The organism is Microbulbifer sp. S227A (genome assembly GCF_049800935.1).
On the sequence record NZ_JBNAFZ010000002.1, the window covers coordinates 450,010 to 506,377 of the forward strand.

General features: G+C 63.7%; 56 protein-coding genes (2 of these 56 running past the window's edge). 34 read left to right on the forward strand and 22 right to left on the reverse strand.

The annotated features are described in order from the left end of the window. Positions 1–283: the 5' end (the start) of a LysR family transcriptional regulator gene (locus tag ACP15R_RS07020; RefSeq protein WP_424985680.1), read on the reverse strand. It extends 623 nt beyond the left edge of the window; 283 of the gene's 906 nt are visible here — the first part of the coding sequence; its start codon is at positions 281–283; its stop codon lies beyond the left edge, outside the window. Positions 284–536: 253 nt separating this feature from the next. Between ACP15R_RS07020 and ACP15R_RS07025 the strand changes: the two genes are divergently transcribed. After that, positions 537–977: a DUF4399 domain-containing protein gene (locus ACP15R_RS07025; protein WP_424985681.1), complete on the forward strand. Its 441-nt coding sequence runs from the start codon at positions 537–539 to the stop codon at positions 975–977. A gap of 24 nt (positions 978–1,001) precedes the next feature. Here ACP15R_RS07025 and ACP15R_RS07030 read toward each other — a convergent pair whose 3' ends face one another. Then, complete coding sequence (locus tag ACP15R_RS07030; protein WP_424985682.1) at positions 1,002–1,676, reverse strand: ArsR/SmtB family transcription factor; 675 nt, start codon at positions 1,674–1,676, stop codon at positions 1,002–1,004. 72 nt (positions 1,677–1,748) lie between these two features. Here ACP15R_RS07030 and ACP15R_RS07035 point away from each other — a divergent pair, with 72 nt between their 5' ends. Both ACP15R_RS07035 and ACP15R_RS07040 read left to right on the forward strand, forming a co-directional pair. Then, complete coding sequence (locus ACP15R_RS07035; RefSeq protein WP_424985683.1) at positions 1,749–2,072, forward strand: NIPSNAP family protein; 324 nt, start codon at positions 1,749–1,751, stop codon at positions 2,070–2,072. After that, entirely contained in the window at positions 2,069–2,416 is a 348-nt protein-coding gene (locus ACP15R_RS07040; RefSeq protein WP_424985684.1) for an antibiotic biosynthesis monooxygenase family protein, read from the forward strand. Before ACP15R_RS07035 ends, ACP15R_RS07040 begins: the two co-directional genes overlap by 4 nt. Here the strand turns inward: ACP15R_RS07040 and ACP15R_RS07045 are convergent. Further along, positions 2,413–4,440 carry an FAD-dependent oxidoreductase gene (locus tag ACP15R_RS07045; protein ID WP_424985685.1) on the reverse strand — a complete coding sequence of 676 codons (2,028 nt, stop codon included), beginning with the start codon at positions 4,438–4,440 and terminating at the stop codon, positions 2,413–2,415. The two genes, ACP15R_RS07040 and ACP15R_RS07045, sit on opposite strands and share 4 nt — an antisense overlap. Positions 4,441–4,565: 125 nt before the next feature. On the opposite strand from ACP15R_RS07045, the gene ACP15R_RS07050 reads away from it, so the two are divergent. Continuing rightward, positions 4,566–5,048: an RNA pyrophosphohydrolase gene (locus tag ACP15R_RS07050; RefSeq protein ID WP_424985686.1), complete on the forward strand. Its 483-nt coding sequence runs from the start codon at positions 4,566–4,568 to the stop codon at positions 5,046–5,048. Between the two features lie 6 nt (positions 5,049–5,054). On the opposite strand, the gene ACP15R_RS07055 is transcribed toward ACP15R_RS07050, so the two are convergent. From ACP15R_RS07055 to ACP15R_RS07080, 6 genes are all read right to left on the reverse strand, one after another. Then, complete coding sequence (locus ACP15R_RS07055; RefSeq protein WP_424985687.1) at positions 5,055–6,059, reverse strand: aldo/keto reductase; 1,005 nt, start codon at positions 6,057–6,059, stop codon at positions 5,055–5,057. Between the two features lie 81 nt (positions 6,060–6,140). Further along, the gene (locus tag ACP15R_RS07060) at positions 6,141–6,743 is read right to left on the reverse strand and encodes a GNAT family N-acetyltransferase (protein WP_424985688.1); all 603 of its coding nucleotides are present in this window, start codon (positions 6,741–6,743) and stop codon (positions 6,141–6,143) included. A gap of 4 nt (positions 6,744–6,747) precedes the next feature. Then, positions 6,748–7,737 (reverse strand): adenosine kinase, encoded by a 990-nt coding sequence (locus ACP15R_RS07065; RefSeq protein WP_424985689.1) that lies wholly within the window; start codon positions 7,735–7,737, stop codon positions 6,748–6,750. After that, positions 7,734–8,378, reverse strand: a complete 645-nt coding sequence (nth, locus tag ACP15R_RS07070; RefSeq protein ID WP_424985690.1) for an endonuclease III — start codon at positions 8,376–8,378, stop codon at positions 7,734–7,736. Before nth ends, ACP15R_RS07065 begins: the two co-directional genes overlap by 4 nt. A gap of 105 nt (positions 8,379–8,483) precedes the next feature. Beyond that, positions 8,484–9,167: a flagellar hook capping FlgD N-terminal domain-containing protein gene (locus tag ACP15R_RS07075; RefSeq protein WP_424985691.1), complete on the reverse strand. Its 684-nt coding sequence runs from the start codon at positions 9,165–9,167 to the stop codon at positions 8,484–8,486. Between the two features lie 2 nt (positions 9,168–9,169). Next, positions 9,170–10,672 (reverse strand): flagellar hook-length control protein FliK, encoded by a 1,503-nt coding sequence (locus ACP15R_RS07080; protein WP_424985692.1) that lies wholly within the window; start codon positions 10,670–10,672, stop codon positions 9,170–9,172. Positions 10,673–10,782: 110 nt separating this feature from the next. Between ACP15R_RS07080 and ACP15R_RS07085 the strand changes: the two genes are divergently transcribed. The 6 genes from ACP15R_RS07085 (at position 10,783) to ACP15R_RS07110 (ending at position 14,094) form a co-directional block, all read left to right on the forward strand. Beyond that, positions 10,783–11,070, forward strand: a complete 288-nt coding sequence (locus ACP15R_RS07085; RefSeq protein ID WP_424985693.1) for a rod-binding protein — start codon at positions 10,783–10,785, stop codon at positions 11,068–11,070. Beyond that, entirely contained in the window at positions 11,060–11,419 is a 360-nt protein-coding gene (locus ACP15R_RS07090; protein WP_424985694.1) for a hypothetical protein, read from the forward strand. The genes ACP15R_RS07085 and ACP15R_RS07090 overlap by 11 nt, the downstream gene beginning before the upstream one ends. A 208-nt stretch (positions 11,420–11,627) precedes the next feature. After that, complete coding sequence (locus ACP15R_RS07095) at positions 11,628–12,452, forward strand: flagellin (RefSeq protein WP_424985695.1); 825 nt, start codon at positions 11,628–11,630, stop codon at positions 12,450–12,452. Positions 12,453–12,528: 76 nt separating this feature from the next. Further along, complete coding sequence (gene flaF, locus ACP15R_RS07100; protein ID WP_424985696.1) at positions 12,529–12,897, forward strand: flagellar biosynthesis regulator FlaF; 369 nt, start codon at positions 12,529–12,531, stop codon at positions 12,895–12,897. Between the two features lie 4 nt (positions 12,898–12,901). Then, positions 12,902–13,306 (forward strand): flagellar biosynthesis repressor FlbT, encoded by a 405-nt coding sequence (flbT, locus tag ACP15R_RS07105; RefSeq protein ID WP_424985697.1) that lies wholly within the window; start codon positions 12,902–12,904, stop codon positions 13,304–13,306. Beyond that, a complete protein-coding gene (locus ACP15R_RS07110) occupies positions 13,303–14,094 on the forward strand; it encodes a DUF1217 domain-containing protein (RefSeq protein WP_424985698.1) in 792 nt (263 codons plus the stop codon). Before flbT ends, ACP15R_RS07110 begins: the two co-directional genes overlap by 4 nt. Before the next feature lie 256 nt (positions 14,095–14,350). On the opposite strand, the gene ACP15R_RS07115 is transcribed toward ACP15R_RS07110, so the two are convergent. Then, positions 14,351–14,485 carry a hypothetical protein gene (locus tag ACP15R_RS07115; RefSeq protein ID WP_424985699.1) on the reverse strand — a complete coding sequence of 45 codons (135 nt, stop codon included), beginning with the start codon at positions 14,483–14,485 and terminating at the stop codon, positions 14,351–14,353. Positions 14,486–15,298: 813 nt separating this feature from the next. Here ACP15R_RS07115 and ACP15R_RS07120 point away from each other — a divergent pair. From ACP15R_RS07120 to ACP15R_RS07160, 9 genes are all read left to right on the forward strand, one after another. After that, the gene (locus ACP15R_RS07120) at positions 15,299–16,438 is read left to right on the forward strand and encodes an efflux RND transporter periplasmic adaptor subunit (protein WP_424985700.1); all 1,140 of its coding nucleotides are present in this window, start codon (positions 15,299–15,301) and stop codon (positions 16,436–16,438) included. Between the two features lie 6 nt (positions 16,439–16,444). Next, positions 16,445–19,570 carry an efflux RND transporter permease subunit gene (locus tag ACP15R_RS07125; RefSeq protein WP_424985701.1) on the forward strand — a complete coding sequence of 1,042 codons (3,126 nt, stop codon included), beginning with the start codon at positions 16,445–16,447 and terminating at the stop codon, positions 19,568–19,570. Positions 19,571–19,673: 103 nt separating this feature from the next. Next, on the forward strand, positions 19,674–20,519 hold the full coding sequence (locus ACP15R_RS07130) for an OmpA/MotB family protein (RefSeq protein ID WP_424985702.1): 846 nt from the start codon (positions 19,674–19,676) through the stop codon (positions 20,517–20,519). Between the two features lie 91 nt (positions 20,520–20,610). After that, positions 20,611–21,912, forward strand: coding sequence for a flagellar hook protein FlgE (locus ACP15R_RS07135; RefSeq protein WP_424985703.1), 1,302 nt, complete (start codon positions 20,611–20,613; stop codon positions 21,910–21,912). 47 nt (positions 21,913–21,959) lie between these two features. Then, on the forward strand, positions 21,960–23,399 hold the full coding sequence (flgK, locus tag ACP15R_RS07140) for a flagellar hook-associated protein FlgK (RefSeq protein ID WP_424985704.1): 1,440 nt from the start codon (positions 21,960–21,962) through the stop codon (positions 23,397–23,399). Between the two features lie 3 nt (positions 23,400–23,402). Further along, positions 23,403–24,410, forward strand: a complete 1,008-nt coding sequence (locus ACP15R_RS07145; RefSeq protein ID WP_424985705.1) for a flagellin — start codon at positions 23,403–23,405, stop codon at positions 24,408–24,410. Continuing rightward, entirely contained in the window at positions 24,407–25,507 is a 1,101-nt protein-coding gene (locus ACP15R_RS07150; RefSeq protein ID WP_424985706.1) for a flagellar basal body P-ring protein FlgI, read from the forward strand. The genes ACP15R_RS07145 and ACP15R_RS07150 overlap by 4 nt, the downstream gene beginning before the upstream one ends. Before the next feature lie 217 nt (positions 25,508–25,724). Continuing rightward, positions 25,725–26,324: a polysaccharide biosynthesis/export family protein gene (locus ACP15R_RS07155; protein WP_424985707.1), complete on the forward strand. Its 600-nt coding sequence runs from the start codon at positions 25,725–25,727 to the stop codon at positions 26,322–26,324. Between the two features lie 23 nt (positions 26,325–26,347). Then, positions 26,348–27,760 (forward strand): hypothetical protein, encoded by a 1,413-nt coding sequence (locus ACP15R_RS07160; RefSeq protein WP_424985708.1) that lies wholly within the window; start codon positions 26,348–26,350, stop codon positions 27,758–27,760. Between the two features lie 24 nt (positions 27,761–27,784). On the opposite strand, the gene hpaR is transcribed toward ACP15R_RS07160, so the two are convergent. Next, positions 27,785–28,234, reverse strand: a complete 450-nt coding sequence (gene hpaR / locus ACP15R_RS07165; RefSeq protein WP_424985709.1) for a homoprotocatechuate degradation operon regulator HpaR — start codon at positions 28,232–28,234, stop codon at positions 27,785–27,787. A 183-nt stretch (positions 28,235–28,417) separates the two neighbouring features. Here hpaR and ACP15R_RS07170 point away from each other — a divergent pair, with 183 nt between their 5' ends. Both ACP15R_RS07170 and ACP15R_RS07175 read left to right on the forward strand, forming a co-directional pair. After that, the gene (locus ACP15R_RS07170) at positions 28,418–29,830 is read left to right on the forward strand and encodes a pyridoxal phosphate-dependent decarboxylase family protein (RefSeq protein WP_424985710.1); all 1,413 of its coding nucleotides are present in this window, start codon (positions 28,418–28,420) and stop codon (positions 29,828–29,830) included. Positions 29,831–29,932: 102 nt separating this feature from the next. After that, positions 29,933–30,706: an HpcH/HpaI aldolase family protein gene (locus ACP15R_RS07175; RefSeq protein ID WP_424985711.1), complete on the forward strand. Its 774-nt coding sequence runs from the start codon at positions 29,933–29,935 to the stop codon at positions 30,704–30,706. On the opposite strand, the gene ACP15R_RS07180 is transcribed toward ACP15R_RS07175, so the two are convergent. Continuing rightward, positions 30,693–31,841, reverse strand: coding sequence for a DUF3095 domain-containing protein (locus ACP15R_RS07180; RefSeq protein WP_424985712.1), 1,149 nt, complete (start codon positions 31,839–31,841; stop codon positions 30,693–30,695). The genes ACP15R_RS07175 and ACP15R_RS07180 overlap by 14 nt on opposite strands. Before the next feature lie 84 nt (positions 31,842–31,925). Here ACP15R_RS07180 and ACP15R_RS07185 point away from each other — a divergent pair, with 84 nt between their 5' ends. Both ACP15R_RS07185 and ACP15R_RS07190 read left to right on the forward strand, forming a co-directional pair. Then, entirely contained in the window at positions 31,926–33,134 is a 1,209-nt protein-coding gene (locus ACP15R_RS07185) for an MFS transporter (RefSeq protein ID WP_424985713.1), read from the forward strand. 82 nt (positions 33,135–33,216) lie between these two features. Beyond that, the gene (locus ACP15R_RS07190; protein ID WP_424985714.1) at positions 33,217–34,239 is read left to right on the forward strand and encodes an aspartate-semialdehyde dehydrogenase; all 1,023 of its coding nucleotides are present in this window, start codon (positions 33,217–33,219) and stop codon (positions 34,237–34,239) included. 112 nt (positions 34,240–34,351) lie between these two features. Here the strand turns inward: ACP15R_RS07190 and ACP15R_RS07195 are convergent, their stop codons facing one another. Next, positions 34,352–35,002: a carbonic anhydrase gene (locus ACP15R_RS07195; protein ID WP_424985715.1), complete on the reverse strand. Its 651-nt coding sequence runs from the start codon at positions 35,000–35,002 to the stop codon at positions 34,352–34,354. Between the two features lie 187 nt (positions 35,003–35,189). On the opposite strand from ACP15R_RS07195, the gene ACP15R_RS07200 reads away from it, so the two are divergent. The 3 genes from ACP15R_RS07200 (at position 35,190) to ACP15R_RS07210 (ending at position 37,821) form a co-directional block, all read left to right on the forward strand. Continuing rightward, positions 35,190–35,552 carry a hypothetical protein gene (locus ACP15R_RS07200; RefSeq protein WP_424985716.1) on the forward strand — a complete coding sequence of 121 codons (363 nt, stop codon included), beginning with the start codon at positions 35,190–35,192 and terminating at the stop codon, positions 35,550–35,552. A 65-nt stretch (positions 35,553–35,617) separates the two neighbouring features. Next, positions 35,618–37,000, forward strand: coding sequence for a leucyl aminopeptidase family protein (locus ACP15R_RS07205; RefSeq protein ID WP_424985717.1), 1,383 nt, complete (start codon positions 35,618–35,620; stop codon positions 36,998–37,000). Then, on the forward strand, positions 36,997–37,821 hold the full coding sequence (locus tag ACP15R_RS07210) for a C40 family peptidase (protein ID WP_424985718.1): 825 nt from the start codon (positions 36,997–36,999) through the stop codon (positions 37,819–37,821). Before ACP15R_RS07205 ends, ACP15R_RS07210 begins: the two co-directional genes overlap by 4 nt. Positions 37,822–37,857: 36 nt before the next feature. On the opposite strand, the gene ACP15R_RS07215 is transcribed toward ACP15R_RS07210, so the two are convergent. Genes ACP15R_RS07215 through paaZ form a run of 3 tightly spaced genes read right to left on the reverse strand, consistent with a single transcriptional unit; the run spans position 37,858 to position 41,068 of the window. Beyond that, positions 37,858–38,202: a DUF2794 domain-containing protein gene (locus ACP15R_RS07215; RefSeq protein ID WP_424985719.1), complete on the reverse strand. Its 345-nt coding sequence runs from the start codon at positions 38,200–38,202 to the stop codon at positions 37,858–37,860. A gap of 31 nt (positions 38,203–38,233) precedes the next feature. Beyond that, positions 38,234–39,031, reverse strand: coding sequence for a PaaX family transcriptional regulator C-terminal domain-containing protein (locus tag ACP15R_RS07220; protein ID WP_424985720.1), 798 nt, complete (start codon positions 39,029–39,031; stop codon positions 38,234–38,236). Positions 39,032–39,040: 9 nt separating this feature from the next. Next, positions 39,041–41,068 carry a phenylacetic acid degradation bifunctional protein PaaZ gene (gene paaZ, locus ACP15R_RS07225; RefSeq protein WP_424985721.1) on the reverse strand — a complete coding sequence of 676 codons (2,028 nt, stop codon included), beginning with the start codon at positions 41,066–41,068 and terminating at the stop codon, positions 39,041–39,043. A 114-nt stretch (positions 41,069–41,182) separates the two neighbouring features. Here paaZ and paaI point away from each other — a divergent pair, with 114 nt between their 5' ends. The 5 genes from paaI to ACP15R_RS07250 all read left to right on the forward strand — a co-directional run bounded on the left by paaI (position 41,183) and on the right by ACP15R_RS07250 (position 45,228). Beyond that, positions 41,183–41,614: a hydroxyphenylacetyl-CoA thioesterase PaaI gene (paaI, locus tag ACP15R_RS07230; RefSeq protein WP_424985722.1), complete on the forward strand. Its 432-nt coding sequence runs from the start codon at positions 41,183–41,185 to the stop codon at positions 41,612–41,614. After that, on the forward strand, positions 41,611–42,804 hold the full coding sequence (gene pcaF, locus ACP15R_RS07235) for a 3-oxoadipyl-CoA thiolase (RefSeq protein WP_424985723.1): 1,194 nt from the start codon (positions 41,611–41,613) through the stop codon (positions 42,802–42,804). The genes paaI and pcaF overlap by 4 nt, the downstream gene beginning before the upstream one ends. Further along, complete coding sequence (gene paaK / locus ACP15R_RS07240) at positions 42,804–44,114, forward strand: phenylacetate--CoA ligase PaaK (RefSeq protein WP_424985724.1); 1,311 nt, start codon at positions 42,804–42,806, stop codon at positions 44,112–44,114. The genes pcaF and paaK overlap by 1 nt, the downstream gene beginning before the upstream one ends. Next, positions 44,114–44,683, forward strand: a complete 570-nt coding sequence (locus ACP15R_RS07245) for a TetR/AcrR family transcriptional regulator (RefSeq protein WP_424985725.1) — start codon at positions 44,114–44,116, stop codon at positions 44,681–44,683. Before paaK ends, ACP15R_RS07245 begins: the two co-directional genes overlap by 1 nt. A gap of 77 nt (positions 44,684–44,760) precedes the next feature. Further along, positions 44,761–45,228: a c-type cytochrome gene (locus ACP15R_RS07250; protein WP_424985726.1), complete on the forward strand. Its 468-nt coding sequence runs from the start codon at positions 44,761–44,763 to the stop codon at positions 45,226–45,228. Between the two features lie 61 nt (positions 45,229–45,289). Here the strand turns inward: ACP15R_RS07250 and ACP15R_RS07255 are convergent, their stop codons facing one another. The 5 genes from ACP15R_RS07255 to ACP15R_RS07275 are packed head-to-tail and all read right to left on the reverse strand — an operon-like array spanning position 45,290 to position 51,986. After that, complete coding sequence (locus tag ACP15R_RS07255; protein WP_424985727.1) at positions 45,290–47,602, reverse strand: molybdopterin cofactor-binding domain-containing protein; 2,313 nt, start codon at positions 47,600–47,602, stop codon at positions 45,290–45,292. A 3-nt stretch (positions 47,603–47,605) separates the two neighbouring features. Beyond that, on the reverse strand, positions 47,606–48,067 hold the full coding sequence (locus ACP15R_RS07260; RefSeq protein WP_424985728.1) for a (2Fe-2S)-binding protein: 462 nt from the start codon (positions 48,065–48,067) through the stop codon (positions 47,606–47,608). A 17-nt stretch (positions 48,068–48,084) separates the two neighbouring features. Beyond that, a complete protein-coding gene (locus ACP15R_RS07265) occupies positions 48,085–49,389 on the reverse strand; it encodes a c-type cytochrome (RefSeq protein ID WP_424985729.1) in 1,305 nt (434 codons plus the stop codon). An 18-nt stretch (positions 49,390–49,407) separates the two neighbouring features. After that, entirely contained in the window at positions 49,408–50,430 is a 1,023-nt protein-coding gene (locus ACP15R_RS07270) for an HlyD family secretion protein (protein ID WP_424985730.1), read from the reverse strand. After that, the gene (locus ACP15R_RS07275) at positions 50,427–51,986 is read right to left on the reverse strand and encodes an MFS transporter (protein ID WP_424985731.1); all 1,560 of its coding nucleotides are present in this window, start codon (positions 51,984–51,986) and stop codon (positions 50,427–50,429) included. Before ACP15R_RS07275 ends, ACP15R_RS07270 begins: the two co-directional genes overlap by 4 nt. A 147-nt stretch (positions 51,987–52,133) precedes the next feature. Here ACP15R_RS07275 and ACP15R_RS07280 point away from each other — a divergent pair, with 147 nt between their 5' ends. Continuing rightward, the gene (locus tag ACP15R_RS07280; protein ID WP_424985732.1) at positions 52,134–52,760 is read left to right on the forward strand and encodes a TetR/AcrR family transcriptional regulator; all 627 of its coding nucleotides are present in this window, start codon (positions 52,134–52,136) and stop codon (positions 52,758–52,760) included. A 12-nt stretch (positions 52,761–52,772) separates the two neighbouring features. On the opposite strand, the gene ACP15R_RS07285 is transcribed toward ACP15R_RS07280, so the two are convergent. Then, complete coding sequence (locus ACP15R_RS07285) at positions 52,773–53,990, reverse strand: NAD(P)/FAD-dependent oxidoreductase (RefSeq protein WP_424985733.1); 1,218 nt, start codon at positions 53,988–53,990, stop codon at positions 52,773–52,775. Positions 53,991–54,152: 162 nt separating this feature from the next. Here ACP15R_RS07285 and ACP15R_RS07290 point away from each other — a divergent pair, with 162 nt between their 5' ends. Together ACP15R_RS07290 and ACP15R_RS07295 are read left to right on the forward strand one after the other, a co-directional pair. Continuing rightward, positions 54,153–54,914: an IclR family transcriptional regulator gene (locus ACP15R_RS07290; protein WP_424985734.1), complete on the forward strand. Its 762-nt coding sequence runs from the start codon at positions 54,153–54,155 to the stop codon at positions 54,912–54,914. Positions 54,915–55,004: 90 nt separating this feature from the next. After that, positions 55,005–56,368, forward strand: the 5' portion of a protein-coding gene (locus ACP15R_RS07295) for a cation:proton antiporter (protein ID WP_424985735.1). The gene runs 1,150 nt beyond the window's last position; the window shows 1,364 of its 2,514 coding nt (coding positions 1–1,364); the start codon lies at positions 55,005–55,007; the stop codon falls past the right edge of the window.

The window sequence follows — 56,368 nt, forward strand, 5'->3', positions numbered from 1 at the left end:
GCAAGAGGCCCGATGGCGCGGATTGCATCGACGTCACCAGCGCATCGGCTTCGCCCGCGTCGTTCAGCACACGGCGCGCGCGGTCGTAATAGGCCAGACCGATTTCCGTCGGGCTGACCCGGCGGGTGGTGCGGTTCAGCAACCGCGCGCCCAATCGCGCCTCAAGGCTGGACACGTGCTTGGACACCGCGGATTTCGAGATCCCCATTTTCTTGGCGGCATCGGTAAAGCCACCCTGATCCACCACGTTGGCAAAGGCTTCCATTTCCGTCAAACGATCCATACGCAGCACCTCAAGAACTCTTTGGACGATGCAAATTGTATCGATTGAAATCTGGGCAAGATCGCGGCGAGTGTGGGATAATATCGGGGTTTCGCCATTAACCGTTCTCGCTGTGGAAACGCCTTGAATGCCCGGCACATGCGTCATATCCCAATATAAAGAATTGTTTTCATTCAACATTTCAAAGCGAGATGGAATTGTGGCAATTCCGTGCTAATAAATCTCTATAATTCTCTGATCATTCGGTGGTGCCATGAAATTCGCTCTTACGACGGCCTTGGCCGCGATGCTGACCCTGACCGTTCCGGTCTGGGCGCAAACCCCCTCCAACCCCGACGCGCGGGTTTATTTTGTCAATCTGGCCGATGGTGATGTGGTCTCATCTCCCGTCACGGTGGTATTTGGGCTTTCGGGCATGGGCGTTGCGCCCGCCGGAACCCAGGCCGAAATGACCGGGCATCATCACCTGCTGATCGATCGGCCACCGCTCGGCGAGGGCGAGGATGGTGCCGAGGAATTGGCCAACGGGCTGCCGGCGGACGAACATCACCGGCACTTTGGCGGCGGTCAGACCGAAATCACGCTGGACCTGCCGGCAGGCATACATACGCTGCAACTGGTGCTTGGCGACGCGGCGCATGTGCCCCATGCCGATCCGGTCATGTCCGAGGTGATCCGCATCACGGTGGAGTGACCGGCCCGCGTTGACGGCCATAGCTCAGAACAGCGCGTCGAATTCCCTAAGGCCGCGCTCGGTGAATTTCACGATCCGCGTGTCGGGAACGCGCCGGGCCCAATCAAGGGTTTCGAAACGGGCCAGCATGGCGCGCCCGAGACGGCCCGCCAGATGCGACTGCCGGACGCTCCAATCCAGGCATTCACGGCACATCGGGGCCTTGCTGCGCGGCATGTCCCGGGTGTCGATACCCAACGTGGCCACAAATGCCCGCCCGGCCCCGGTCAGGTCCAGGCCGCTGTCGCCAAACGCGAAATGCCCGCGGGCGCGCATCGAGGCAAACATGCGCACGCCCATCTCTCCGGCCAGGTGATTATAGCAGACCCGCGCGGTGCGCAGCGCCTGATCCCGCGGTCCGGTACGGGTTCGCAGATGCCCCAATCCGGCGGCCAGCCCCATCAGACCTTCGAGCGCCTGAGCCACGTTGTCACCGGACAGCGCGAAATAGCGATGCCGCCCCTGTTTGTGGAGTTTCAACAGCCCGGCATCCTGCAATTTGCGCAGATGCGAGCTCGCGGTTTGGGCGCTGACCCCGGCCTCGCTGGCAAGCTCGCTCGCGGTGAGCGCCTTGCCCGACATCAGGGCCGTCAGCATGTTGGCACGGGCCGGATCGCCAATCAGCGATGCGATCGCGGCAAAGTCGGGACCATCCTTCATGCTTCGATGCTAGTCGAAGCATCCATGCCGTGCAATCGGCTAGTGATGATGCGGCACAACACGGAGGTTGCAATGCTCACCTGCATCATCAGATACCAGATCGACCCCACCAAGACCGGCCAATTTCGCCAATACGCCCGCAATTGGGGCCAGGCGATCCCCCGCTGTGGCGCCGATCTCGTGGGATATTTCGCGCCGCACGAAGGCTCCTCGACCCTTGCTTATGGCATCTACAACATCCCAAGCCTCGCCGAATACGAAACCTATCGTGCCCGGTTAGCGACCGATCCGCTGGGGCGGGAAAACTATGAATTCGCCCAGCGGGAGCGGTTTCTGTTGCGCGAAGACCGGACATGGCTGACCCTTGCCTCAGCCCCGCATGGAGAAAGATCATGATCGCAATCATCTTTGAAGTGGAACCCGCAGACGGCATGCAGGACCGCTATCTCGCTATCGCCGCCGATATGCGCCCGCTGGCCGAACAAATCGACGGATTCATCTCGGTTGAGCGGTTTCAGAGCCTGACCAACCCCGGCAAGTTGCTGTCGCTGTCGCTGTTTCGCGACGAGGCCGCGGTCGAGGAATGGCGCAGGCTCGATGCCCATAGGCGCGCGCAGGCCAAGGGGCGCGGCGGTGTCTTTGCCGATTACCGCCTGCGCGTGGCCCATGTCATCCGCGACTATGGCATGACCGACCGCGCGCAGGCCCCGCAGGACAGTATCGCGGCGCATCGCGGCTAGAGCATGGCGGCCAGCCGGGTGCCCTGATCGATTGCGCGCTTGGCGTCCAGTTCGGCGGCAACGTCGGCGCCACCGATCACATGCGGGTGGACGCCGCGCTCGATCAGGGAATCCGCCAGGCTGCGTTCGGGCAATTGCCCCGCACAGAGCACGACGGTATCCGCCTCGATCAGCGTCGGGTTTTCGCGCGCCTCACCAAAGGACACATGCAGCCCGGCGGCATCAATGGCGTCATAGTTGACCCCGCCGACAAACTGCACCCCCTTCATCTTGAGCGTCGCGCGGTGAATCCAGCCGGTCGTCTTGCCCAGACCCTTGCCATGCTTGCTGGCCTTGCGCTGCAACAGCGTGATCTGCCGCGCCGATGGGTGCGGCTGCGGTCCCTCGGGGGCAAGCCCGCTGCGGTTCTCAGCCGGGTCGGACACGCCCCATTCCTGCATCCACAGGGGCAGGTCTTCGGTAGGGCTGGTGCCTTGATGGGCAAGAAACTCGGACACGTCGAACCCGATGCCGCCTGCTCCGATTACCGCCACCCGGTCACCGACCTCGGCCCCGTCACGCAAGACATCGATATAGCTGACCACGTTGGGCGCATCCTGTCCGGGGATTTGCGGATCGCGCGGGGTCACGCCGGTGGCGATGATGATTTCGTCGAACCCGTCCAGATCCGCCGCCGAAACCGCGTGACCCAGCCGGGTCCGGATCCCCAGATCGGACACCATGGTGCGATACCAGTCGACCAGCCCCCAGAATTCTTCCTTGCCGGGGATCTGCTTGGCCATGTTCAGCTGTCCACCGATTTCCGATGCCCGATCGAACAGCGTCACGTCATGGCCGCGTTCCGCCGCCGTGATCGCGGTGGACAGGCCCGCCGGCCCGGCCCCGACAATGGCAATGGTCTTGGCGGTATCGGTCCTGGCGATCACCAGTTCGGTTTCGTTGCAGGCGCGTGGGTTGACCAGGCAGCTGGTCAGCTTGCCGCCGAACGTGTGATCCAGACAGGCCTGGTTGCAGGCGATACAGGGCGCGATTCGATCCCCCCTGCCCGCCGCCGCCTTGGCCACGAAATGCGAATCCGCCAGCATCGGGCGCGCCATCGACACCATGTCTGCACAGCCGGTTGCAAGCACCTCTTCCGCCACTTCGGGCGTGTTGATGCGGTTGCTGGTGATGACCGGGATGCCCACCTTGCCCATCAGCTTTTTCGTGACCCAGGCAAAGGCGGCGCGCGGCACCGAGGTCGCAATCGTCGGAATCCGCGCCTCGTGCCAGCCGATGCCGGTATTGATGATCGTGGCCCCGGCCTTTTCGATCTCCTGCGCCAGCTGCACCACCTCGTCATGGGTCGAGCCGTTCGGCACCAGGTCAATCATCGACAGGCGATAGATGATGATGAAATCGGGGCCGCATACCTCGCGTGTTCGCCGCACGATCTCGATCGCCAGCCGCATCCGGTTTTCATAGGATCCGCCCCAGCGATCCGTGCGCTTGTTGGTATGCGTCACAATGAACTGGTTGATAAAATACCCTTCCGAGCCCATGATCTCGACCCCGTCATAGCCGGCCTCGCGCGCCTTGCGCGCCGCTTCGACGATATCGGCAATCTGCTTTTCGATCCCCTCTTCGTCCAGCTCGGTGGGCGGGAACGGAGAAATCGGCGACTTGACCGGGCTGGGGGCCACGCAATTCGGCCCATAGGCATAGCGGCCCGCATGCAGGATCTGCATGCAAATCTTGCCGCCCGCCGCGTGAACGCGCTCGGTGACCACCGCATGATTGTCGATGTCTTCCAGCGTCGTCATCATCGACGCCCCCGGCGCGACCGAACCTTCCGTGTTGGGACCGATCCCGCCGGTCACCATCAACGCAACACCGCCACGGGCGCGCTCGGCATAGAATTCAGCCACCCGGTTCCAGTCGCGGGTTTCCTCAAGGCCGGTATGCATGGAGCCCATCAGCACGCGGTTCTTCAAGGTGGTAAAGCCCAGGTCCAGCGGGGCCAGCAGGTTCGGATAGTCAGCCATCAGAGTCTCCCTTTTCGCGGGCAACATGGGCACAGACACAGGGTGTGTCACGCAAAACGCCGCGTCAAACACTTGCGCCCGCAGGTGTTGCCGTTAGACAGGACCCACCATCGCAGGAGCCCGAAATGACCCCGGACGAAATTGCCAAACTGCCCTATCGCAAATGTGTCGGCATCATGCTGATCAACGGCGAGGGCAATGTCTTTGTCGGCCAGCGCAACGATCGCCATGCGGAAGCCTGGCAAATGCCGCAGGGCGGGATAGACAAGGGCGAGGCGCCGCGTGACGCGGCCCTGCGTGAATTGTGGGAGGAAACCGGCGTCCCGCCGGAGCTTGTAGAGATCCTGGCCGAGACCGAGAACTGGCTGCCTTATGATCTGCCGCATGACATCGTGCCCAAGATCTGGAAGGGTCGCTATCGCGGGCAGGAGCAGAAATGGTTCCTGATGCGGTTCCTCGGCCAAGACGACCAGGTCGACATCGCAACCGAACATCCCGAGTTCACCGTTTGGCGTTGGCAACCGGCAGATCAGCTGGTCGAGGCCATCGTACCATTCAAACGCGCGGTCTATGAACAGGTGCTGGCCGCTTTTGGCCCGCACCTCTGATCCCGCTCAGCAATAGCGTTCCGGCCCAACCCACTGCTCTGCCGAATAGCGGTCGCCATGCGCCCAGCCGACAGGCAACACCGTGTCTATGCGCGCCAGATCGCTGTCGCTCAACCGCAACTCGGCCCCGGCGGCCAGCTCTGCGAGATGGGCAACCGACCGGGTTCCCGGAATCGGCACCACGTGATCGCCCCGCGTCAGAACCCAGGCAATCGCCAGCGCCGCCGCCGAACATCCCATATCGGCGGCCAGCGCGCGAAACGCTTGCGTGGTGGCAAGATTCGTTGACAGGTTCGGTTCCACAAAGCGTGGGTTGCCTCTCAGAAACGGCATCCCGGCAATCGCCTCGGCCCCGTGCGGCCGATCGGTCAGCAGCCCACGGCCAACCGGGCTGAACGCCACCAGCGCAACGCCAAGGTCGGCGCAGGTCTGGACCAGCCCGAGATCGGGGAACCGCGTGGCCAGGGAGTATTCCGACTGGACCGCCGCAACCGGGTGTACCGCCATCGCCCGCCTGAGCGAGGACGGGGCAATCTCGGAAAAGCCGATCGCCCGGGTCTTGCCCGCCCTGACCAGCCCGGCAAGGGTCTCGGTCACCTCTTCGATCTCAAGGCTCGGATCGCGCCGGTGCACATAGAACAGGTCTACGGCATCGGTGCCAAGCCGCTTGAGGCTGGCGTCAAGCTCCTGTGTCAGATGGTGTTTGGAATTGTCAAAGACCCGACGCCCGGTCTCTCTGTCGCTGGTGATGCTTGCCTTGGTTGCGATGGTAAACCGCTCGCGGGTCCCGCGGCCCCGCCCGGCAAGATAGCTGCCTATTGCGCTCTCGGATTTGCCCATCCCATAGACATTTGCAGTGTCCAGGTGGGTGATCCCGAAATCGAGCGCCGCGTCCAGAATGGCGTGCGATTCCGCTTCGTTCGTTGGCCCGTAGAAATCGGCGAACGACATGGCCCCGATGCCGATGGCAGAAATCTCGGGCCCATCCCTGCCCAGTTTACGCGACTGCATGAGACACCTCTCGGGTTGCGAATTTCAGGCGTAAACAATCAGCCCGCCCCGGCAAAGTCCAGCCACCTCACCGTGCCGGGATTACCGAACCGGGAATACCGGCACATGCGCCCCGGCATCTGGCGGCAGGCTGCCTTGCAGACGGGGATCATCCGCGATCTCGACCTGCTGGCGACAGGCCACGAAACCGCAGGCCTGATAGAATCCAAGCGCCTGCGGTGAATCAAGCGTACAGGTATGGACATGCAGGCGCGAAATCGGGCGGGACCACGCGGTGCGGATTGCGTGGTTCATCATGAAGCGCCCGGCGCCCTGCCCGATCAGATCGGAGGTCAGCCCAAAGAAGGCCAGTTCGCACTCACCCGGCTGGCGGAAATCAAGCTCGACCATGCCGTGGGCGACACCCTCACGCATCAGCGCATATAGCGCGACCTGTGGATCATGCAGGATCGCGGCAAGCGCCGCGTCATCGAGCTCCATCCGCGAGAACCAGAGCCAATCCATCCCGCCGACCCGCATGAACAGATCGCGGTACCAATCCGGTGCTGCCTTGGTCACGGGATCGAGCGTCAGCCCATCAGGTATGCGTCCGGGAGGCGTGGCGGCCGGCCTGCGCATCTCCAGATGCGTGACAATGGCCGCCACCTTGCCCGCAGGGATGTCGTGATACCCGTCGGTCAGCATGGCGTCACAGCAATCCGCTATCGCGCAGCAATTTCGGCATGTCGGCTTCGGGGCGCGGGCCGATATGCGAAATCACCTCGCGGGCGCAGACACAGCCGATCCGCGCGCATGTCTCAAGATCCAGCCCCCTGGCCATGCCAAACAGGAACCCGGCGGCAAACTGATCCCCGGCGCCCGTTGCATCGACCGGGGTGACACGTTCGACCGGAACATCCACGCGCTCCGTGCCCTGCATGACCGTCACGCCGTCACCGGAACGGGTGCAAACCACCAGGGGGCACAAGGCCGCGGTCATCATCAGCGCATCGTCCAGATGGTCGGTTTCGAAGAGCGATTGGATCTCGGCCTCGTTGCCGATGACAAAATCCAGGTCGTGCTGGATCAGCGACAGGAAATCCGCCCGGTGCCGATCCACGCAGAACGGGTCGGAAATCGCGATCCCGGTCTTGCCGCCACCCGCACGCGTCGCCCGGGCCGCCTCGCGAAAGGCCGACTTGCCGGCATCATGATCAAAGAGGTACCCTTCGAGGAACATGATCTGCGCCTTGCTGGTCACCTCTTGCGGCACGTCGACCGACGACAGGCCGGTGGAAATCCCCAGATAGGTGTTCATCGACCGCTCGCCGTCCGGAGAGACAAAGATCATCGACCGCGACGTGGGCATTTCCCCGTCAGGCACCGGCGGATTGACGAAATCGATCCCGTTCTCGTTCATCGCATCGGCATAGAACCGCCCCAACGCATCGTCGCGCACCCGGCCGATAAACGCGGTTTCCAGCCCCAGGGCACCGGCCCCGGCGATCGTGTTGGCGACCGAGCCGCCGGGGGTTTGCACCCGGCCGTCCATCGCGCCGTACAAAAGTTCGGCACGGTCCTGTTCGATCAGTTGCATGATGCCTTTTTCGATGCCCATGTGATCGAGAAAGCTGTCATCTGCCTGCGTGATGACATCGACAACGGCGTTGCCGATGCCCACCAGGTCGTAATTGCTCATAATGTCTTGTCCTCGTACTGGCAAAGGTCGCGGATCAGGCAGGTCGGGCACTGGGGTTTGCGCGCCTTGCAGTGATAGCGCCCGTGCAGGATCATCCAGTGGTGTGCGTGCTGCTGAAATTCAACCGGGATATGGTCTTCGATGGCACGTTCGACCGCATCGACATCCTTGCCCGGGGCAACGCCGCTGCGATTTCCAAAACGGAAGATATGGGTGTCCACCGCCTGCGCCGGATACTGCCACCACATGTTCAGCACGACATTCGCGGTCTTGCGTCCGACGCCGGGCAGCGACTGCAGCGCAGCGCGGGAATTCGGCACCTCGCCGCCGTATTGCTCGACCAGGATGCGGGACAGCTTCATCACGTTCCGGGCCTTGTTGCGATACAGGCCGATGGTCTTGATATGCTCGATCAGGCGGTCTTCTCCCAGATCGAGCATCTGCTGAGGGGTGGTGACGATTTCAAACAGCTTGCGCGTCGCCTTGTTGACCCCGGCATCGGTCGCCTGGGCCGATAGCGCCACCGCAACCACCAGCGTAAAGGCGTTCACATGATCAAGTTCGCCCTTGGGTTCGGGTTCCGCCGCGCGAAAGCGCGTAAAGATCTCGTGGATCGTGTGATAATCGAGCTGCTTTGCCATCCGCGCCTTAATGCCCGTGGCACCGCCGCGAGGCAACGGGCAAAGAGCCGCGATCGGTCAGAAAGGCCTGGCGGTCCGAGCCCTCTCGCCGCGAGGTCGTGCCCGTCAGCTTCCCTGGCGCAGGGCCGAAACATCATTGGCCGCAACCGTTGGCCCACCGTCGAGGACCAGCATCACCTCGTTGCCCTTGAACTGTGCTTCGGCAATGCGCCCGTAAACCTCGGTAACGCCCGATTCGATTTCCGCCCCGTTGCGGAAACTGTCCACCGTGAACGTGTAGACCCCACTGGCAAATGGCGCGCCACTCGAATCGACCCCGGCCCATTCGACCGGTTCCGCCGACAAGGGGATTTCAGAGCGTTGAACCTCGCGCCCGTCCGTGTCCGTCACCACCAGATAGGCCGCGTCCGCCGTGGCCGCAACGCCCGGGGATACCGTCACCGGCTGTCCGTCGAAATGAACCGGCGTATCGGCGCGAACCTCCATCCCGACCCACCCCGCAAGAGACGCCATGTTGGACGAATCCATCCGGGCAAAAAGCGCGCTCAGGGTATCGTTTGTCTGAACCTGCTGCTCGACCATCGAAAACTGTGCCAATTGCGCGGCATATTCGGTCGAATCGATCGGCTCGAGCGGGTCCTGATAGCGGGCCTGCGCCGTCAGCATCTTGAGAAACGTCTCGAAATCGGATGTCAACCCGGTGCTGGCGCTGGCGCTTGATGTCGCGGAGGTTGCACCCGCTGCCGTGGCCGCTGTCGCGGCGGCAGGGGAAGTCGTGATCTCGGTCATGTTCAGAGCCTCAGGTCTAGCCCGGTTTGAACCAGGCGGGTTGGAATCGCGTTCTGCGTTTCATCGGGTGTCCCGGCCGTGCCATAGCCGGCGGGCCGCTCATGCGCGGGCCGGTCTTCACCATCCGAGGTTTCGCCACTGAATTCGAAATGCGCCTGCTCATAACCAAGCTTCTGGAATTCCCGGGAAAGTTGCTCGATATGGCGGCGCATCAGTTCCAGCGTCTCTGGCCGTTCCGAGGTGATCAGCACGGTGACCCCGGCGTCGCTCGGAGACAGGGCCATGCGCACCCGCCCCAACTCTTCTGGGTTCAGGGCAATTTCCACAGTCTTGCCGGGCTCGCGTGTGAGGACCTCAACCGCATGGGCCGCGGCATTGCGCACCGTCTCGGGGCGGGCCGTGGTCAGATCCGCAACCACCGGATTCGCCGTGGCGGTGGCCGGACTCGACCGCAACACCCCCGCTTCGGCCGATTCGCCAAACGGGGAAATGGCCTCGGCTGCGAGCACTTCGGTTGCAGGCACCGGTGCGGTGCCGCCCGTTGCAATCGGTGTGGTGACGGCCACTTCGGGCGCGAAAGACACCGATCTCGGGGCGCTGGCCCGCACCTGCGCTTCGGCGATCGAAGCCGGCTCGATTCGTGCCTCGGAGGGTGTGCGTTCGGCCAGTTCTGGATGCGATCCCGCCCCCGGTGCGCGTGGTCCGACGGCCTGTAGCGATGCGGCGGCCCCCTGTTCACCTCCGGCAATTGTTGCGCGCGGCTCAAGCGCCGGATCGCTCTGCCGCCCAGACCTCGCAGGCTCCACAGGTGAAGCCGTTGGCCCGCCCGAACCGAACGGGCGATCATCGGGGCGCACAGCCGGGGCGGCGTTTGATGTGATCTCTGCAACCCGGTCCACCGGCCGGTCCGACGTCACCGCCGGCTGCTCGGATTGCGCCAGCGACATCTCGGCCTGCGTCATGCTCCTGCGGGGGCTGTTGCCAACGTCCCGCTTCGCTTCGCGCGAATCACGGTGTACCGCCCCATTCTGATCCGCGCCGGGCGCAGACGACTCCTGCCCAACGCCGCCGGGTGCCGCGATTGCAGGCTGCGATGCTGCATTCACTTGCTGCCGCTCTTGGGTCTGCGGGCGGTCAGCTTCCTCCACCGGCGGCTCAAAACCGACGCCCTGATCGGCCACGGCACGATCCGCGTCAGGTATCCGAACATCTTGCCGCTGTGCGCCATCGCCTTCCGCAACCCATGGCTGCGCACCGTCGCGCGGCTCATCAACCGGTTCCTCGGAACGCAACTGCTCTCCGGGTCCGCTCTCGTCCCCGGCTTCGCCCCCCTCAACCTTCCGCGGAGCTGCGGTTTCGGGCTCATCGGTCGTATCCGCGAACAACGCCGCCAGCGCCGAGGCAAAGGAATTTCCCTTGGAGCCGCCAGCGGTGTCGCCCATCGGGTCAGGCTTGGGAGTCGCCGCGCCCCCCGCGTTCGGAACCGGAATGGAAATGATCTGCATGTGTCACCAGAATTCTTTCTTGATGACCCGACCATCGGCAAAACCGGTTACGGATATTTTAACTGGATTGGCATCATTCTTTAAAAAATCCAAGCAATTCGAGGTATTCCATGACCCCAGTAACCCCAACCCTGCCCGCCTCTGCACAGCCGCCACGTGACATCGACATGTCGCCGTTGCGTCAGGCGGCGACCGAGCTTGAAGCCGCTTTCCTGACCGAGATGTTGAAATCCGCCGGGTTCGGAAAATCACGCGAGTCAATGGGCGGCGGTGCCGGAGAAGACCAATATTCCTCGCTGCTTGTCCGCGCACAGGCGGATCATATTGCGCAATCCGGCGGCATCGGATTGGCCGAATCACTCTTTAATGCACTGAAGGACGCACATCATGACGGATAACCCCCATCAGGACCTGATCGAATCCCTGGACGAACTGCTGGATCGTGAGCGCGAAGCCCTGCTTTCGGGTCAGCTTGAGCAGCTGGGCCAGCTGATGTCGATCAAAGAAGACCTGATTGATCGCATCAATGCCATAAACCCCGACACGCAACCGGCGCTTGAAAAGGTGCACAAGAAGGTGACGCGCAACCAGGCTCTGCTGAACAGCGCGCTCGAAGGCATCCGCGCGGTTGCAAACCGCATGGCCGAGCTTCGCCGGGTGCGGTCCGGGTTTGAAACCTACGACCGGCGCGGCAACCGGCAGACCTTTGGCACCCGTACCAGCTCCAATGTCGAGAAACGTGCCTGACCCCGGATTTGAAACAAATCCAACCGAACTTGAGGTGCCGGTTTAGGATTCCATTAGGACATAACGCCGATGTTGATGGGGCATCTGAAACAAGGATGGCGCGAAGCCGGAAACACGGCGCTCGCAATAGTCAGAAAGACGTTTGGGCCGCCCGTACGGGTGGCATGAAACCGGGTAAAACTTGCCCAATGACCAAAGGAACAATGCTATGTCGAGCATTCTGACAAACAACAGTGCTATGGTTGCACTGCAAACCCTCAAATCCATCAACACCGACCTCGCCAAGACCCAGAACCAGATTTCCACCGGCAAGGATATCGCCTCGGCCAAGGACAACTCTGCCATCTGGGCAATCTCGAAGGTGATGGAATCCGACGTAAGCGGTTTCCAGGCGGTGGCCGATTCGCTGTCGCTGGGTGAATCGACCGTGGCGGTTGCATCTGCCGGTGCCGAGCAGATCACCAATGTCCTTGAGGACATGAAGGAAAAGGTTGTCGCGGCGACCGGTGAGAACGTCGACTACACCAAGCTCACCGCCGATATCAACGAATCGATCGCCCAGGTGACGTCGATCATCAACGCCTCGCAATTCAACGGGATGAACCTCTTGAATGACGATGGTGTGGACCTGACGGTGACCTCTTCGATCGACCGCGACAACGCCGGCGCAGTCACGGTTTCCGAGATCACCGTTTCGGCGGTGGACTTCACCTCAAACCTCGACCTGTCCGACATCGACGTCAGCGACTCCACCAACGCGGTTGCATCGATCACCGCGCTCGAAGCCCACATCCAGACCGCCGTTGATGGCGCAGCTGCGCTTGGTGCGTCTGCCAAACGCATCTCCGACCAGAACGTGTTCGTGGGCAAGGTTATGGACGCGATGAAATCCGGCATCGGCAGCCTCGTGGATGCCGACATGGAAGCGGCCTCGGCCCGTTTGCAAGCTCTCCAGACGCAACAACAGCTGGGCGTGCAGGCCCTGTCGATTGCCAACCAGGCACCGCAGTCGATCCTGTCGCTCTTCCGTTAACGCGGCCATGGTACCGGCCGGGGCGTCACGCGCCCCGGCTTCCCTTCTGAAGCACTCAGATATGTGAGGTCCTGATTTGAACGCCCTGTCCCAGGCGCATCGCGCCTATTCCGCCGCATCGGCCCCGACACGCACAACAAGAGGCACCGAATACGAAGCGATTGCCCGCATCACGACGCGCATTCGCACCGCCGAAGCCAAGGGAGCCCCCGGTTTCGCGGCCCTCGCCGACGCGCTCAGCGACAATCGCAAGCTCTGGACGATCTTTGCCATTGATGTCGCCGACAAGGGGAACGCACTGCCGCCGGAGCTCAAGGCCCGGATCCTGTATCTCGCCGAATTCACCAATCATTACACGAGCAAGGTTCTCGCCCGTCAGGCAACGAGTGAACCGCTGCTCGAGATCAACACGGCCATCCTGCGTGGCCTGAGAGGCGGAACATGAGACCATGAGCGGATTAATCCTGAAACTTGCCCCCAAGGAGCGCGTGCTGGTGAACGGCGCGGTCATCGAGAATGGCGACCGGCGCAGCCGGCTCTCGATCGTGACGCCGGATGCCAACATCCTCCGGCTGCGCGACGCGATCCACCCGGAAGAAGCGACGACGCCAGTGCGGCGGGTTTGCTATGCGGCGCAGCTCATTCTGACCGGTGACAGCGACCCCGAAACCGCGCGCCACGGCCTGTTGCGCCGCATCGAGGAGTTGAGCCAGGTCTTTACCGATGCCGATAGCCGGGCATCGCTGAGTGAGGCGACCGATGCGCTGATTGCCGAACATTACTACCGGTGCCTGAAAGCGTTGCGCAGCCTCATGCCCCGCGAAGACCGGCTCATGGCGGCGCGCCCGTCATGACCTTCCAGCCCGTCATCGTCGGCTCAGGTGTCGCGGGCTGGCAGTTTCTGCAACGCACCTACGAGCCACAGTTCGAGACATTCTCGAAATCATCGCAACTTTCGCGCGACGTCGCGTATTTTTCCGAAAACATCGGAGAAATCAAAAACGCGGAAGACCTCGTGAAGGACCGTCGCCTCCTGACCGTCGCACTCGGAGCCTTCGGGCTTCAGGACGATGTGGACAACCGGTACTTTATCCAGAAGATCCTCGAAGACGGCACGGTCAGCGATGACGCCCTGGCCAACAAGCTGACCGACGATCGCTACAAACGCCTCAGCGCCGCCTTTGGCTTTGGCCCCGCCGAATTGAATGCCACGTCGAACACGCGAAAAATGGCCGAGATCGTTGACGATTACAAAATCCAGTCCTTCGAAGTCTCGGTCGGCGAACAGAACGACACGATGCGGATCGCGCTCTATGCGCAACGAGAGCTCGAGAACCTCGCAAACGAGGACATGAGCGAAGACGCCAAGTGGTTTACCCTGATGGGGCTGCCACCGTTGCGGTCGATGTTCGAAACCGCATTGGGGTTGCCTGCGGCCTTCGGGCAAATCGACATAGATCAGCAACAGGAAATTCTCCGCGACAAGACCCGCGCGATTACCGGAGATGACACCGTGGCGCAATTTCTTGAAACCGAGAATGCCGAACGCATGACGCAACTGTTCCTTGCCAGATCCCAGATCGCCGAGATCGGCAGCGGTGCCTCTGCCACCGCCAATGCGCTGACGCTTCTACGGTCCTGATCACGGAGGACGCGTGCATGAGCGGGTCGCCATCTGACCGCCTCATCGGCGCCAGCATGGCCAAGCGACCGTGGCGCCATTCAACGAAATCCCCTCGGCTGCTTCGACGCTGTCAATCCTGGAATGTTGGAGGCAGAATCGCGTGCCATTCGCGCCCGCGGAGCACCCGCCATGTCAATCACGCTCCTGTCGGTCCGGGTCAATCATTCGGCCTTTTGCGCGTCAACATGCGGAATCGTTGCACTCAAAAAGATGATCAGAAGAAACGATCCATCTTGCCGCCGGGATCGATCATGGCAGACGGGGTTCCGGCTTCTGCACGGTTAATGGCCCAACCCAGACCGATAACCCGTGCGGCACAGCCGCCCGATTGCGCGTGATACCGCTTCATCAACCTTGCTCGCCGCGGTCTTGCTCGATGTTTCCGCGACAGGCCGTCTAGCCGGTCCGGGATCGTGTTCGACAGGTGATCGGGTCGCGCCGGGTTCGACGTGCTCGATCTCTCGATACCCGACAGTTTGATTCCTCCTGTACTCCAGCGAATGGTGCGGCGCCGCGCGATGGGGTTTGGTCATGAAATTCTGTCGTGCCGGTTTCGGACAGGGCCGGCCTCTTCCCGAGCCACGGCAGATGCTCATCGTGTTGAACGCGTCCGGGCACGTCACCTTCGCCCCGGGGCGATCAACCGCCGGATGGCTGGCACCGTAATACCGGAGGCCCGGTTCCCAGCGGCGGCCCCCTTCGTTTCGCAGGGCGGATGCCGGTTGGTTCGCAACGCTGGAAACGCCCTTCAACAATTCCCTTGCGGAATCTGCGGTCTGCTTGGCCGGGATCAGGACGACGTTCTCGTTGCTATTCGCATGGGACATCAATTCGCCCGGAGCCAGCGCAGCCTGCCTGATCCCGATAGACCGCGATGCCGTCGAAGTCCAACCGATTGACCGACTCGCGATATTCGATCAGCGAATTGCATCAATGTAGCATATGGAGATTTCCCCTGGATCACCCCACCTGAAAACAGGTCAATTTCGCCTCGACCAGGGCTATCGGCTTGCGCGGATTGCGTCTTGGCCGTGCTGCCCGATAGAGGCGACGTGCGAGCGCCGCTGTCCTTGCCGGTTCCCGCAAGCGCGCCAAGTGACTAGTCTTGAAGGGGAACCGATTCGCGCACGACGGTGATGCCCGCAACAGAAGGACGACGCCAATGCCCCTCGCCCCCGTTTTTCGGTCATGCTTTCTGACTTGTCTTTTGGCGCTCTGCCTCGTGGGCCGCCCCGCAACGGCGCAAGAGCAGAACGCGGCCCCCAAAGTGTCGATTGCCGCCGCTTACACCAGGGAAATCATCGATGAGGCCACGTTTATCGGCGAAGGCGAGGCGATCGACCAGGTCGACATTGTCGCCCGGGTCAGCGGGTTCGTCGAGGCGGTGCTTGTCGAAGACGGGGCCCGCGTCGAAAGGAACGACATCCTGTTCCGGATCGAATCCGACAGCTATTCCGCAACGCTCGCCGCGCGCAAGGCCGACCTGGCCAAGGCCGAGGCCGACCTGGAACTGGCCGGGATCGAATACAGGCGCAAATCCGAACTTCTGACGCGCGGCTCGGCTCCGGAATCAGAGCGTGACATCGCCCGCGCCAACGAACTGGGGGCCGAGGCGGCAGTGCAGGCGGCGCAGGCGGCCATCCGGCAGGCCGAACTCGAACTGGGCTATACCGAGATCAGGGCACCGTTTTCCGGCCGGTTGGGCCGCATGTCGGTCAGCGAAGGCGAGCTGATCAGCCCATCGACACCGTCGCTGGTCACGCTGGTACGCGAAGCGCCGATCTATGTGCGCTTTTCGCTGAGCGAGAAACAACTCGCGAATGTGCTGCAAGAGCTTGAAATCGGCGCCGGCGAGTTGACTTCGGCCGAGGGCAGCCCCGCGGTTCATGCCACCCTGCCCAATGGCACGACACTTCAGGAGCCGGGCAAGGTGGTCTTTGTCGACAACCGGATCTCGCCAACCACGGGCACGATCGCGATGCTTGCCCGGTTCGAGAACGCAAGCAAACAGATCATCGACGGGGCGTTCCTGCAGGTGCGGATCGAAGCGCCTGCCCCGACGCTGCGGCTGCTGGTGCCACAAGCGGCCCTGCAACGGGACCAGCGCGGCGACTTCGTGCTGGTGGTGAACGCACAGCAGATGGTCGAACAGCGCTATATCGAAACCGGTGATCAGGTTGGCACCGAGATCGTCGTCAACGACGGTCTGCAAGAGGGGGAAAGCGTGATTGTCGAAGGCCTGCAGCGGGTGCGCCCCGGCGTGCGGGTCGACGCCATTCTTGCCGGTCAGCAGGAAGGATAAGACACCGTGTTTTCCTCGATCTTCATCACCCGGCCTAAGATGGCCATGGTCATTTCTCTGGTGCTGACCATCATGGGCAGTATCGGATATTTCGCCCTGCCCGTCGAACAGTTTCCCGACATCACGCCACCCGTTGTCAGCGTCAGCGCCAATTACACCGGGGCCGACGCGGAAACCGTCGAGAGCACCGTTGCCGCCCCGATCGAAGAGCAGGTGAACGGGGTCGATGACATGATGTACATGTCTTCGGACAGCACCGATTCCGGGTCATATTCGCTGTCGGTGACATTCGAGGTGGGCACCGATGCGGATATCGCCTCGGTCAATGTCCAGAACCGCGTGGCACAAGCCACCGCAAGCCTGCCCACCGAAGTCACCGCAACCGGTGTGGTGACCCAGAAATCATCGACGAACATGTTGCTGGTCGCCGTGCTCACTTCGCCACGGGGCACCTATGACGAGGTATTTCTGTCGAACTATGCGTCAATCAATCTCAAGGACGCGCTGGCGCGGGTTCAGGGGGTTGGCAAGGCCGAGGTGCTGACCGATTTCAAATACGCCATGCGAATGTGGATGGACCCGGACCACATGGCCAGCCTCGGGATTACGCCGGGCGACCTGATCCAGGCGATCCGGGAACAGAATCTCGAGGTCTCCGCCGGTCAGATCGGCGCGCCACCGGTGCCCGAGGGGCAGCAATTCCAGTATACGATCAAATCCAAGGGCCGCCTGACCTCGGTTCAGGAGTTCGAAAACATCGTGATCCGCACCGGAGAGGCCGGCAGCATCGTGCGACTGCGCGACGTGGCTCGGGTCGAGCTGGGGGCGAGCTATTACAATGCCTCGGGGCGATTCAACAACGACGCCGCGACGGTGCTCGCCGTCTACCAGGCACCGGGGGCCAACGCGCTCGCCGTGTCCGAACGGGTGCTGGCCGAGCTTGAGCGCCTGTCCGCGGGGTTCCCAGACGATGTGGAGTACCAGGTTCCCTTCAACAGCACCGATTTCGTCGAACAGTCGCTGAATGATGTGGTATCGACCCTGATCCTGACCTTTGTGCTCGTGATGTCGGTTGTCTTCGTGTTTCTGGGCAATATCCGCGCCACGATCATTCCGGCGGTGGCGATCCCGGTGTCGCTGATCGGGACCTTTGCGTTTCTGCTGCTCTTTGGCATGTCGCTCAATACGATCTCGCTGTTTGCGCTGGTGCTGGCGATTGGCATCGTGGTTGATGACGCCATCGTCGTTGTCGAGAATGTCGAGCGCCTGATCGCGGAAGAAGGACTCAGCCCGCCGGAGGCCACGCGCAAGGCGATGGGGCAGATCACCGGTCCGGTCATCGCCACGACACTGGTCCTGCTGGCCGTGTTTGTGCCCGTCACCTTTATGCCCGGCATCACGGGCCGGCTGTATTCGCAATTCGCAATCACGATCGCGACGGCGGTTGTCATTTCGTCGGTCAATGCCCTGACCCTGTCCCCGGCGCTATGCGCGCTTGTCCTCAAGCCTCGCTCCGGGCCGCCCACCGGGCTGCTGAAGCACTTTGAACAGGGGATCGACGTGGCGCGCGGCGGATATGTCGGGGTCGTTCGGCGGCTGGTGCGCATGCCGCTGATCGGGCTGGCCATTCTCGCCGCCCTGGTCATTGGGGCCAGCGGCCTGATGAAATCCCTGCCCGCCGGTTTCATTCCATCCGAGGATAACGGCTATCTCTTTGTCGATGTGCAATTGCCGGACGCGGCGGCGCTGCAACGCACCGAAACGGTGACCGCGCGGGTGAACGCGCAGATCGCCCAGGTGCCCGGTGTCGCGAACACGGTTCTGGTCAACGGGTTCAGCCTGTTGGGTGGGTCCGGGTCGAACGGGGCGATGATCATCGTCAATCTCGATCCCTGGGACGTCCGCGCCGAACCGCAACTGAGCGCAAGCAGCATCCTGCAAGCGATCCTGGCGCTTGCCAACCAGGAAGCCAGCGCCAGCGTCATCGCCTTCAACCCGCCGCCGATTTCCGGCCTCGGGATGAGCGCGGGCGTCGAAATGAAGGTCCAGCAGACCGGCGGTGGCACCGCGCAGGACCTGTCCGCCGCCCTCGGATCGCTCGTCTATGCGGCCAACCAGCGGCCCGAAATCGCGCAGGCCTATACCACTTTCCGCGCCAACGTCCCCAAGGTTTATGTGGATCTGGACCGGGAAAAGGCCAAGACCCTCAACGTGCCCGTCAGCGAGGTATTTCAGACCCTGCAGGCCTATATGGGGTCCTATTATGTGAACGATTTCAATCTCTTCGGGCGGGTCTACCAGGTGATGATCCAGGCCGAGGGCAGCTATCGTGACAAGGTCGATGACATCAAGGCGCTCTATGCCCGCTCGACCACCGGCGAGATGGTCCCGCTGGGCACCCTGATCGATGTTGAAAACGTGCTGGGGCCGATCCTGCTCAACCGCTATAACATGTTCCGCGCCGCGACGGTCACGGCGGTCGAGGCTCCGGGTCTGTCCACCGGAGACGCCATCCGCGTGCTCCAGGAAGAGGCCGCGACCGCCCTGCCACCCGGGTTCTCCTATGAATGGACCGGGACCGCGCAACAGCAGCTATCGTCGGCCGGCATGGTGGTGGTCATCCTCGCGATGGCCGTCGTGTTCGGCTATCTGTTCCTGGTGGCGCAATACGAAAGCTGGACCATGCCGGTCGGCATCCTGCTGTCGGTGACGGTGGCGCTGTTCGGGGCGCTTGCGGCGGTGGCCACGGTGGGCAGCGACGTGAACCTCTATACCCAGATCGGGATGATCATGCTGATCGGGCTGGCCTCGAAAAACGCCATCCTGATCGTCGAGTTCGCAATGGAGCGGCGGGCCGCCGGCCTGAGCACGACCGAAGCCGCCCTCGAAGCCGCCAGCCAGAGGTTCCGCGCGGTGATGATGACGGCGCTGTCTTTCCTGCTCGGGGTGGTGCCGCTGATGACCGCGTCGGGGGCCGGGGCCGCCAGCCAGAAAGCGATCGGGTACGCGGTGTTTGGCGGCATGCTCGCGGCAACGGTGATCGGCGTCATCCTTGTCCCGGTGCTCTATGTCATCATGCAGAGCCTGCGGGAATTCGCCAAGGGCCTGGGAGAATCGGCGGCAAAACCCTGAGAATCGGGGCCGCCGCACCGCAATTCCCGGACAAGTTTAACTGTTAGCACACCCTTAACCCGCCACCTGCTATCCCGGTATCGGGTGAGAAAAGGTGGTGGATATGGCTGCGCAGACAAATGCCGCGCCAGTCATCATCAAACGGAAAAAGGTTATCGCCGGGGGCGGCCACCATGGTGGCGCCTGGAAGGTCGCATATGCGGACTTCGTGACGGCGATGATGGCCTTTTTCATGTTGATGTGGCTGTTGAACGCAACGACGGAAAAACAACGCAAGGGGTTGGCCGACTACTTTGCACCAACGATTCCGATCAACCGGGTGTCCGGGGGGGGGGATGGTGCATTTGGCGGGACCAACATGTTCTCCGAGCAGGAATTGCCGCAAGACGGCACCGGCGCGATCAATCACTATCCGGACAGCGCAAGACAGTCGCAAGGCACGGTCGGTGTCGCGGAAATCGGCAGCGACGCGCTCGATCATGACCAGTTCAAGACCATTGACGACGCGCTCAAGGGGCGTGGTGGCGAAAGCATGCTCACCGACGAGGCGCGCAAGCATATCGTGACCCGGGTCACCGACGAAGGCTTGATCATCGAGATTTTCGCGCTGGATGGTGCCCCGCTTTTTGAAGAGGGCAGCGACCGGCCCACGCAGGTATTGCGCGACATCGCCGGGATGATCTCGCGCATTTCGGGCCTCGTGACCAACGGAATCGCGATCAACGGCCATATCAAGGCGCATCCCGTGGTCCTTGCCAACAGCCCGGTCTGGGAATTGTCGACCGCGCGCGCCGACCGCACCCGCACTTTGCTGCAAGCGGCGGGAACCGAGGCCGATCGCCTTCAGCGGGTCACCGGTCACGCCGACCGCAAACCCGCGGTCAAGAACCGCATGGCGAATCGAAACAATCGGATCGAAGTGATCCTGCTGCGGAACAATGCCCCTTAAGTAGAAAGGATTTTACCTGTTAGCGCGATGTTAAGTCGCCGCGCGGTAGCTGTTGCCATATCAGAGATTGATGCAGCAGAAAGGCGCGCTAATGACCATTTCCTCTTCGCTCAATGCGGGAATCGCCGGGCTCTCCGCGAATTCGAACCGCCTGGCGTCGATTTCCGACAACATCGCCAATTCTTCGACCTACGGCTACAAGCGGGTGGAAACAGATTTCCATTCCATGGTCATCTCCTCGTCCGGCGGGTCCTATTCCGCTGGCGGGGTACGCGCAACGACCCAGCGCATGATTGACGAGCAGGGTCCGTTGGTTTCCACGTCGAACGCCACCGACCTCGCGGTGCGCGGTCGTGGGATGCTGCCGGTTGCGTCCTACGCCGACGTGAACACCGGCGACGGCGATCAGACGATGATGCTGACCACAACCGGGTCATTTCGCGCCGACAAGCAAGGCTATCTGACCACGGAATCCGGTCTGGTCCTGCTCGGCTGGCCGGCCTTGCCCGACGGCACCATCCCCAGCTATCCGCGCGACACGCCCGATGGCCTGGAACCCGTGCAGCTCTTGGTGAACGAAGTAACGGGCGAACCGACAACCAGCATCGACGTCAGCCTGAACCTGCCCGCCACCGATACCAGCGCCGGATCGGACGGCACGGTCCAATCCATTTCGATTGAATATTTTGACAATACCGGAACCTCCGAAAGCCTATCGATCACGATGACTCCGACAGTCCCCGCAACCGGGGATTCCAACGAATGGACAATGGAGCTGCGGGATACCGCCTCCGGGGGCGCGGTGGTCGGCGAATATGTCCTGACCTTTGACGATTCCCGCGCCAATGGCGGCACCCTTGCGGCGGTCGCAACGGTTTCCGGCGGCGCATATGACCCAACCACCGGAAGCCTGATCGTGAACGTCGATGGCGGCCCGATCGAAATTACCATCGGCGGGCCCGGGCTGGAAGGTGGGCTATCGCAACTGTCTGACACATTCGCGCCCATCTCGATTGAAAAAGACGGCTTTCCGGTTGGCAATATGACCGGCGTTGAAGTGGATTCGAATGGGATCGTCCGCGCCCAATTCGACAATGGCGCATCCCGGACCATCTTCCAGATTCCACTGGTGGACCTGCCCAATCCGAACGGCATGGTCTCGCTCGATCAACAGACTTACATGCCCTCCCCTGATAGCGGGCTGTATTTCATGTGGGACGCGGGCGACGGCCCGACCGGTGAAATCGTGGCCTTTGCACGCGAGGAATCCACCACCGACGTTGCCAGCGAACTTACATCGATGATCCGCACCCAACGGGCCTATTCATCGAATGCCAAGGTCATCCAGACCGTCGATGAAATGCTTCAGGAAACCACCAACATCAAGCGCTGACCGCCAGGTTGGCGCCCAGCTGAAGCGCAAGAACAGGAGCCGCAGTCATGAGCTTATCAACGGCGCTGAACAGCGCGCTGTCCGGCCTCACCGCCGCCAGCCGCGCATCGGGCATCGTCTCCGACAACCTGGCGAACGTGATGACGCCCGGTTACGCAAGGCGATCTCTGGAGGTTGCCTCCGCCTCGGCGACCGGTCCCGGGGTCAAGATCGTCGGTGTGCACCGCCACAGCGACCCGGTCATTCTTTCGGACCGCCGCAGCGCCGATGCCGAGCATGGCAACGCCCAGGTCCTGTCCGATTTCTACAGCAGGTTCGAAACCCTGATCGGCACCGGGTCCGACACCAGTTCGCTGAACACGCGGCTTGCCGAGTTCGAGGCCAGCCTGATCACCGCCGCCAGCGGTCCGGATTCGACCCAGCGGCTGGATGCGGTGGCCTATGCCGCCAAGGATCTCGCGACGGCGATCAACGACGCGGCAGAGGGCTTGCGCAACATGCGCACGCAGGCGGATGCCGCCATCGGAGCGCAGGTATCCAAGCTCAACCAGACTCTTGAGAATGTACAAACGCTCAACACGCGGATCACCTCGACCCTGTCCTCGGGCGGCGATGTTTCTGCCCTGCAGGACCAGCGCCAGAACCTCGTCGATGAAATCAACACGATTGTCCCGATCAACGTCGTTGAGCGGGATTATGGACAGATCGCGCTCTACACCGATGGCGGCGCGATCCTGATCGATGGGCCGGCGGCGGAACTCGGTTTTGTCGCCGCCAGCGACACGGTTCCGGAAATGACCCTGGCCGGCGGTGGCCTGTCGGGGCTCACGGTCAACGGTATCGATGTCACCCAACGCGCCATCGCCGGCGGAACGTTGGCGGCGCATTTCGAAATCCGGGACGAGGCCGCCGTCACCGCGCAGGGTGAGCTTGACGCTCTCGCCCGTGACCAGATCGAGCGGTTCGAAACCGCCGGGCTGGATCCCACGGTCGCCGCGGGCGTTCCGGGTCTCTTTACCGACGCGGGCGCGACGTTTGACGCCACCACCGAGACCGGGCTGGCCAACAGGATCGCCCTGAACGACCTCGTGGATCCGGCGGAGGGCGGCGAAAGCTGGCGGCTGCGTGCCGGGCTTGGGGCAACCGATCCCGGCGAGGTCGGCGAGGCCCGCCAGTTGCAGGCCTTTTCCGACATCCTGCAAACGGCACGCGCAACCGGATCCCCGGTTTTCGGCACCGGGCTCGCCAGCGCTGCGGAGATCGCCTCGGAGCTGACCTCGCGCGTCGCCCTGAACAGCGATCGCGCCGACAGCATTCTGACCTTTGCCTCGGCGAACCAGACGGAAATGGCCCGCGTCGAAGCCGCACAGGGTGTCGATACCGATGCCGAGTTGCAGCAGTTGATGCTCGTCGAACAGGCCTATGCCGCCAATGCGCGGATGATCCAGACGATCGACGAAATGATGGAAACGCTTCTGAGGCTTTGACATATGAACATGACATCTATCGGTGATCTCGCAAACTCGATCCTGCTGCGACAACGCAGCGCCCAGCTCACCCAGGAAATATCGACCCTGACCCAGGAACTGACCTCGGGACAGGTTTCGGATGTCTCCGGACGCTTGGGCAGCGATTATTCCTATCTCACGGATATCGACCGCAACCTCGCGCGGCTCGACGGCTACAACGTGTCCGCGCGCGAGGCGGCGATGTTCTCGGGAGCCGCGCAAACCAGCCTCGAGCGGGTTCACGACCTGTCCGCCACGCTCAGCGATGCCCTGATCACCGTCGATGAAATCAGCAGCACCGAACAGCGCACGCACATGTCCGAAGTCGCCGAGAGCAGCCTGGCCTCCGCGATCTCCGCCCTCAACGCCTCGGTGGGAGGCCGCAGCCTGTTTGGCGGAACCGCGACCGACCGGCCCCCGCTTGGTTCGGCGGACACCCTGATCTCCGAGCTGCAAGCCCTGGTCGGCGGGCTGACAACCTCTGCGGATATCGAAGCGGCGGTCGAGACCTGGTTCTCGGACCCGGCTGGTTTCGACGCCATCATGTACGAGGGTTCGCAGGACGTGCTCGCCCCGATCCAGATCGGCGCCGGCGAAGAGGTGTCCCTGACCCTGACCGCGCGCGACCCGGCCATCCGCGACACGCTCCGTGACATGGCGCTCACGGCTTTGGCCGCCGATCCGACACTTGGGTTTGACCGCGAGGTGCAGGACGATCTGTTTCGCGCGGCGGGCAATGGCATGTTGGCCGATCAGGACGCCCTGACCGGCATCCGCGCCGATCTGGGCTTTGCCGAGGGCCGTATCGAGGAAATCTCCGCACGCAACCTGGCGGCCCGCACCAGTCTCGAATTCAGCCGCGCCGCCCTGCTCGAAGCGGATCCGTTCGAAACCGCAACCCGCCTGGAAGAGGCACAGTTCCAGCTCGAAAGCCTCTATACCGTGACGGTTCGCTCGGCCAATCTCTCGCTGCTGAATTTCCTGCCATGATGATGTTTCGTGCCCTGCTTCTGTGCCTGCTGCTGCCGGTGATGGCCCACGCCAACGCCATTCGGCTCAAGGATCTGGTGGAATTCGATGGCGTACGCGGCAATGATCTTGTTGGCTATGGCCTTGTGGTCGGGTTGAATGGAACCGGCGACGGGCTGCGCAATTCGCCCTTTACCGAGGAGATCATGTCGAACATCCTCGAGCGGCTTGGTGTCAACGTCACCGGCGAACAGCTTCGCCCCAAGAACGTCGCTGCGGTCATCGTTACGGCCAGCCTGCCGCCATTTGCCAGGGTCGGGGGGCAGATCGACGTGATGGTGTCCGCCATCGGCGACTCGGACAGTCTTTTGGGGGGCACGTTGATCATGACGCCGCTCAACGCGGCGGACGGGCAGATATATGCGGTTGCCCAGGGCACCATCCTCGCCGGTGGCGCGGTGGCCGAGGGCGAAGCGGCCTCGGTCACGCAGGGCGTGCCAACCGCCGGTGTCATCCCGGCCGGCGCCCGGGTCGAGCGCGAGATCGATTTTGACCTGTCCTCGCTCGCCAATATGCGATTGGCCCTGCGTGAGCCCGACTTTACCACCGCGGGCCGCATCGAAAACGCGATCAACCGCGAATTTCGCCGTACCGTTGCCGTGATGCGGGATTCCGGCACCGTTGAACTGGACATCGCGGCGACCCGCATGGCCTCGACCGCGCATGCCATCGGGCGGATCGAGAATATACTTGTCGAGCCGCAGCTCAAGGCCCGTGTCGTGGTCGACCAGCGCTCCGGCACCATCGTCATGGGAAGCGACGTGCGCCTTTCGCGCGTAGCCGTCTCGCAAGGCAACCTGACCCTGCGCATCGAAGAGGCCCCGGCGGTTGTACAGCCCAATCCCTTTGCCGATGGCGCAACCGTGGTGGTTCCGCGCACGAACGCGGCCATCGAGGATGACGACGGTGTTGCCCTGGCCGAAGTGCCCGAGGGGACATCGCTTTCCGAGGTCGTGGCGGGTTTGAACGCGCTTGGAGTGTCGCCGCGTGACATGATCGACATTCTCAAGAGCCTGAAGGCGGCCGGGGCGCTGCATGCGGAGTTTGTCGTACGCTGACCGCCCGCGCCACCGCGAGACGGGCCTGGATACGGCCCGTCTTGCAACGATGCAGCCGTCGCAAGATGCGCATATGACCTGTTGCAGGATCGGCACGACCGGTACTTGAGTTGCGCAGAACGTCGCCCGGACTTGAAAACGGCTCTCGATCTACGGACAATGCGTGCAAAAATCCCACACGGGGCAAAGCAGACGCACCTTTCAGAGAAAGCCTGACATGCAACGGTTCATCGCACTTATCGTATCTTTGGTGGTTCTGCCACTTTTTGCGTCTCAGGCGCTGGCGCAAAGCTCGTACAAGATCAAAGCCGGCGACGTGCTGCGCATCGAGGTGCTGGAAGATTCAAGCCTCAACGGCGAGAGCATCGTTCTGCCCGACGGTCGCGTTTCGGTCCCGCTGGTCGGGACTGTCCCGGTTCGTGGGCGCAGCGTCGACGAGGTACGCAACGATCTGGTGACACGGCTGCGGCCGAATTTCGCGTCGGACCCGACCGTATACGTGTCTCTGGCGAGCGTCGCGACCGATGAACCGGATGACGACACGCTGACCATCTACATGCTGGGCGAAGTCACCACTCCGGGTACAATCGAAGTCGAGCGCGGCACCACATTCCTTCAGGCGCTGGCCCAGGGCGGCGGCGTGACCCGCTTTGGCGCCACCAAACGCCTGCAATTGCGGCGCCCGGGGGCAAATGGCCGGATGCAGGTCTATACATTCAACGTAAAAGCGATCATGGATGGCAAATCCAGCGTGAACACCCCGGTGCTGAGAGAAGGTGACGTCATTATCGTTCCGCAACGCCGGCTGTTCGAATAAGAGACCCGTGCGAGGGGGCCGTGTTGAGCAAGCGTCTGATCCAAAGCGCCGCAATTGGTGGCCTGACAGCCATGGCCGTGACCCCGGCCGTGTCGCAGGACGAGGAAGAATACGATAGCCTTCGTCAACGGCTGAGGATCGAGCAGAATTTCGTCGCGGGCGACAACCTTGGTCTTGAAAACCCCAGCGAGGGGAGCACATCGCTGGCCACCACGCGATTGACCTACGGCCTTCAAAGCGAGACCGAAACCCAGCAGTTTTCGCTCGCTATCGGTGCCGGGCTGCGATTTGGCAACGTCGCTGACGGCAATTCGATGAAGACCGGCTTTGTCGATCCCCTGATTGCGCTGCGCTATCGGCGCGAGGGGGCGAATGCGCGTCTGGCCTTTGATGCCGACTATCAGCAGACCGATATTTCGCTGGTGCAACCGCTTTGGACCTTTCTTGATTCCGATGGCACGGTAACCCCGCCCGCCGACTTTTCGGAAATTCGCGGCTCGGGCGAGCGGCGCAGCCACAATGTCGGTGCGACCCTTGAAACCGGGCTGAACGATCCCTTTGGCTTGCGTCTGCGGGCCCGAACCAGCGGCACCAACTATATCGATGCGACCGATACCGACCTCGCCGATTTCGACAATACCAGCCTGGGGCTGACGACGCTGTTCCGGCTCAATCCCGTGACCACCGCAACCCTGGACATGTCCTATCTGCGATATTCCAGCGCCGACATAGCGGATACCGATCGCGAGACCCGCACGGTTCAGGCCGGGTTCATCCGCGAGCTGTCAGACATCGCCACACTGACCTTCAGCGCCGGCTATTCGACCGTTGACAGCACCCTGACCGATCCGCTCACCGGTGTGCGCTCGACCGAGCGGGTCGAAGGTCCGAGCGGCGGTATCGATTATGACACCGAGATGCCCAACGGGACATTCAATCTCGGCTTTGATGTCTACCAGAACCAGGACGGTCAGCGCGGGACGCTGCTGATGACGCGCTCGGTGGACCTGCCGCGGGGCAGCCTGTCGGGCAATATCGGCGTGACACAGATCGACAGTGCCGATCCGCAGATCGTCGGCGGGCTCACCTGGGTCTACAACATGCCGTCCAGCAGTTTCAGGCTGTTTCTGAACCGTGACGTGTTCACGGACAGCAGCGATGAAGACCGCCTGACAAACCTCCTGGTGGCTGGCTACAGCCACGAGATCAACCAGGTTTCAAACCTGTCGCTCGACCTCTCTCTGTCCCATACCGAGGCCGCCGCGGGCGAGGAAGCGACCGAGCGTGGCGCGCTGGTGGTCGCCTATAACCGCGAGCTGAACGAAGACTGGAGCTTCAACACCGGGGTGGCCTTTCGGACACTTCAGGATGAAACGATCGGAGAGGCCGACGCCACGGCGGTGTTTTTCGGGATCGGACGCAACTTCGATTTCTGACGCCGGCTTTGGCTGAGCGGGCGATCAGTCGGGATCGCCGGTCGACCCGGCGGCTTCCACCGCGTTCAGCAGGTCAAGCAGCGCTTCATACCGCTCGGCACCGATCTGCGCCTTGGTCTGTTCGAGAACCGCAAGGCTCGCAGGCAGATGCGTCGCGATCAGCGTTTCGCCCGACTTGGATATCTGGATGATCTGCTTGCGCTTGTCATCGCGATCCGGCCGGCGCGTGATCAGCCCCTTGTCGTCGAGTTTCTGCAAAATCCGCGTCAGGCTGGGCAGCAGCAGGCAGGCCAGTTCGGCGATCCGGGTCGGCTCCATCGGCCCGTCTTCTTCCAGAACCCGCAGAACGCGCCATTGCTGCTCGGTCAACCCGACCCCGGACAGCATGTCACGTATCGGGCCCATCACCCGTTCACGGGCGCGCAGCAGGGCAATGGGAAGGGAACGCGAAGTCTTTGGGTGCTGTGATGTCATCTGAATGTTTTGCCTTTCAACGACGGCAAGCGCAATCCAAGAATACCGGGTCAGGCAACTTGACACACCCCGCCACTGACTTGATATGTTAAGCAAATAAGGGATTTGCGCGCCCGGACCATCGCCACACGCCGATGCCCTGCGGGTGCCTTTCGGACAATTCAAACCACGGGTGGGTGCCTCATGAACTGGGATGATTTCGGAGCCTGGGGCCGTCGGGTATCGGACTGGGCGCAAGACTATCACCTCACGGTGGGCGACCGCCCGGTTCGGGCGCAGACCAGGCCGGGCGATATTCTGAACGCCCTGCCGACCGCCCCGCCCGATGCGCCGGAAGACATGGAAACGGTGTTTCGTGACTTTGAAGAGGTGGTGATGCCCGGCATCACCCATTGGCAGCATCCGCGCTTTTTTGCCTATTTCAACTCCAATGCCGCCGCCCCTTCGGTGCTGGCGGAATTCCTGGTCAGCGCCATCGCTCCGCAATGCATGTTGTGGCAGACCTCTCCGGCGGCGACCGAAATGGAAACCCGGATGATGGACTGGTTGCGCCAGTCGCTCGACCTGCCCGAAGGATTCGCCGGGGTCATTCAGGACAGCGCGAGCTCGGCCACACTGGCCGCGGTGCTGACGATGCGCGAACGCGCGCTGAACTGGACCGGCAACAGCGCGGGGCTGGCGGGGCAAACGCCGCTCAGGGTCTATTGCTCGGCCGAGGTGCATACCTCGGTCGATCGCGCCATCTGGGTGACGGGGATCGGGCAGGACAACCTGGTGCGGATTCCGATCAAGGGCGATTGGCGCGGCATGGACCCCGAGGCCCTGGATGCCGCCATCCGCGCGGACAGGGCGGCGGGGCTGACACCGGCCGGCGTGATCCTCTGTGTCGGCGGCACCGGAACCGGCGCAACCGACCCGGTGGCGGCCTGTCTGGACGTCGCGGCATCGCACGGGCTCTATACGCATGTGGATGCCGCATGGGCCGGGTCGGCCATGATCTGTCCCGAATTCCGGCACTATTGGCCCGGTATCGAGCGCGCGGACAGCATCGTGTTCAACCCGCATAAATGGCTCGGGGTGCAATTCGACTGTTCCGCGCATTTTCTGCGCGCCCCCGAAGACCTGGTCCGGACGCTGGCGATTCAGCCCGAATACCTCAAAACCCACGGCCATGACGGGATCATCAACTATTCCGAATGGTCGGTGCCGCTGGGCCGCCGTTTTCGCGCGCTCAAGATCTGGTTTCTGTTGCGAAGCTATGGCTTGGAGGGGCTGCGCGCGCGGCTGCGCAACCATGTGCGCTGGTCCGCGGCGCTGCATGACCGGCTCGCGGCCACGGCGGGGTTCGAGATCACCACCACCCGGATGTGGTCGCTTTTCACCTTTCGCTATGCGCCGCAGGGGGTTGCCGATCCTGACGACCTGAACCTGCGCCTTGTGAACGCGATCAATGATGACGGGCGCATCTACCTGACGCAAACCCGGGTTGACGGCAAGCTGGTGATACGTTTCCAGGCCGGTCAGTTCGAGACAACCGAAACCGATGTCATGATGGCCTATGACGTGATCACCGAAATCGCGGCAGAACTGGCGTGACAGCGCGGCAGCCACCAATTGACAGGCACCAATCGACAGGCACCGCCCCCACAGCCGGCCCGTTCGGGTCACCACCGATCACTTGCGACCAGAGGACAAGACATGCCCGCACCAACCAACATGCTCAAACAACGGTTTCAGGCCGGCGACACCACATTTGGCTGCTGGCTCAGCTTTGCCGAAGCCGGGCCGGCCGAAATCATGGGCACCGCCGGATTTGACTGGCTGGTGATCGACAGCGAACACGCACCAAATGACCTGCGTTCGATCCGCGATCAATTGATGGCCTTGCAGGCCAGCCCGTCGCCCACGGTCGTGCGCGTTCCGGTGGGCGAGCCGTGGATCATCAAGCAGATGCTGGATGTCGGGGCGCAATCGATCCTTGTTCCGATGGTCGAAAGCGGCGAACAGGCCGCACGGATGGTGCGCGCCTGTACCTACCCGCCCAAGGGCATACGTGGCGTTGGTGCCGCCAGCACGCGGTCGTCGCGCTTTTCCACGATCGAGGATTACGTACAGACCGCCGATGAACAGATCGCCCTGATCCTGCAAGTCGAAAACCGCGCCGGGATTGCCGCGCTGGATGACATACTTGCGGTCGAAGGCGTGGATTGCGTCTTTATTGGCCCCGCCGATCTCGCGGCGGATATGGGACATCGCGGCAACCCTGCCCATCCCGAGGTGCATGGCGTCATCGTGGAAACGCTGGGCCGGATTGCCGCCGCCGGCAAGGTTCCGGGCATCCTGTCTCTGTCTGACGAAGTCACCGAAAGCTATGTCGCGGCCGGTGCCCGCTTTGTCGCCGTCGCCATCGACGTCATCACCCTGAGCAGGGCGGCGCAGGCGACCGTGAAACGCTGGATCAAACCGGCCTAGCCCGCATCATCTCTGTCGCTTTGGCATAGCCACCAGAGGCGCCATCGACCAGGTGGATGTGATCGTCCTGATGGATGGAGGGCACGAAACAGGTGATCATCGCCGCCTCTTGTTCAACCATCCCATAGCGCAGGATGCCGCCCTTGCGGGCGGTGTCCAGAACCGACCGGATGCGCCACTGGGTTCCGGCGTCGCAATCCAGCGTCATTTTCAGCCCGTCATCGAACTTGCGGAAATCCGCGTTGGTGCTGACCATGGCCTTGTAATGGGCGGGTTCGAATTCCCCGGTCTTCAGGCCCGCCTTGAAGAACACCCAGGCGATGAGGTTTTCCGCCAAAAGCTCCAGCCGCCTGCGAAACATCGACGTCCTGCCCCGAGAGACATGCGCCTCGAGGTCAAGCCCCGGTGGCGGAAATTCCAGGCCCGGACCATCCGGCGGCAATGGGTGCCCGCTGCGGTGCAGCCCTTCGGCCAGTTCCACGATGTCGTGCATCACCCGGTCAAAGGCGGCGCGCGGCCGGTCGGGCGCGGGCCTGACGACCAGCGACAGGATACATCCATTGCGCGCGGTGGCGTTGCTCCAGCGGCAGGACAATCCCTCAAGATCGGGCTGCGCACCGGGTTCTGCCGCCGGCAGGGCATTTTCGCCCGCCTTCATCCGCGCCTCGGCCCAGGACAGCCCGCCGCCGCTGAACATCGCATAGTCGACCGCCCCGGACGCCCGATAGCGCGCAACCGACACATCGAAACCGCCCGCGCGGATCTCGGACACCGGCACCTGCGCGACACGCAGGGAGACGCCGAATTCTTCATCCGCCCAGCGTTTGAGAACGCCCAGAATACGCGCCGACTCGGCGGCACGGGCCGGGTCCACCGCCAGCGCCGCGCCATCGCCTCCGAAAATATAGGGAAAGGCCTGCCCGCCGCTGGCATTGATATGTGCCGAGATCACCGATGCCCCGATCATGTTGACCAGCTTGTACTGCCCCTCGGCAATCAGCCCGGTCGACCCGACAATATCCGCCGTTCCAACCACCCAGTCATCCGGCAGAGACCAATAGCTGGCCGGGCTCGTCAGCTCGCTGAACTGCGCGATGCGCGGCAGGTTGTCATAGAACCCGGTTGTATCTTTCATCCCTTGGCCGCCCGCGTTGCTTGGTGCCCATTATGTAGGTTTGCGCGATCGCCTGTCCATCTTGGTTGCACATGGCTCACGCGCATGTCACCCAAGCGCGGGGCGCAGGAGGAACACCAGATGCAGGCCGGGTTGATCGTATTATGTCTGGCCTATGTGCTCAGCCAGTTCTTTCGCGCCTTTCTGGCGGTGCTCGCCTCGGTTCTCGCGCGCGATACCGGGGCCGCGCCGGATGACCTCGCGGCGGCATCGGGACTGTGGTTCCTGACCTTTGCCGCGATGCAAATCCCGGTCGGTTGGGCGCTGGACCGGTTCGGCCCCCGGCGCACCGCCGCAAGCCTGTTGTTCCTGGGCGGCGGCGGTGGTGCGGCGTTGTTTGCCATGGCAACCGCGCCGCTGCACATCAAGCTCGCGATGCTGTTGATCGGGGTGGGTTGCTCGCCGGTGCTGATGGCGTCCTACTACATCTTTGCGCGCGAATACCCGCCCGCGCGCTTTGCCGCCCTCGCGGCGCTGATGCTCGGGGTCGGTTCGGTGGGCAATCTCGTGGCGTCCTATCCGATGGCCCTTGCGATCGACCTGATCGGCTGGCGGGCGGCGCTGGCCGGGCTGGCGGCCATTTCGATCGCCGTTGCGGCAGGTATCCTTGCCCTTGTGCGCGATCCGGCCCCGGTCGCGAACGGCGCAGGCGGCTCGGTGCTGGAATTGCTCAAGCTGCCTGTGTTGTGGGTGATCTTTCCCATGATGCTGGTCAATTATGCCCCGGCGGCGGCGCTGCGCGGATTGTGGATCGGCCCCTATCTCGAAGACGTGTTCGGGCTTGGAACCGTAGAGATCGGGCAGGCCACGCTGGTCATGGGCGTCGCGATGATCGGCGGAACCCTGGCCTATGGGCCGCTGGACCGCCTGTTGCGAACCCGCAAATGGGTGATCTTTGGCGGCAATTTTGCAGCCGCGCTTGCCCTTGGCCTGCTGGTGGCGCTGATCGACACCAGCGCGGTGCTGTCGGTCGCCCTGATTGCGTTGATCGGGTTTCTCTGTGCCTCCTTTCCGGTGATCATTGCCCATGGCCGCGCGTTCTTTCCACCGCATCTTGTCGGGCGGGGCGTCACCCTGATGAACCTGTTCGGCATTGGCGGCGCGGGCATCGCGCAATTTGCCTCGGGCCGCATTCACGAACACATGGCCCCGAGCGGGACAACCGCGGCCTATGTGGCGATTTTCGGGTTTTTCGGGCTGATGCTGCTGGCGGGGACGCTGATTTACCTGTTCAGCCGCGACAGCCTGGACTGAGCAGCCCCCTTTCCCCCGCGCCCGTTTGTCGTTATGAGGCCGCAGCCGGCATGTGTGTCGGCGCAAATTCTGGAGAAACAAGATGGGTTATCGCATCGTCGTCGTCGGTGCCACAGGCAATGTGGGCCGTGAAATGCTGAACATCCTGGCCGAGCGCCAGTTCCCGGTTGCAGAGATTGCCGCGCTGGCAAGCCGCAAATCCATGGGAACCGAGGTGAGCTTTGGCGACAAGACCCTGACCACCAAGGATCTCGACACTTTCGATTTCACCGGCTGGGACATGGCGCTCTTTGCGGTGGGCTCTGAAGCCACCAAGGTCTATGCGCCCAAGGCCGCCGCCGCGGGCTGCGTGGTGATCGACAACAGCTCGCTCTATCGCTATGACCCCGATGTGCCGCTGATCGTGCCCGAGGTGAACCCGGACGCGATCATGGGCTATTCCAAGAAGAACATCATCGCCAACCCCAACTGTTCCACCGCGCAGATGGTCGTGGCGCTCAAGCCGCTGCATGACCGCGCTCGGATCAAGCGTGTCGTGGTCAGCACCTATCAATCGGTGTCCGGTGCCGGCAAGGAAGGCATCGACGAGCTGTGGGATCAGACCAAGAGCATCTATAACCCGGTCGATGACAAGCCCGCCAAGAAGTTCACCAAGCAGATCGCGTTCAACGTGATTCCGCATATCGATGTGTTCATGGAAGACGGCAGCACCAAGGAAGAGTGGAAAATGGTCGCCGAGACCAAGAAAATCGTCGATCCCGCGATCAAGGTCACCGCGACCTGTGTTCGGGTGCCGGTTTTCGTCGGCCACTCCGAAGCGGTGAACATCGAGTTCGAAGATCATCTCGACGAGGACGAAGCCCGCGAGATCCTGCGCGAGGCCCCCGGCATCATGGTCATCGACAAGCGCGAAGACGGTGGTTATGTGTCGCCGGTCGAATGCGTCGGCGATTATGCCACCTTTATCAGCCGCATCCGCCAGGACAGCACCATCGACAACGGCCTGAACCTGTGGTGCGTGTCGGACAACCTGCGCAAGGGCGCGGCGCTCAACGCGGTGCAGATCGCCGAAACGCTGGGCACGCGGGTGTTGAAAAAGGGCTGATTTTCAGCACCTTCAAACGAGAACGGGGCGACACGGGTCGCCCCTTTTTTTGTTCGCGCCGGCGCGACATGAAACCGGGCGGCCCCCTGGCGGGGCCGGCACCGTTGGTCGATCAGACCGGGTAGAACTTGTGCGAGCCGGGATCATAGCATTCCAGCCCGCCCTCGCCGATGTCGGTCCACAGGCCGTGCAGGCTCAGTTCATTGTTGTCGATTGCACTGGCGACAAAGGGAAAGCTCATCAGGTTTTCCAGCGAGGCGACCACGGCCTGTTTCTCGAATTGCCGCGCCTGTTCGGTGGCATCACCGATTTCAGAAACCAGGTCGAATTTCGGGCGCAGGATGTCCATCCAGCGGCCCACAAAGCTCTCCTTGGCCTCAAGTTCGGGCGCCTTGCCCTTGCACATGTCGATACAGCCGGCGACACCGCCGCATTGCGAATGCCCGAGCACGATCAGGTGCGCAACCTTGAGCACCGTCACCGCGTATTCGACCGTGGCGCTGGTGCCGTGATGGTCGCCATCGGGCTCGTAGGGCGGCACCAGGTTGGCGATATTGCGGTGGATAAAGAACTCGCCCTGGTCCGCGCCAAAGATCGACGTGACATGGACCCGGCTGTCACAGCACGAGATCACCATGGCGCGCGGGCGCTGGCCTTCGTTGGCCAATCGCCGATACCAGCCACGATTCTCTTCGTACGAGGTGGCTTTCCAGCCATGGTATCGTTGCACGAGATAGGCAGGCAGGGGTTTGGCAAGCTTCATCTATCGTTCCTTTTGCTTGAACGGTCTGGCGTTCTGTTCTGCCGTGTCATTACCCTGAAATCTAGCCAAATTCGAGCGATTCCGGTGCCCGTGTCGAAACCTTTTGCAAACCAGTGTCGCCGATGATGGTCGGGCCGTGGGGGCAACAGAACCATTTGGGGTGAATAAATTGGACAGGATTACAAACTTGAATCCGACCGAAACCGTTCGGCTGGATCGCGATCGTCTCAATGCGCTATATGCGCAACTGGGCGAGGCTGGGGCAGAGGATGTCGTGTGCCGCGCGATCGAGGAACTGGCGGTTCGGCTGGCGCATTGCGAACGATGTTGGCGGCAGGGTCAGGTATCGGAACTGCGCAAGAACGCCCGGTCGCTGATCGCGATTTCCGAACAGATCGGCATGTGCGAGATCGCGCAGGTTGCCGGCGACGTGACAACCGCCATCGACCATGGCGATGACGTGGCCTGCGCCGCGACCCTGTTCCGGTTGATCCGGTTGGGGGATCGTTCGCTGACCGCCGTGTGGAACCTGCGCGATCTTTCGCTCTGACGGGGCTTGCGGCGCGGCGCTGTGTGGCTAGGCTGGCGTTCAGTTTCATGATGCGAGAGTGCCCGATGCCCCATTGTTTCGCCCAGGATGCCCAGGACGCGATTGACCTGCATATCATCGAGTCCCCGTCGCTGGAGGACTGGCTTGCCGGACAGGATGGCGCAACCGGCGACTGGGTGCGCCTGAACGGCTTTTCCGGCAATCTCGGCCAAACGCTGCTGGTGCCCGCCAACGGGGACCGCGCGGTCATGGCCCTTGCCGGATACGGTACGGCGGCCAAACGCGCCCGCACCCATTTCCCGCTGGCGGCGGCGGCCACGAAATTGCCGGGCGGGACCTATCGCATCGCTTCGGGCCTGTCCGGGGACGTGGCCGAAACCGAATGCCTTGGCTGGCTGCTCTCGGGCTATCGTTTCGACCGCTACAAGAGCAAATCCGACAAGACCGTCGCCCTCGTGCCGCCGCATGGCGTGAATGCCGGCAGAGTCACCATCCTGGCCGAGGCCGAGACCATGATCCGCGACCTGGTCAACACGCCGGCATCGGACATGAGCCCGCAGGATCTCGCGGATGCGGCTACCGCGCTCGCCCACAGCCATGGCGCAGAGATCACAACAATCCTGGGCGATGAACTGATCGAACGGAATTTTCCGCTGATCCACACGGTCGGACGCGCGGCGGCCACGCCTCCCCGGCTGATCGATATGCGGTGGGGCGAGCGCGGCCCGAAGCTGACCCTGGTTGGCAAGGGCGTGTGTTTTGACACGGGCGGCCTGAACCTGAAACCGGGCAGCAGCATGGGCCTGATGAAAAAGGACATGGGCGGCGCGGCGCATGTCCTGGGCATCGCGCGGATGATCATGGCGATGAAGCTTCCGCTTCGATTGCGGGTGTTGATTCCGGCGGTGGAAAACTCGGTCTCCGGTGCATCGTTCCGGCCCGGCGACATCCTCGCTTCGCGCAAGGGGCTGACGGTCGAAAACAACAACACCGATGCCGAGGGGCGGCTGGTGCTCGCCGATGCGCTGGCGCTGGCCTCCGAGGACAAGCCCGACCTGATCCTGTCGATGGCAACGCTGACGGGCGCGGCGCGGGTTGCGGTCGGCTCTGATATCGCGCCGTTCTACACCGACGATGACGCGGATGCGCTGGCGCTCTCGGCCTCGGCGGCGCGCGTCGACGATCCGGTCTGGCGCATGCCGTTTCACGACGCCTATGAGAGCAAGATCGAACCGGCCAATGCCGATCTCGACAATGCGCCGTCAGGCGGGTTCGCCGGGTCGATCACCGCCGCGCTCTTCCTGCGGCGGTTCGTGTCCGACGCCCGGTACATGCATTTCGACATCTATGCCTGGCAATCCGTCAACGCCCCGGCGCGGCCGCGCGGAGGGGTCGGAACCGGTGCGCGGGCCGTGTTCGACGCCCTGCCCGCCATGTTGAAACTGTGAGCGATCCGCGCCAGACACCGGCAAATGAACGGGTTGCGGCGGCGCATCTGGCCGAGGTGCCGGGCGATCTGCGCCGTGTTGACGGAACGCCCTGCCAGGTGGCGCGCCCTGTCCTTGACCTGTTGCGCGCACCCGATGGCGCGCGCGATCGCCAACTCTTGTGGGGCGATACGGTGGATGTTTACGAAGACCGCGCGGGTGTCAGCTTTGTACAGGCGCGCAAGGATGGTTATGTCGGCTATGTGGACAGTGCCGCCCTGACCCCCGCGGGGCCGGTCAGCCATTGGGTCAGCGCGCCGGCCAGCCACCTGTACCGGGACGCGAACATCAAATCGCCCGAGCGCCACATGCTGAGCTTTGGCAGTCGCGTGAACGTGGTCGGAGGTGCCGGTCCGCTTGCCGAAACATCCGCCGGATTTATTCCTCGTGCGCATCTGCGGCCCATTGGCGAAACCATGGACGATCCGGCCGACGTGGCCGAATTGTTTCTGGGAACCCCCTATCTCTGGGGCGGCAACAGCCGGTCGGGACTCGATTGTTCCGGGCTTGTGCAGGCGGCGCTCCTGGCTTGCGGGATCGGCTGTCCGGGCGATTCCGACCAGCAATGCGCAGCACTTGGGCAACTGATCCACCAGCCGGGCGACTACCGGCGCGGTGATCTGCTGTTCTGGAAAGGCCACGTGGCGATGGCGGTGGATGCCGAAACGCTGATCCACGCCAATGGCAGCCATATGTCGGTGGTTCTGGAACCCATCGGCAGCGCGATCCGCCGGATAATGGGCCAGGGCGAAGGCCCCGTTACCGCGCATAAGCGGTTGTAAGGGCTCATATAATGGCGGCCAGAATGGCTCCGGGCCTTATTCGACCACGCGGATCAGTTTGCGTTCAAGCGGGCGCAGCACGGTTTTCAGATCCGAGCCGCGTTTGAGGATCTGCCCATCCATGCCGACCACTGAATACATCCCCTGCCGATTGCGCAGCTTTGGGCGTTTCTCGATCCGATAGAGGGGGTTTTCGGCGGTGCGCCGGAACACTGAGAACACTGCGAGATCGGACAGACAGGATATCCCGTAATCGCGCCACTCACCGGCGGCGACCATGCGGCCATAGACCGACAGGATGATGCCAAGTTCGCGCCGGTCGAACGCCACCTGAACCGGTACGGGTCCCTTGGGAAAATGGCTGGGCGGCTGGATTGTCATGATATCAGCCTTGCCGCGTTCGCGGCGCAAATCAAGCCCATAACGCGCCACCAAAGCGCTTCGCCGCGGGCTGTGACGCTTTTGGCAGCGGTGCCAGCCCGCCCGCATCGCTGGTCAGCCAGCCCTCGACCGCCGGCGTCAGCGCCGCATAGGCCCGCGCAACCGCCGCTCGCGGATTGGCCAGCGGCGCGTCATGGGGCAACAGATCGGGAACGCATTCGGGAAACCGCAGCACGATCCGCCGCCATCGGTGGATCAGCAGCAGCCGCGCCGCCGTTGCGTCCAGCGGATCGTCGATCCCCACCCGCAGCGCGCCAAGATCGGCGGCAAGCGCCGTCAGCGCAGCCCGGTGTGCCGGCACAAGCTGGGCGGCGCGATAGGCATCGGAAACATGCTGTAGCGGGCCGAGCACCACGCAATCGGCACCGTCCGCGACCTGGTCCGCCGGGACGATCCGCGTGGTTTCGCCCCCCGCCCCGGCCAGCGTGACACATACGGCCCATTGCAGGACTGGTTCGTTGCGGGCGGGCGCATAGATCCGCGCGGTTGCCGATGCAAATCGATCAAGCCCCTGCGCCGTCAGGCGGTATTGGCTGCTGCGCCCCACCCGTTCACTGTGGACCCAACCGTCGCTGCTCAGGCGCGACAGGGCGGTGCGCAACGCGCCCTGTTCGACTCCGACACGGCCCAGCACCATCCGCAATCGGGTGCTGGAGATTTCCCCGCCGCGATGCTGGACCAGATCACCAAAGGCGGTGATCACCAGCGACCAGACGCGAAGCCGTCCTTGCGAATGCAAGGCAGTGATGAGCGGGGCAAGCGGATCCATCCGCCAGCCTTATCGCGTATAGGACACCATCGTCAAAAGCTCATACTGGGCGACCTGATCGCTGTCCTGATTGGTCAACGTGACGTTCCAGGCGACTTCGCCATAGGTATCGGTGCGCCGCGTCTTGCGCTTGCAGGTCAGCCGCACCCTGATACGGTCCCCCGGGCTGACGGGTTTCTGAAAACTCAGTCCGTTCAACCCGGTATTGGCCAGCACCGGGCCGGGATCGGGCTGCACGAACATCCCGGCGGCAAAGGACAAAAGCAGGTACCCATGCGCCACCCGGCCCGGAAAGAACGGGTTGGCCCTGGCCGCGTCTTCGTCGGTATGGGCGTAAAACGTGTCGCCGGTGAATTCGGCAAAATGCGCAATGTCGTCCAGAGACACCTCGCGCGGGTCGGTGTGCAACGTGTCGCCGATCCGGATGTCGTTGAAGCTGAGCTGGAAGGGGTGCTGTACGGGGTCCTGCTCGGCGGCGCCGGGTTGCCACTGGCCGGTGATCGCGGCGATCACGTCCGGGCTGCCCTGGATGGCGGTGCGTTGCATATAGTGCAGAACGCCGCGCACCCCGCCCAGCTCTTCGCCACCACCCGCGCGCCCCGGTCCGCCGTGAACCATATGCGGCAGAGGCGCGCCATGACCGGTTGCTTCCTTGGCGCTGCTGGCGCTGTTGATATAGAGCCGCCCATGCCACGCCGCGCTGGCGAGCGTCACCTGGCGGGCCACCTGCGGATCATCGGTCACCAGAGAGGCCACCAGCGAACCGCCACCCCGATTGGCCAGCGCCGCCGCGTGATCCGTGTCGCGATAGGGCATCAGGGTCGATACCGGGCCAAAGGCTTCGAGCGCATGCACCGCGTGCGCCGCATCCGGGTCATCACAGCGCAACAGGGTCGGCGCGAGAAACGCGCCATTGCCCCCTGCGCCGATCAGGTCGACCTGTTCCGGGTCGCCGGTCACCCGCGTGGTTTCCCCGGCCAGTGCCGCGAGCTTGGCAAGCACATCGGCTTTCTGCGCCGCGCTGGCCAATGCGCCCATACGCACGCCATCGGATGCCGGATCGCCCACCGCAACCCCGGCGAGGCGGGCGGTCAGGGCGTCGGTCACCACGCCCATCGCCGATTGTGGCACGATGATGCGCCGGATCGCGGTACATTTCTGCCCCGCCTTGGTGGTGATTTCGTTGGCCGCTTCCTTGATGAACGCCTCGAATGCGGGCGACCCTGCCGCAACATCGGGGCCAAGGATGGTGGCATTCAGGCTGTCCTGCTCTGCATGAAACCGCACCGAATTGCGCATCAGCGCCGGATTGCTCCGCAGGTGCAGCGCGGTATCCGCCGAGCCGGTAAAGCTGACCACGTCCTGCGCACCCAGCCGATCAAGCATGTCGCCAGTGCCGCCGATCACCAGCTGCACCGATCCTTCGGGCAAAATGCCCGATTCGATGATCATCCGGAAACAGGCCTCGGTCAGATAACAGGTCTGGGTTGCCGGTTTCACGATCACCGGCATCCCGGCAAGAATCGCGGGGGCGAGCTTTTCCAGCATCCCCCAGACCGGGAAGTTGAACGCATTGATCAGAACCGCGACCCCCTGCAACGGCACCGCGATATGCTGGCCGATGAACGTGCCACCGCGCGACAGGCCCTCGGCGGCCCCGTCGACATAAACCTGCCCGTCGGGCATCTCGCGCCGGCCCTTGCTGGCGATCACCATCATCGTGCCGATGCCGCCATCGATATCGATGGCCCCGTCCCGCCGGGTCGCCCCGGTCAAGGGGTTGATCGCATAGAGCTCTTCCTTGCGCTCGCCCAGATAAAGCGCCAGCGCCTTGATCATCCGGGCGCGGTCATGAAACCCCATCGCGCGCAGCGCCGGGCCACCCACATTCCGGCCCCAGTCGAGCATGCCCTGAACATCCAGCGCCGCCCCACCGGCCATCGCGATCTGGTCGCCGGTGACCGGCCCGTGAACCGCCCGCGATTCGGCGCCGGGTTCGATCCATTTGCCAATCGCATAGCTTGCCGGTCTCAACATATCGGTTCCCTCCCATGATGCGCGGCCACCATGCCCTGTCTTGCGGGCAAAATCAACACTATTGACCGAGCGGTCGGTTTTATGCAGGGTAGAGGCACCTTGGAGGAGGCAGACATGACACCACAGGAACGCGCCGAACGCAGCGCCGCCGCGATGTGGGCCAGCGATGCGGCGTCGCAATGGCTGGGCATGACGCTGGAAACGGTGGGACCGGGCACGGCGATCATGTCCTTCAAGGTTCAGGATCATCACCTGAACGGCCACCGGATTTGTCATGGCGGCTATATCTTTACCCTCGCCGACAGCGCCTTTGCCTTTGCCTGCAACAGCTACAACCAGGTGACTGTGGCGCAGGAGAACTCCATTACCTACCTGACACCGGGCCAGCCGGGCGAACGATTGACCGCCACCGCGGTCGAATCGGCCCGCACCGGGCGCTCGGGCGTCTACGACGTTACCGTGACCGGCGCGGATGGCCGCAAGGTGGCCCTGTTCCGCGGGTTGTCACGCACCATCAAGGGCCAGAATTTCGAGGAGACATTATGACACACGCTTATCTGTGCGACGGGTTGCGCACCCCCATCGGCCGCTATGGCGGCGCTCTTTCCGGCGTCCGGCCCGACGACATGCTGGCCCATGTGCTGCGCGAAGTCACCGCGCCGCATGACGGGATCGAGATCGACGAAGTGCTGGCCGGTTGCGCCAACCAGGCCGGGGAAGACAATCGCAATGTCGCCCGCATGTCCGCATTGCTCGCGGGGCTGCCCGACACGGTGCCCGGCGGCACGCTCAACCGGCTGTGCGGATCGGGGCTGGACGCGGTCGGTTCTGCCGCGCGGATGGTGCGCTGTGGCGAGGCCGAGGTGGTGATCGCCTGTGGCGTCGAAAGCATGAGCCGCGCACCGCTGGTGATGCCCAAGGCCGATGCCGCGTTTTCGCGCAAGGCCGAAATCTATGACACCACCATCGGCTGGCGCTTTGTGAACAAGGAGCTGCACAGGCATTTCGGCACCGACTCGATGCCCGAAACCGCCGAGAACGTCGCCGCGGATTTCAATATTGAGCGCGCGGCCCAGGACGCCTTTGCCCTGCGCTCGCAAGACCGCGCCGCGGCGGCAATCGCCAGCGGACGGCTGGCGCGCGAGATCACCCCGGTCAGCATCCCGCAACGCCGGGGCGAGCCGAAGATCGTCGATACCGATGAACACCCCCGCCAGACCACGCTGGAAAAACTGGCCAGCCTGCCCACCCCGTTCCGCCAGGGCGGCAGCGTCACCGCCGGCAATGCCTCGGGCGTCAATGATGGGGCGGCGGCGGTGATCGTCGCGTCGGAAGCCGCGGTCGCAAAATACGGCCTGACCCCGCGCGCGCGCATCGCCGGCATGGCCACAGTCGGCGTACCGCCCCGGATCATGGGGATTGGCCCGGCACCCGCCACCGAGATGTTGCTGGCCCGGCATGGGCTGGGCATTGGCGACATCGACACGATCGAACTGAACGAGGCTTTTGCCGCGCAGGGTCTCGCCGTGACCCGCCGCCTGGGCCTGCCCGATGATGCAGACCATGTGAACCCGCATGGCGGCGCAATCGCGCTTGGCCACCCACTGGGCATGTCCGGAACCCGGCTGGCGCTGACGGCGTCGATCACGATGACCGATAACGACATGAACCGCGCCCTCTGCACCATGTGCATCGGGGTCGGTCAGGGCATCGCCCTGTTGCTGGAGAAAGCGTGATGAAAGACCTATCCCCCCGCCCCGGCGACCTCGAAGCAATCGAAACCGCCAGCCGAGACGAGATCAGCGCGCTTCAGGTCAAGCGTCTGAAATGGGCGCTCGGGCACGCCTATGACAACGTGCCGTTCTACAAGGCCAGCTTTGACGCCGCCGGGGTGCATCCCGACGACCTGACAACGCTGGCCGATCTGGCCCGCTTTCCGTTCACCGTGAAACAGGACCTGCGCGACAATTACCCGTTCAACATGTTCGCCGTCCCGCGCGAGAAACTGCGCCGTGTCCACGCCTCGTCCGGCACCACCGGACAACCCACCGTGGTCGGCTATACACAGGGCGATCTGGAGGTCTGGGGTCAGGTCGTGGCGCGCAGCCTGCGGGCGGCGGGCCTGCGGGCGGGCGACATGCTGCACAACGCCTATGGCTACGGGCTGTTCACCGGCGGTTTGGGCGTGCATCTGGGGGCCGATGCGCTTGGCCTGTCGACGGTGCCGGTCTCGGGCGGCATGACGGAACGCCAGGTGCGGCTGATCCGCGATTTCCAACCCAAGGGCATCACCGTCACGCCGTCCTACGCCCTGTCGATCCTGGATGAGTTCAACGCCACAGGCCTGGACCCGCGCGACAGTTCATTACAGGTGGGCGTGTTCGGCGCGGAACCCTGGACCAACGCCATGCGGCTGGAAATCGAGGCGGCGTTCGACATGCACGCGGTCGATATCTATGGTCTCTCCGAGGTCATGGGGCCGGGCGTGTCGATGGAATGCGTCGAAACCAAGGACGGGCTGCACATCTGGGAAGACCATTTCTATCCCGAGATCATCAACCCGGAAACCGGCGAACCGGTTGCCGATGGCGAACAGGGCGAGCTGGTCTTTACCTCGTTGACCAAAGAGGCGTTCCCGATCATCCGCTATCGCACCCGCGACCTGACCCGGCTGCTGCCCGGCACCGCGCGATCGATGCGGCGGATGGAAAAGGTCACCGGCCGCAGCGACGACATGATCATCCTGCGCGGGGTCAACGTGTTCCCGACCCAGATCGAGGAACAGCTGATGACCGTGCATGGGCTGGCGCCGCATTTCCAGATCGTGCTGTCCCGCCCGGATCGCATGGACGAGATGCTGGTGCAGGTCGAGGCCATCGCGGGCTTTTCCAGCAACGAGGAACGTGTCCATGCCGCCGCCGATCTGAAAGGCAAGGTCAAGCGCAATGTAGGGGTGAGCATCAAGGTCGATGTCGCCGACCCCGGCGGGGTCGCCCGCAGTCAGGGCAAGGCGGTGCGGATCATCGACAACCGCCCGAAATCCTGATGCCCCGGGGCGTTGCCAGGGATCATGACGAGAAACGCGCCGCCCTGCGCAAGGGTGCGGCGCGCTACTTTGCCCAACACGGCTATGACCGCGCATCGATGACCGGGGCCGCGCGGGAATGTGGTGTCTCCAAGGCGTTGATCTATCACTATTATGACAGCAAGGAAGAGTTGCTGTTCGACATTCTCATGGCGCATCTGTCCGAGCTGTCCGACAATGTCGAGGCCGCGCGACATGACGCCCTGCCGGGGCTGATCCATGCGATCCTTGCCGCCTATGCGGACGCGGATGCCGAGCACAAGCTGCAACTGGACGCGCTGGCTACGTTGCCACCCGAGATGCAGAAACCGCTGATCGACCTGCAACGCGGGCTGGTCACGATCATGTCCGACGCGCTGGCCGCCGAGAATCCTGGGCTCACCGGCGACCGGTTGCGCGCCGCGACCATGTCGGTTTTTGGTATCCTCAACTGGTTCTACATGTGGAACCGCCCGGGCAAGGGGCTGAGCCGCGCGGAATATGCCGATCTGGCCACCGATTTCGTGCGCGGCGGGCTTGCCGCTCTTTAAAGCGGCGGCAGGCAAATCTTCATACTTTGCGTCCTAGACTGTTGCCGTTGACAGGGTGAACAGACGCGGGGCGCAAAATGATACGACCGGATCGCGTGCGGGGCGCGGGGCTGATTCTGGTGCTGCTGCTCCTTACGGGCGGGGTGCTAGCCCAATCCGGACAGATCAGCCGGGTCACCGACCCCGGCGTGCGCGATCGCATGATGGCGATGAATGCCAATAGCGCGGCGCTGGCGGTGCTCAGCGACATGATGGGCGGGCGCGCGGTTTTCGATCGCGCCCGCGCCCGCGAGGCGCGCCGCAAGCTTATAGCCACCACCGGGCGCATACCAGCGCTGTTTCGCAAGGCGCATTCCGATCCCCTGTCCAATGCCAGCCCGCAGATCTGGTCAAACTGGTCCGGGTTCAAGGAACAGGCGAAATCGGCACAGCGGGCGGCGCGCGGGCTGAACGTGTCCACGCTGCCGCGCCTGCGCCAGACGGTGCCGCGCATGGTCCATGCCTGCCTTGCCTGCCACCGGTCCTTTCGAAGCGACATCCGGTAACGGCGTTGCCGCGCCGGTGTCGGCCCGACCGTTGCACCGGTCAGGCCGCGGATCGACGGCCCTACAGGGCCGCGCGCATCATGTCCGGCGTCATCGGCAGGTGACGCAACCGCACGCCAACCGCGTTGTAAATCGCGTTGGCGATGGCCGGGGCGATCCCGGTAACACCCGGCTCGCCCAAGCCAACCGGTGCTTCGGTACTGTCGACCAGTTCGATATGCAATTCGGGCGCGTCGATCATGCGCAACGGCGTATAGCTGTCGAGATTGCGATCCCTGACCTGGCCGGCCTCGATCGCCGTGCCCTCAAACAGCGCCATCGACACGCCCCACAGCGCCGCCCCCTCGCATTGCGCCCGCGCGCCGTCCGGGTCGATGATGGTGCCGGCATCGATCACCAGCCACAGTTTCTGAACCTCGATCCGCCCGGTTTCGCGATCCACATGCACCTGCACGGCGGTGCCGTTCCATGTGGGCATCTCGCGTTCCTGCCCAAAGGTCGAGGCGATGCCGATGGCGGTATCGGCGGGCAGGTCGCTGCGACCGTGGCCCGAGAGCTCGGCCACCCGTCTGAGCACATGCGCCTGCCGGTCCGCGCCCCCCACCGAATGCGGTGCCGTGCCCGCATTGTCACCCTCGGCGCGAAGATGCGCCAGGCGAAAGGCCACCGGGTCCTGACCGGCCCGGTGGGCGATCTCGTCCATGAAGCTCTCGACCGCAAAGTTGGTCCAGCCGGGCGCGATCGAACGCAGGAACCCGGTGCGGACAGTCTGGCTGGCCAGATCGTTGGAGATCGCCCGGATCCGGTGCGCGCCCACATCGTACCAATGGTCCGCGCCGGAAATCGCCGCCGAGTCATAGGGTGCGCCATTGATCCCCTTGGGCATCGACGTTTCCGGACGCACGGTGCGCGACGGCCATCCTGCGGCGGCGCTATGTTCCAGGCCCTGCACCCGGCCATCCTCGCCAAGGGCCGCCCGCAGCTTTTGCACGCTGGGCGAGCGGGGACAGTCGATCAGGCTGTCATCCTCGCGGAAAAACACCAGCTTGACCGGGGTTCCGTCGAGCGCCTTTGACGCCAGTGCCGCCGCCACCACGTAGTCGCCGAAGACCCGCCGCCCGAAACCGCCGCCCAGCATGTGGCCGCGAATCGTCACCTGCCCGTCCTCGACCCCAAGCGCCTTCTGGACCCAGGCCTGCATCAGCGCCGGCCATTGGCTGCCGGTATGGACCTCCCAGACGCCCGCATCATTGCGAAACGCGGTTGCGTTCATCGGCTCCAGCGCGAAATGCAGCACCGTCGAAGTGGTGAATTCCGCCTCGGCCGTATCCGCGGCGGCCTGAAACACCGGCGCGGTATCGGGGTTTGCCGTCGCAAGAACCGCACCGGCGGTTTCGTCTGCGATCAACTGGCGGGACAGGGCCTGAATATCCGCCTCGGACACGTCGGCGGTTTCCCCCGCCTGCCAATCCACCCGCACCTGTTCAGAGGCCCATTTCGCCGCCATAAGCGTCTGCCCGAGCACCACCACCATGCCGGGAACAACGCCGGTCGGGTCATCCAGCGCCACGGTTCGCAAATAGCCTTTCTGGTTGGCCGCCTCGCTGTCGTCGATCGACACCACCCGCGACCCGGTCCGCGTCGGCGGGATCAGCGGTACGCCATAGACCATGCCATCCACCTTGGCATCCAGCCCATAGATCGCCCGGCCGTTGGTCTTGTTCGCGATGTCGAGCGCAGCCACGTCCTGTCCCACCAGTTGCAATTCGGAATGCGGCCTCAGCGGCAGGTCCCTCAGCTCGTCCTCGGTGAAATGACGCGACAGACCGGCGGCGACCAGCGCGCCGAAACCGATGCTGTTCTGCCCGTCAGAGACCTCTCCGTCGCGGGCCGCACAGGTTGCCGGATCGACTCCCCAGGCGGCGGCTGCGGCCTCGATCAGTGCGATACGCCCCGCGGCGCCCGCCTGCCGATAGACCGACCATCCCGACCAGACCGACCGGCTGCCGGCGGTGGGGCCGCCACCCCATTGCGGCGCATGGTCGACATGGGTGATGTGCACATCCTCCCACGCCGCGCCAAGTTCGTCGGCAAGAATCCGTGCCATGGCGGTGCCGATATGCTGGCCCATCTCGGCGCGCGCGATGTTCACGTTGACCTGCCCGCCGGCGTCGATGCGATACCAGATGCTCGGATCGAAAACCTGGCCCGTCGGGGGCAATGGTGCCGTATCCGGTGTTGCCGGGTCGAACGCGGCGCGCCCGTGACGTGGAAAGCCAAAGGTGATGCCCGCCGCGGTCATCGAGATCAGAAAGCCACGCCGCGTCAGCGCCGGCGTTTCCCGTTGGCGCGGGTTCCGGATAGTGTCGGTCATGGCTCAGTTCCCCTTCATGGCGGCGGCGGCTTGGCGCACCGCGTTGCGGATACGCGGATAGGTCATGCAGCGGCACAGGTTGCCGGTCATCACCGCGTCGATATCGTCATCGCTTGGGTCGGGCATGTCCCTGAGCAGCGCCGCAGCCTGCATGATCTGACCCGACTGGCAATAGCCGCATTGCGGCACCCGCAGGTTGCGCCAGGCTTCCTGAACCGGGTGGTTGTCCTGGGGGTCGAGCCCCTCGATGGTTGTCACCTCGGCCCCTTCAACCGCCGAGATCGGGGTGATGCAGGCTCGGGTGGCCTGACCGCCCACATGCACCGTACAGGCACCGCACATGCCGATGCCGCATCCGAACTTGGTGCCCGTCAGGCCCAGCTCATCCCGGATTGCCCACAGCAGCGGCGTATCGGGGTCCGTGTCCAGGCGCAGGTCGCGCCCGTTTACCTTGAGAGAAATCATCGCTGGCTCCTGTCTGTTCAATGGTCGTCTGCGCCGCGGATCCGGGAAACCGTGGCCACGAGGTCGGGCCATGCCGCGTAATCGGTGCGCGACGCGCGCAGATAGGCGGCAATGGCGGCGATCTGCTGATCCGAAAGCGCCTGGCGGAAACCGGGCATCACGACACCGTCCATGCCCTCGTGATTGCCAACCCCGTTCAGGATCACCTGCACCAGGTTGTCCGGTGCCTCAAGGCGCGTGGCCGAGTTGATCCCGAGATCGGGCCGCCCCGGAGCGATCCGCGTCGCGTTGTAATGACAGGCCGCGCAGGCCGAGGCATAGAGCCGCTCGCCCTGCTCCAGCCGATAGCCGCCATCGGGCTTGCCGGCGGTCAGGCTCGCGGTGATCGCAGCCTCGGCCTCGGCCTCGCTCTGCGGCGTCCCCACCCGGTCACCCAGATAGACGCCGATGGCATCAAGGTCGCTATCGGGCAATTCCCGCAGCCCGGCATGAACCACCGGTGCCATCGGCCCGGCGGCAACCCCGTGATCGCGGGTCACACCAGTTTTCAGATAGGCGGTGAAATCATCCGCCGTCCAGCGGATCGAGGCCGGGTTGTCCGCCGTCAGGGCCGGGGCAATCCATTGGTCGATCTCCGCCCCTGCGAAATCCTGCGACCGGTTCTCGGCCCCCAGCAGGTTGCGGGGCGTGTGGCAGGCGCCGCAATGGCTCGCGCCTTCGACCAGATAGGCACCGCGATTCCATGCATCCGATTTGTCCGGGTCCGGTTCGAACCGGCCCAGGTCGACAAAGAGCAGCTTCCAGCCCGCCTGCCAGATCCGCAGGTTCAGCGGAAAGGGCAGACCGTTCTCGGGAACGGTGTGGCGCACCGGTTTGACCTCGGTCATCAGGTAGGCATAGATCGCCCGCACATCCGCATCGCTCATCAGCGTGAAATGATCGTAGGGAAAGGCCGGGAACAGGTGCCGGCCCTCGCGGTCAACACCCTGGTGCATTGCGCGGGCAAAGGCCGCCTCGGAATAGGCACCGATGCCGGTTTCGCGGTCCGGGGTGATATTGGTCGCATAAAGCGTGCCAAAGCCGGTTTCCATCCCATAGCCGCCAGCATAAGGCGCGCCGCCCGGAACGGTGTGGCACTCGGCACAGAAACCGGCAGCGGCCATCAACCGCCCTTGTTCGACGACCTCCGCGGAAAACATCGGCATGTTGTCCGCTTTGGATGGCGCGATCTCGGGGCGATAGGCAAAGGCGGCAAAGGCGGCAAAGCCACCTATGCCGACCACCGCAAGGCCCGCCAGTGTGATAAGAGCTTTCCTGAGCATGTGATCCTGCGCCTCCTGTCAGTTCGTCACGGTGATTTCGGGCACCACGGACATGCCGACGCGCATCGCGTCCATGCCCGGCTGGCCCGGGTCGAGCGCAATGCGCACGGGCAGCCGCTGAGCGACCTTGGTGAAATTGCCGGTGGCATTCTGCGCCGCCACCGGGCTGAAGGTTGCGCCGCTGGCCGCACCGACCGAGTCGACCCGTCCGGTGAACCGCATACCCGGAAGCCCGTCGACCGTGACCTCGACCGGTTGGCCCGGCGCGACACGGGCCAGCTGCCCCTCGCGGAAACGCGCCTCGATATAAATGTCCTGCAATGGCACGATCGCGGTCAGCGTGGCCCCCGCCGCCGCATAGGCCCCGACGCGCAGGTTCATTTGCGAAATGCGTCCCGGAATCGGCGCGGTAATCGTCAGGTAGGACAGCACCAGCCGACTCTGGTCCAGCTGTGCGCTGGCCTGTGCGACGCTGGCGCGGGCGGCCTCGATCTGGGCATCGAATACCGCGAGCTGCTGCCGGGCCGCCTCGTGCGAGGCGCGGTCGCTGTGCAGTGCGGCCCGCGCATTCGCCAGATCGGTCACGGCCTCGTCCAGCGTGCGTTGGGGCACCGAGTTCTTTTCGAACAATTGCCGCGTGCGCTGCTCTTCCGTCACCGCAAGGTTCAGCGTCGCCTCGCCGGCTTCGATCGCGGCATCCGACTGTTCGATGATCGACGCCTGGATGCGCTGCTGGCTTTCCAGCACCCTGAGATTCGCGCGCGCCGCATCAAGCGCCGCCTGTGCCGTCTGCACGGCGATCAACTGGTCGCGCTTGTCCAGCTCGGCCAGAACGTCGCCCGCCCGGACCTGTTGGTTCTCGCGCACCAGAACCTCGGTCACGGTGCCGCTGACGCGGGGGGCGACATTGGTGAAATCGGCCTGTAGATAGGCATCGGTCGTGGACTGGACCGCGCGGGCGGATTCCGGTCGGTTGATCAGCACACCCGCCGCGACGATTGCCGCGCCAAGCGCCCCCAGCAATAGAATTTTCCTGTTCATGATGGCTTGTCCGTGTTGTGGGGCGCGGCGGGTTCGGAACCCGGCGCCGGGATATGTTGGAACAGCAGCCCGGCGGGAACGACCGCCAGTGCCAGCACGCCGAGCACGCGATAGACATCGGCATTGGTCAGCGCGGTTGCCTGTGCCGAAATGACCGCGCCCGCCCCTGCCACATCCGCCTGCGATGGCAGGTGGTTGATGACCAGGCCCAGACGATCGCTGAGTACCGTCATGTGCAGATGTTCACGCACCACCTCCAGCCGCCCGACCAGCGCCACCCCCGCAAGCGTACCGAAAGCCCGCAGTGTGTTCACCAGACCGGCAATAAACGGGCCTTCGGACGGGGCAACGACACTGGTGGTCAGGAACAGCATCGGGATGATCGCAAGCGGCTGGCCCACCGCCTGCATCAGCTGCACGGGAACGAATTCGCGCCATGTCCAGGTGTCGTCAAGATGCGCCGCCGCCATGCAGGACGCGCCGATCAGCGCCATTCCCGCCGCAAAGAGCAAACGGGCATCGACCCGCCGGTTGTACAGCAGCCCCGCCACCACAAAGCCCAGCAGCAATTGCGGCAAACCGATCAGCAACCCCAGCGGCGCGGCCTGCATGGCGCGGTAGCCCTGGGTTGCGGCAAGGTGATCCAGCGGCAGCGACGCCCCCGAATACAGCGCGATCAGGATAACGACAAAGGCGGTGAACCCGACATAGAGGTTGCGCCGCTCAAGCAGTTGAAAGCGGATGAACGGGGCGGGATGGGTCCATTCCGAGACCAGGAAAACCAGGATGCACAACGCACCTGCAAGCAGGCAGAAGCAGACAAGCGGTGAATTCAGCCAGTCCAGCCGGTTGCCCTGTGCGATGCCGATGGCGATCAGGGCCAGCCCCGGCGCACCGGTCACCAGCGCCAGCCAGTTCATGTCGCGAAACCGCGCCCAATTGACCGGCTCACGGGGCAAGCCCCACCCCACCAGCGCCGAGCACAACACCGCAACCGGCAGGAATTGCCACGCGACCCATCGCAAATCGCCAACACCGTCGCTCCATTGGCCGACCACCCAGATGGCGATATTCGGCGTGAACGTCGCCGTCAGCGCATACAGCGCAAGCCCGTGCAACCGGATCGGGGGCGGCAAGAAGCGCAGCGCCATCATCATCAGCAGCGGGATCAACGCGCCGGCGCTGATGCCCTGCACAAAGCGCAACACCAAGAGCAGCTGGGTGTTCTGGATCAGCGGCGTGACCATCGCGATCCCTGCCGCGATCCACAACACCCACAGATAAAACCGGCGTACGCTGAACGTGACCGCGAACCAGCCCGCAAAGGGCATGACCAGAAGCTCACCGGCGGAGTAAAGCGTCGCGATCCACGAACCCTGGTCGATGCCGATGCCCAGAACGCCGCGAATATCCGCCAGCGCGAGGCTGCTCGCACGGCTGTTCAGCCCCGACATCATCGCCGAGATCAGCACCCCGGTCAGGGCCGCCGCGACGGGCGCGGGGATCAGGGGGGGCCGGTCGGCCCGATCCGCAAGAGGCATGGCAGCAATGGTCATAATACGCCCTGTGTTGGCGAAAGCGGCGGCGGCGTCCGGCGCGGCCATTGACCGCCCGGGACATCTTGAATCGGCCGGTAATCGCAATTACCGTTTGATCGCAGGGATATGGTAACGCCCATTACCGCGTCAACATGGAGTGATGACATGGCAGGTTTGCAAGAATGGCAAGGCGGCGGCCAACGGCGCGACGCGATCCTCGCGGCGGCGGCAGAGCTGTTCTTTGAACAGGGTTTCGCGGAAACCAGCATTGACGCAATCATCAAGCGCGTTGGCGGCTCCAAGCGCAATATCTATGCGCTGTTTGGTAACAAGGCGGGGCTGTTCAAGGCCATCGTGGTCGAGAATGCCGAGCAATTGTTCAGCGAGCCGGTCCCGGAACCGGGCAGCACCGAGCGGATCGACGAGGCGCTGGAGGGATTCGCGCTCCGCTTGCTGGAGCTTGTCACCAACCCGCGCACCCGCGGCATCTATCGGCTGATCACGCGCGAGGCGACCCGGTTCCCCGAACTGGGCCGCATCTATTTCGAACTGGGGCCCCGGCGCGGCCGCGACTGGCTGGCCCGGACGCTGACGGTCGCGGACCAGAGAGGCGAGGTCCGGGTCGATGACCCAGAGCTGGCCGCGACGCATTTCCTGGGCATGGTCCGGGGCGACCTGATGTTCGAGCTGCTGCTCGGGCAACGCGAGGCGCCGGACCCCGCCGAACTTCGCCTGCGCGCGAGAACCGCTACGGCAACCTTTCTGGATGGCATCCGCGCCGATTCCGTATGACAGGCGGACCGGCTATTTCAGCGCATAACCGGCCGCATAGGTCGCGGCGATACGGGCGAGGATCGTCGCCCGGTCCATGTCGTTTGGAAACCGCGCCGGGTTGGTGATGGCCAGATCATATTCCGGCGCGCCGTTCACCATCCAATGCGCCAGGTAATCCCCCGCGCCGCCCCCGGTGCCGATCCCCACGGTAAAGCCGCTGGCCAGCCACATGCCGGGCAACCCCGCAACCGGCCCGAGCAGCGGCATCCCGTCGGGCGTGTAACAGATCGGGCCGTTATTGACCGTCTTGATCCCGGTCTCTCCGAAACAGGGAAGCCGCTCGATCACCCGCTCAAGCTCCGGCATCAGCCGGTCGAGGTCGGGCGGCAACAGCTCTTCGGTGAAATCCTTGGGGATGCCGTCGATGGCCCAGAATTCCGGGTTCTGCTCATAGACACCGCAGAGGAATCCATCGCGTTCCTGCCGGATATTGGCGGGTGCGCGCGGGTCGCGCACGGTGGGCAGCTCGACCGGATTTGCTGCCAGCGCCGCGACTCTTTCGGTAATGAATTCGTGGTGTTGAACCGCATAGAGCGGCAGGTTCAACCCAAGCGGTTCGGCAAGTTCACGGGTCCAGAAGCTGGCGGCCAGCACCACGTGATCCGCTTCGATCATGTCGTCATCGGTGCGGATGCGCCACCTGGACCCCGCCCGTTCGATGGCTCCAACCGGTGTGTTGGTCATGATCCCGGCACCGGACTGACGCGCGGCCCGGGCCAACGCATAGGTCGCCCCCGAGGCGTCCACATGGCCATCGGTCGGCGTATGCGCCGCCCCACACAGATCGTCCACGTTCAGCAGCGGATAGATCCCGGCCACCTCGGCGGGCGAAATCACGTGATAGGGTATGTCCAGCCCGGCATATAGCGGTTCCAGCGCCCGATAGGCCGCCAGTTCGGCCTCGCTCGTGGCGAGCCGCAAGCTGCCGGTCTGGTGAAAACCGACCGATTGCCCCGACAGGGCCTCGGCTTCGAGATAGGTCTTGATCGACCCGGTGAACAGCCGCGTCATCGCGGCATAGGGCCCGAAATAGGTCGTGTTGCCAGCCGCATGCCAGGTCGAGCCCGAGGTCAGCTGGCGTCGTTCGAGCAGCAGGGCATCGCTCCAGCCGCGCTTGGCCAGACCGTACAACACCGCACAGCCGACGATGCCGCCGCCGATCACGGCAACCCTGGTGGATCGTGTCATGTTCCAGACTCCTTGAATGTCGAGAGGGGGATAGAACGGCGTCTCGTGCGTGATCCCGGCCGGGTTCGCATCAGGATGTCTTGCATTATGGGATGAAACACCTCTATCATGGGATAGTTGCATCATATCCCGCCATCTTGTCAAGACCGCAAAGGAAACCACATGCCCGAGAGTTCGATCCTGACCAAGGCGATGGCGATCCTCGACCTTGTGGCCGGGGCGCGCGCAGCGCTTACCCTTGCCGAGATCACCGACATGAGCGGCCTGCCCCGCAGTTCGGCGCATCGCCTGCTTGTGCTGCTGCGGGACGCCGAGGCGCTGGCCTATGACAGCGAGCGCCAAACCTACAGCCCGGGGCCCCGGTTGATGCGGTGGGGGGTTCAGACCCAGACCACCCGCAACCTGGCCACCGTGGCCGCCCCGCATATGAACACCCTGGGTCGCGATACCGGGCTGCGGGTCGCGTTGTCGGTCCTGGATGCCCGGTCGGTGCTGTTCGTGCATACAAATGAACGCGGCGCGCCGTTTCGGCTGGCCCCCCGGGTCGGGCAGCATTCGCCGCTGCACGCCACGGCGGCGGGCAAGCTGTTCCTGGCGGGGATGAGCGATGAGCGGCGTGACGCGGTGCTGGCGCAGTATGATTTCGAAGGTTGCACCGAATTCACCATCACCGATGCCCCCGCCCTGCGGGCGGAAATCGCACGGGTAAGAGAACAGGGCTTTGCGGTCAGCGCCCGCGAGGAATTCAGGCAGATCTGCGGTATCGCGGTCCCGATCCTCGACGACCGGGGCCAGACGCTGGCGGCGCTGAGCCTATGGTCGGTCGGCGAGGATGACCTGATGACACGGCTTGCCGGCGCTCTGGCGGATCTGCGCCGGGCGGCTCTGGCGATCGCCGTCGGCTTTGGCCAAAGCCCCGCCTGAGCAGAACATCGCGCTTCGCTGCGATTGCGCTTGCGCACCGATACAAAAGACCGCACCTGCGCCGACAGCCACATCTGGTATTTGAGTCTCATGGATATCGTTCTCGTCACCACCATCATCGCCTCGCTGTTCCTGGTCATCGGGGCCGCCGAACCGCTGGCCGCGCGGCTGCGCCTGCCCTTCAGCGTGATCCTCGCGGTGCTTGGGGTGATGATCGGGGCCGGCGCGATCTTCTTTCTGCAAACCGAGCTGACAGACGCGCTGAACCCGGTGGCCGAGGCAATTCTGGGTCTGCCGATCCGCTCCAACGCCTTCCTCTATGTCTTTCTGCCGACGCTGCTGTTTCAGGCGACGCTGGGGATGAACCTGCGCCGGATGCTGGACGATTGGGTTCCGATCCTTGTGCTCGCGGTGGTGGCCGTGGTCGTGGCAACCCTGAGCGTCGGATATGCGCTGTCCTGGGCCAGCACGCTGCCGCTCGCCGCCTGCCTGCTGATCGGGGCGATCGTGTCCACCACCGATCCGTCGGCGGTGGTCTCGATCTTCCGCTCCATTTCGGCCCCGCGCCGGCTGGTGCGGATCATCGAGGGCGAAAGCCTGCTGAACGATGCCGCCGCCATCGCGCTGTTTGGCCTGTTCATGGGGTTCGTGATGCTGGGCATTCCCGACCCTGATCTCGGCGAAGCGCTTGCGCGCTTTCCGATGCTGATCATCGGCGGCGCGGTCACCGGCTGGATCGCGGCACGGTTCGCGGTCTGGATCATGGCCCTGTTCAGCCGCCACGAACTGGCGCAATCCTCGATCTCGGTGGCGTTGCCCTACCTTGCCTATATCGTGGCCGAACAAAGCATCGGCGCGTCGGGCGTGATCGCGGTGGTCGCCGCCGGGCTGACGATGAACCTGACGGCGCCGGGCCGCCTGCCGCCGCAAGCCTGGACCAAGCTGCGCGAGCTTTGGGACGTGCTGGCGCATTGGGCCGGTGCGCTGATCTTTATCCTGGCGGCGCTGCTGATTCCGCGCCTGCTCGAAGATGCGGTGATCGGGGATTTCCTGCTCGTTCTGGTGGTGGTCATCGCCGCAGTTGCGGCGCGGGCGGTGATCCTGTTCGGGCTGTTGCCGCTCTTGACGCTGTTCAAACTGTCGCCCGCCGTCGACCGCCCCTATCGCGTGGCGATCCTGTGGGGCGGCCTGCGCGGGGCGGTGACGCTGGCGCTGGCGCTGGCGGTGACCGAGAGCTTTCGGGTGCCCGACGGGATCCAGCGCGTGGTGGGCATTCTCGCTACGGGCTTTACCCTGTTTACCCTGCTGGCACAGGGTACGACATTGCGGTGGGTCATCGGGCGGCTGGGGCTCGACCGGTTGTCCCCGATCGACGAGGCGCTTTCACGCCAGGTGGTCGCGGTCGCCTTGCAGACCGTGCGCGAAGACGTGGCCAGCACCACCGGAAACTATGA

Coding starts and splice junctions, on each gene's coding strand:
- ACP15R_RS07055 (WP_424985687.1), bottom strand. CDS start 6,059: ATGCAGTCGCGTAAACTGGGCAGGGATGGGCCCGAGATTTCTGCCATC.
- ACP15R_RS07245 (WP_424985725.1), top strand. CDS start 44,114: ATGCCCCGGGGCGTTGCCAGGGATCATGACGAGAAACGCGCCGCCCTG.
- ACP15R_RS07265 (WP_424985729.1), bottom strand. CDS start 49,389: ATGCTCAGGAAAGCTCTTATCACACTGGCGGGCCTTGCGGTGGTCGGC.
- ACP15R_RS07025 (WP_424985681.1), top strand. CDS start 537: ATGAAATTCGCTCTTACGACGGCCTTGGCCGCGATGCTGACCCTGACC.
- ACP15R_RS07185 (WP_424985713.1), top strand. CDS start 31,926: ATGTCACCCAAGCGCGGGGCGCAGGAGGAACACCAGATGCAGGCCGGG.
- ACP15R_RS07065 (WP_424985689.1), bottom strand. CDS start 7,737: ATGAGCAATTACGACCTGGTGGGCATCGGCAACGCCGTTGTCGATGTC.
- ACP15R_RS07170 (WP_424985710.1), top strand. CDS start 28,418: ATGAACTGGGATGATTTCGGAGCCTGGGGCCGTCGGGTATCGGACTGG.
- ACP15R_RS07255 (WP_424985727.1), bottom strand. CDS start 47,602: ATGACCGACACTATCCGGAACCCGCGCCAACGGGAAACGCCGGCGCTG.
- ACP15R_RS07145 (WP_424985705.1), top strand. CDS start 23,403: ATGAACATGACATCTATCGGTGATCTCGCAAACTCGATCCTGCTGCGA.
- ACP15R_RS07095 (WP_424985695.1), top strand. CDS start 11,628: ATGTCGAGCATTCTGACAAACAACAGTGCTATGGTTGCACTGCAAACC.
- ACP15R_RS07035 (WP_424985683.1), top strand. CDS start 1,749: ATGCTCACCTGCATCATCAGATACCAGATCGACCCCACCAAGACCGGC.
- hpaR (WP_424985709.1), bottom strand. CDS start 28,234: ATGACATCACAGCACCCAAAGACTTCGCGTTCCCTTCCCATTGCCCTG.
- ACP15R_RS07215 (WP_424985719.1), bottom strand. CDS start 38,202: ATGACAATCCAGCCGCCCAGCCATTTTCCCAAGGGACCCGTACCGGTT.
- paaI (WP_424985722.1), top strand. CDS start 41,183: ATGACACCACAGGAACGCGCCGAACGCAGCGCCGCCGCGATGTGGGCC.
- ACP15R_RS07285 (WP_424985733.1), bottom strand. CDS start 53,990: ATGACACGATCCACCAGGGTTGCCGTGATCGGCGGCGGCATCGTCGGC.
- ACP15R_RS07130 (WP_424985702.1), top strand. CDS start 19,674: ATGGCTGCGCAGACAAATGCCGCGCCAGTCATCATCAAACGGAAAAAG.
- ACP15R_RS07040 (WP_424985684.1), top strand. CDS start 2,069: ATGATCGCAATCATCTTTGAAGTGGAACCCGCAGACGGCATGCAGGAC.
- ACP15R_RS07290 (WP_424985734.1), top strand. CDS start 54,153: ATGCCCGAGAGTTCGATCCTGACCAAGGCGATGGCGATCCTCGACCTT.
- flbT (WP_424985697.1), top strand. CDS start 12,902: ATGAGCGGATTAATCCTGAAACTTGCCCCCAAGGAGCGCGTGCTGGTG.
- ACP15R_RS07280 (WP_424985732.1), top strand. CDS start 52,134: ATGGCAGGTTTGCAAGAATGGCAAGGCGGCGGCCAACGGCGCGACGCG.
- paaK (WP_424985724.1), top strand. CDS start 42,804: ATGAAAGACCTATCCCCCCGCCCCGGCGACCTCGAAGCAATCGAAACC.
- ACP15R_RS07060 (WP_424985688.1), bottom strand. CDS start 6,743: ATGCTGACCGACGGGTATCACGACATCCCTGCGGGCAAGGTGGCGGCC.
- flgK (WP_424985704.1), top strand. CDS start 21,960: ATGAGCTTATCAACGGCGCTGAACAGCGCGCTGTCCGGCCTCACCGCC.
- ACP15R_RS07220 (WP_424985720.1), bottom strand. CDS start 39,031: ATGGATCCGCTTGCCCCGCTCATCACTGCCTTGCATTCGCAAGGACGG.
- ACP15R_RS07135 (WP_424985703.1), top strand. CDS start 20,611: ATGACCATTTCCTCTTCGCTCAATGCGGGAATCGCCGGGCTCTCCGCG.
- ACP15R_RS07195 (WP_424985715.1), bottom strand. CDS start 35,002: ATGAAGCTTGCCAAACCCCTGCCTGCCTATCTCGTGCAACGATACCAT.
- pcaF (WP_424985723.1), top strand. CDS start 41,611: ATGACACACGCTTATCTGTGCGACGGGTTGCGCACCCCCATCGGCCGC.
- ACP15R_RS07080 (WP_424985692.1), bottom strand. CDS start 10,672: ATGCAGATCATTTCCATTCCGGTTCCGAACGCGGGGGGCGCGGCGACT.
- ACP15R_RS07045 (WP_424985685.1), bottom strand. CDS start 4,440: ATGGCTGACTATCCGAACCTGCTGGCCCCGCTGGACCTGGGCTTTACC.
- ACP15R_RS07090 (WP_424985694.1), top strand. CDS start 11,060: ATGACGGATAACCCCCATCAGGACCTGATCGAATCCCTGGACGAACTG.
- ACP15R_RS07150 (WP_424985706.1), top strand. CDS start 24,407: ATGATGATGTTTCGTGCCCTGCTTCTGTGCCTGCTGCTGCCGGTGATG.
- ACP15R_RS07190 (WP_424985714.1), top strand. CDS start 33,217: ATGGGTTATCGCATCGTCGTCGTCGGTGCCACAGGCAATGTGGGCCGT.
- ACP15R_RS07050 (WP_424985686.1), top strand. CDS start 4,566: ATGACCCCGGACGAAATTGCCAAACTGCCCTATCGCAAATGTGTCGGC.
- ACP15R_RS07085 (WP_424985693.1), top strand. CDS start 10,783: ATGACCCCAGTAACCCCAACCCTGCCCGCCTCTGCACAGCCGCCACGT.
- ACP15R_RS07155 (WP_424985707.1), top strand. CDS start 25,725: ATGCAACGGTTCATCGCACTTATCGTATCTTTGGTGGTTCTGCCACTT.
- nth (WP_424985690.1), bottom strand. CDS start 8,378: ATGGCAAAGCAGCTCGATTATCACACGATCCACGAGATCTTTACGCGC.
- paaZ (WP_424985721.1), bottom strand. CDS start 41,068: ATGTTGAGACCGGCAAGCTATGCGATTGGCAAATGGATCGAACCCGGC.
- ACP15R_RS07275 (WP_424985731.1), bottom strand. CDS start 51,986: ATGACCATTGCTGCCATGCCTCTTGCGGATCGGGCCGACCGGCCCCCC.
- ACP15R_RS07205 (WP_424985717.1), top strand. CDS start 35,618: ATGCCCCATTGTTTCGCCCAGGATGCCCAGGACGCGATTGACCTGCAT.
- ACP15R_RS07075 (WP_424985691.1), bottom strand. CDS start 9,167: ATGACCGAGATCACGACTTCCCCTGCCGCCGCGACAGCGGCCACGGCA.
- ACP15R_RS07115 (WP_424985699.1), bottom strand. CDS start 14,485: ATGAAGCGGTATCACGCGCAATCGGGCGGCTGTGCCGCACGGGTTATC.
- ACP15R_RS07110 (WP_424985698.1), top strand. CDS start 13,303: ATGACCTTCCAGCCCGTCATCGTCGGCTCAGGTGTCGCGGGCTGGCAG.
- ACP15R_RS07270 (WP_424985730.1), bottom strand. CDS start 50,430: ATGAACAGGAAAATTCTATTGCTGGGGGCGCTTGGCGCGGCAATCGTC.
- ACP15R_RS07030 (WP_424985682.1), bottom strand. CDS start 1,676: ATGAAGGATGGTCCCGACTTTGCCGCGATCGCATCGCTGATTGGCGAT.
- ACP15R_RS07180 (WP_424985712.1), bottom strand. CDS start 31,841: ATGAAAGATACAACCGGGTTCTATGACAACCTGCCGCGCATCGCGCAG.
- ACP15R_RS07260 (WP_424985728.1), bottom strand. CDS start 48,067: ATGATTTCTCTCAAGGTAAACGGGCGCGACCTGCGCCTGGACACGGAC.
- ACP15R_RS07120 (WP_424985700.1), top strand. CDS start 15,299: ATGCCCCTCGCCCCCGTTTTTCGGTCATGCTTTCTGACTTGTCTTTTG.
- ACP15R_RS07175 (WP_424985711.1), top strand. CDS start 29,933: ATGCCCGCACCAACCAACATGCTCAAACAACGGTTTCAGGCCGGCGAC.
- ACP15R_RS07250 (WP_424985726.1), top strand. CDS start 44,761: ATGATACGACCGGATCGCGTGCGGGGCGCGGGGCTGATTCTGGTGCTG.